The sequence below is a fragment of the Microbacterium psychrotolerans genome, assembly GCF_031085295.1.
Taxonomy (GTDB): domain Bacteria; phylum Actinomycetota; class Actinomycetes; order Actinomycetales; family Microbacteriaceae; genus Microbacterium; species Microbacterium psychrotolerans.
In genome coordinates, this window is sequence record NZ_JAVFWO010000001.1 from 853,268 (window position 1) to 910,276 (window position 57,009).

51 protein-coding genes and 1 pseudogene (2 of these 52 only partly in view) are annotated in these 57,009 nt (G+C 68.1%); 34 read left to right on the forward strand and 18 right to left on the reverse strand.

The window, feature by feature from the left end:
- The 8 genes from Q9R08_RS03700 to Q9R08_RS03735 form a co-directional block, all read left to right on the forward strand.
- Positions 1 to 338 carry the 3' portion of a carbohydrate ABC transporter permease gene (locus tag Q9R08_RS03700; protein ID WP_308866471.1) on the forward strand. Its footprint begins 631 nt before the window's first position, so only the last 338 of its 969 coding nucleotides appear in the window; its start codon lies off the left edge, out of view; the stop codon is at positions 336 to 338.
- Positions 339 to 340: 2 nt separating this feature from the next.
- Complete coding sequence (locus tag Q9R08_RS03705) at positions 341 to 1,147, forward strand: carbohydrate ABC transporter permease (RefSeq protein WP_308866472.1); 807 nt, start codon at positions 341 to 343, stop codon at positions 1,145 to 1,147.
- Positions 1,148 to 1,196: 49 nt separating this feature from the next.
- Positions 1,197 to 1,985 carry a 6-phosphogluconolactonase gene (locus Q9R08_RS03710; RefSeq protein WP_308866474.1) on the forward strand — a complete coding sequence of 263 codons (789 nt, stop codon included), beginning with the start codon at positions 1,197 to 1,199 and terminating at the stop codon, positions 1,983 to 1,985.
- 41 nt (positions 1,986 to 2,026) lie between these two features.
- Complete coding sequence (locus tag Q9R08_RS03715) at positions 2,027 to 3,010, forward strand: N-acetylglucosamine kinase (protein ID WP_308866475.1); 984 nt, start codon at positions 2,027 to 2,029, stop codon at positions 3,008 to 3,010.
- Positions 3,007 to 4,365 (forward strand): family 4 glycosyl hydrolase, encoded by a 1,359-nt coding sequence (locus Q9R08_RS03720; RefSeq protein ID WP_308866476.1) that lies wholly within the window; start codon positions 3,007 to 3,009, stop codon positions 4,363 to 4,365. The genes Q9R08_RS03715 and Q9R08_RS03720 overlap by 4 nt, the downstream gene beginning before the upstream one ends.
- A 75-nt stretch (positions 4,366 to 4,440) precedes the next feature.
- Complete coding sequence (locus Q9R08_RS03725) at positions 4,441 to 6,801, forward strand: glycoside hydrolase family 3 C-terminal domain-containing protein (protein WP_308866477.1); 2,361 nt, start codon at positions 4,441 to 4,443, stop codon at positions 6,799 to 6,801.
- Complete coding sequence (locus Q9R08_RS03730) at positions 6,798 to 8,213, forward strand: GH1 family beta-glucosidase (protein WP_308866478.1); 1,416 nt, start codon at positions 6,798 to 6,800, stop codon at positions 8,211 to 8,213. Before Q9R08_RS03725 ends, Q9R08_RS03730 begins: the two co-directional genes overlap by 4 nt.
- Positions 8,210 to 9,034 carry an alpha/beta hydrolase fold domain-containing protein gene (locus Q9R08_RS03735; protein ID WP_308866479.1) on the forward strand — a complete coding sequence of 275 codons (825 nt, stop codon included), beginning with the start codon at positions 8,210 to 8,212 and terminating at the stop codon, positions 9,032 to 9,034. Before Q9R08_RS03730 ends, Q9R08_RS03735 begins: the two co-directional genes overlap by 4 nt.
- On the opposite strand, the gene Q9R08_RS03740 is transcribed toward Q9R08_RS03735, so the two are convergent.
- Entirely contained in the window at positions 9,021 to 10,409 is a 1,389-nt protein-coding gene (locus Q9R08_RS03740; RefSeq protein ID WP_308866480.1) for a PucR family transcriptional regulator, read from the reverse strand. The two genes, Q9R08_RS03735 and Q9R08_RS03740, sit on opposite strands and share 14 nt — an antisense overlap.
- A 123-nt stretch (positions 10,410 to 10,532) precedes the next feature.
- Between Q9R08_RS03740 and Q9R08_RS03745 the strand changes: the two are divergent.
- The 10 genes and pseudogenes from Q9R08_RS03745 to Q9R08_RS03790 all read left to right on the forward strand — a co-directional run.
- Positions 10,533 to 11,774: pseudogene (locus Q9R08_RS03745) on the forward strand (flavin monoamine oxidase family protein); the annotation flags it as partial.
- Positions 11,771 to 12,127 (forward strand): cupin domain-containing protein, encoded by a 357-nt coding sequence (locus Q9R08_RS03750; protein WP_308866481.1) that lies wholly within the window; start codon positions 11,771 to 11,773, stop codon positions 12,125 to 12,127. The pseudogene Q9R08_RS03745 and the gene Q9R08_RS03750, both read left to right, overlap by 4 nt.
- On the forward strand, positions 12,124 to 13,620 hold the full coding sequence (locus Q9R08_RS03755) for an NAD-dependent succinate-semialdehyde dehydrogenase (protein ID WP_308866482.1): 1,497 nt from the start codon (positions 12,124 to 12,126) through the stop codon (positions 13,618 to 13,620). The genes Q9R08_RS03750 and Q9R08_RS03755 overlap by 4 nt, the downstream gene beginning before the upstream one ends.
- Before the next feature lie 37 nt (positions 13,621 to 13,657).
- Positions 13,658 to 15,088, forward strand: coding sequence for an APC family permease (locus tag Q9R08_RS03760; RefSeq protein ID WP_308866483.1), 1,431 nt, complete (start codon positions 13,658 to 13,660; stop codon positions 15,086 to 15,088).
- A 23-nt stretch (positions 15,089 to 15,111) separates the two neighbouring features.
- Complete coding sequence (locus tag Q9R08_RS03765) at positions 15,112 to 16,431, forward strand: flavin monoamine oxidase family protein (protein ID WP_308866484.1); 1,320 nt, start codon at positions 15,112 to 15,114, stop codon at positions 16,429 to 16,431.
- 67 nt (positions 16,432 to 16,498) lie between these two features.
- Complete coding sequence (locus Q9R08_RS03770) at positions 16,499 to 16,825, forward strand: cupin domain-containing protein (protein WP_308866486.1); 327 nt, start codon at positions 16,499 to 16,501, stop codon at positions 16,823 to 16,825.
- Position 16,826: 1 nt separating this feature from the next.
- Positions 16,827 to 18,203, forward strand: coding sequence for an aldehyde dehydrogenase family protein (locus tag Q9R08_RS03775; RefSeq protein WP_308866487.1), 1,377 nt, complete (start codon positions 16,827 to 16,829; stop codon positions 18,201 to 18,203).
- Between the two features lie 118 nt (positions 18,204 to 18,321).
- Positions 18,322 to 19,653, forward strand: coding sequence for an APC family permease (locus Q9R08_RS03780; protein WP_308866488.1), 1,332 nt, complete (start codon positions 18,322 to 18,324; stop codon positions 19,651 to 19,653).
- Between the two features lie 363 nt (positions 19,654 to 20,016).
- Positions 20,017 to 20,145, forward strand: a complete 129-nt coding sequence (locus tag Q9R08_RS03785) for a hypothetical protein (protein ID WP_308866489.1) — start codon at positions 20,017 to 20,019, stop codon at positions 20,143 to 20,145.
- 155 nt (positions 20,146 to 20,300) lie between these two features.
- Positions 20,301 to 20,597, forward strand: a complete 297-nt coding sequence (locus Q9R08_RS03790; protein ID WP_308866490.1) for a putative quinol monooxygenase — start codon at positions 20,301 to 20,303, stop codon at positions 20,595 to 20,597.
- An 887-nt stretch (positions 20,598 to 21,484) separates the two neighbouring features.
- On the opposite strand, the gene Q9R08_RS03795 is transcribed toward Q9R08_RS03790, so the two are convergent.
- Complete coding sequence (locus Q9R08_RS03795; protein ID WP_308866491.1) at positions 21,485 to 22,150, reverse strand: GntR family transcriptional regulator; 666 nt, start codon at positions 22,148 to 22,150, stop codon at positions 21,485 to 21,487.
- Positions 22,151 to 22,164: 14 nt separating this feature from the next.
- The gene (locus tag Q9R08_RS03800; RefSeq protein ID WP_308866492.1) at positions 22,165 to 22,707 is read right to left on the reverse strand and encodes a VOC family protein; all 543 of its coding nucleotides are present in this window, start codon (positions 22,705 to 22,707) and stop codon (positions 22,165 to 22,167) included.
- A gap of 161 nt (positions 22,708 to 22,868) precedes the next feature.
- On the opposite strand from Q9R08_RS03800, the gene Q9R08_RS03805 reads away from it, so the two are divergent.
- Entirely contained in the window at positions 22,869 to 25,046 is a 2,178-nt protein-coding gene (locus tag Q9R08_RS03805; RefSeq protein ID WP_308866493.1) for an alpha-ketoacid dehydrogenase subunit alpha/beta, read from the forward strand.
- Positions 25,047 to 25,048: 2 nt separating this feature from the next.
- Positions 25,049 to 26,395: a dihydrolipoamide acetyltransferase family protein gene (locus Q9R08_RS03810; RefSeq protein ID WP_308866494.1), complete on the forward strand. Its 1,347-nt coding sequence runs from the start codon at positions 25,049 to 25,051 to the stop codon at positions 26,393 to 26,395.
- 103 nt (positions 26,396 to 26,498) lie between these two features.
- Here the strand turns inward: Q9R08_RS03810 and Q9R08_RS03815 are convergent, their stop codons facing one another.
- The gene (locus Q9R08_RS03815; RefSeq protein WP_308866495.1) at positions 26,499 to 27,200 is read right to left on the reverse strand and encodes a helix-turn-helix domain-containing protein; all 702 of its coding nucleotides are present in this window, start codon (positions 27,198 to 27,200) and stop codon (positions 26,499 to 26,501) included.
- A gap of 111 nt (positions 27,201 to 27,311) precedes the next feature.
- On the opposite strand from Q9R08_RS03815, the gene Q9R08_RS03820 reads away from it, so the two are divergent.
- Positions 27,312 to 28,694 (forward strand): M24 family metallopeptidase, encoded by a 1,383-nt coding sequence (locus Q9R08_RS03820; RefSeq protein ID WP_308866496.1) that lies wholly within the window; start codon positions 27,312 to 27,314, stop codon positions 28,692 to 28,694.
- On the forward strand, positions 28,691 to 29,560 hold the full coding sequence (locus Q9R08_RS03825; RefSeq protein WP_308866497.1) for an NAD(P)-dependent oxidoreductase: 870 nt from the start codon (positions 28,691 to 28,693) through the stop codon (positions 29,558 to 29,560). Before Q9R08_RS03820 ends, Q9R08_RS03825 begins: the two co-directional genes overlap by 4 nt.
- 97 nt (positions 29,561 to 29,657) lie before the next feature.
- On the opposite strand, the gene Q9R08_RS03830 is transcribed toward Q9R08_RS03825, so the two are convergent.
- From Q9R08_RS03830 to Q9R08_RS03840, 3 genes are all read right to left on the reverse strand, one after another.
- Entirely contained in the window at positions 29,658 to 29,990 is a 333-nt protein-coding gene (locus Q9R08_RS03830) for a hypothetical protein (RefSeq protein ID WP_308866498.1), read from the reverse strand.
- Between the two features lie 55 nt (positions 29,991 to 30,045).
- Positions 30,046 to 30,756: an SDR family oxidoreductase gene (locus Q9R08_RS03835; RefSeq protein WP_308866499.1), complete on the reverse strand. Its 711-nt coding sequence runs from the start codon at positions 30,754 to 30,756 to the stop codon at positions 30,046 to 30,048.
- Positions 30,757 to 30,959: 203 nt separating this feature from the next.
- On the reverse strand, positions 30,960 to 32,258 hold the full coding sequence (locus tag Q9R08_RS03840) for a PucR family transcriptional regulator (protein WP_308866500.1): 1,299 nt from the start codon (positions 32,256 to 32,258) through the stop codon (positions 30,960 to 30,962).
- Between the two features lie 262 nt (positions 32,259 to 32,520).
- Between Q9R08_RS03840 and Q9R08_RS03845 the strand changes: the two genes are divergently transcribed.
- The 4 genes from Q9R08_RS03845 (at position 32,521) to Q9R08_RS03860 (ending at position 37,800) form a co-directional block, all read left to right on the forward strand.
- Positions 32,521 to 33,771: an acyl-CoA dehydrogenase family protein gene (locus Q9R08_RS03845; protein ID WP_308866502.1), complete on the forward strand. Its 1,251-nt coding sequence runs from the start codon at positions 32,521 to 32,523 to the stop codon at positions 33,769 to 33,771.
- A gap of 314 nt (positions 33,772 to 34,085) precedes the next feature.
- On the forward strand, positions 34,086 to 35,192 hold the full coding sequence (locus tag Q9R08_RS03850; protein WP_308866503.1) for a sugar ABC transporter substrate-binding protein: 1,107 nt from the start codon (positions 34,086 to 34,088) through the stop codon (positions 35,190 to 35,192).
- Positions 35,189 to 36,769: a sugar ABC transporter ATP-binding protein gene (locus Q9R08_RS03855; protein WP_308866504.1), complete on the forward strand. Its 1,581-nt coding sequence runs from the start codon at positions 35,189 to 35,191 to the stop codon at positions 36,767 to 36,769. The genes Q9R08_RS03850 and Q9R08_RS03855 overlap by 4 nt, the downstream gene beginning before the upstream one ends.
- On the forward strand, positions 36,766 to 37,800 hold the full coding sequence (locus Q9R08_RS03860; RefSeq protein ID WP_308866505.1) for an ABC transporter permease: 1,035 nt from the start codon (positions 36,766 to 36,768) through the stop codon (positions 37,798 to 37,800). Before Q9R08_RS03855 ends, Q9R08_RS03860 begins: the two co-directional genes overlap by 4 nt.
- Before the next feature lie 70 nt (positions 37,801 to 37,870).
- Here Q9R08_RS03860 and Q9R08_RS03865 read toward each other — a convergent pair whose 3' ends face one another.
- Positions 37,871 to 38,353: a VOC family protein gene (locus tag Q9R08_RS03865; protein WP_308866506.1), complete on the reverse strand. Its 483-nt coding sequence runs from the start codon at positions 38,351 to 38,353 to the stop codon at positions 37,871 to 37,873.
- A 267-nt stretch (positions 38,354 to 38,620) separates the two neighbouring features.
- Between Q9R08_RS03865 and Q9R08_RS03870 the strand changes: the two genes are divergently transcribed.
- Both Q9R08_RS03870 and Q9R08_RS03875 read left to right on the forward strand, forming a co-directional pair.
- Positions 38,621 to 39,214 carry a flavin reductase family protein gene (locus Q9R08_RS03870; RefSeq protein ID WP_308866507.1) on the forward strand — a complete coding sequence of 198 codons (594 nt, stop codon included), beginning with the start codon at positions 38,621 to 38,623 and terminating at the stop codon, positions 39,212 to 39,214.
- 97 nt (positions 39,215 to 39,311) lie between these two features.
- Positions 39,312 to 39,989 carry an NAD(P)-dependent oxidoreductase gene (locus Q9R08_RS03875; protein ID WP_308866508.1) on the forward strand — a complete coding sequence of 226 codons (678 nt, stop codon included), beginning with the start codon at positions 39,312 to 39,314 and terminating at the stop codon, positions 39,987 to 39,989.
- Positions 39,990 to 40,101: 112 nt separating this feature from the next.
- Here the strand turns inward: Q9R08_RS03875 and Q9R08_RS03880 are convergent, their stop codons facing one another.
- Positions 40,102 to 41,412 (reverse strand): ABC transporter permease, encoded by a 1,311-nt coding sequence (locus Q9R08_RS03880; RefSeq protein WP_308866509.1) that lies wholly within the window; start codon positions 41,410 to 41,412, stop codon positions 40,102 to 40,104.
- The gene (locus Q9R08_RS03885) at positions 41,409 to 42,101 is read right to left on the reverse strand and encodes an ABC transporter ATP-binding protein (RefSeq protein WP_308866510.1); all 693 of its coding nucleotides are present in this window, start codon (positions 42,099 to 42,101) and stop codon (positions 41,409 to 41,411) included. The genes Q9R08_RS03880 and Q9R08_RS03885 overlap by 4 nt, the downstream gene beginning before the upstream one ends.
- 150 nt (positions 42,102 to 42,251) lie before the next feature.
- Between Q9R08_RS03885 and Q9R08_RS03890 the strand changes: the two genes are divergently transcribed.
- Together Q9R08_RS03890 and Q9R08_RS03895 are read left to right on the forward strand one after the other, a co-directional pair.
- Positions 42,252 to 43,445: a sensor histidine kinase gene (locus tag Q9R08_RS03890; protein WP_308866511.1), complete on the forward strand. Its 1,194-nt coding sequence runs from the start codon at positions 42,252 to 42,254 to the stop codon at positions 43,443 to 43,445.
- Positions 43,442 to 44,107: a response regulator transcription factor gene (locus Q9R08_RS03895; protein WP_308866512.1), complete on the forward strand. Its 666-nt coding sequence runs from the start codon at positions 43,442 to 43,444 to the stop codon at positions 44,105 to 44,107. Before Q9R08_RS03890 ends, Q9R08_RS03895 begins: the two co-directional genes overlap by 4 nt.
- Positions 44,108 to 44,213: 106 nt before the next feature.
- Here the strand turns inward: Q9R08_RS03895 and Q9R08_RS03900 are convergent, their stop codons facing one another.
- The 5 genes from Q9R08_RS03900 to Q9R08_RS03920 form a co-directional block, all read right to left on the reverse strand.
- Positions 44,214 to 44,825, reverse strand: coding sequence for a TetR/AcrR family transcriptional regulator (locus Q9R08_RS03900; RefSeq protein WP_308866513.1), 612 nt, complete (start codon positions 44,823 to 44,825; stop codon positions 44,214 to 44,216).
- Between the two features lie 56 nt (positions 44,826 to 44,881).
- The gene (locus Q9R08_RS03905) at positions 44,882 to 46,858 is read right to left on the reverse strand and encodes an acetoacetate--CoA ligase (RefSeq protein ID WP_308866514.1); all 1,977 of its coding nucleotides are present in this window, start codon (positions 46,856 to 46,858) and stop codon (positions 44,882 to 44,884) included.
- Positions 46,855 to 47,463, reverse strand: coding sequence for a cupin domain-containing protein (locus Q9R08_RS03910; RefSeq protein WP_308866516.1), 609 nt, complete (start codon positions 47,461 to 47,463; stop codon positions 46,855 to 46,857). The genes Q9R08_RS03905 and Q9R08_RS03910 overlap by 4 nt, the downstream gene beginning before the upstream one ends.
- 4 nt (positions 47,464 to 47,467) lie before the next feature.
- Complete coding sequence (locus Q9R08_RS03915; RefSeq protein ID WP_308866517.1) at positions 47,468 to 48,475, reverse strand: fumarylacetoacetate hydrolase family protein; 1,008 nt, start codon at positions 48,473 to 48,475, stop codon at positions 47,468 to 47,470.
- Between the two features lie 94 nt (positions 48,476 to 48,569).
- Positions 48,570 to 49,823, reverse strand: a complete 1,254-nt coding sequence (locus Q9R08_RS03920) for a substrate-binding domain-containing protein (RefSeq protein WP_308866518.1) — start codon at positions 49,821 to 49,823, stop codon at positions 48,570 to 48,572.
- 121 nt (positions 49,824 to 49,944) lie between these two features.
- On the opposite strand from Q9R08_RS03920, the gene Q9R08_RS03925 reads away from it, so the two are divergent.
- From Q9R08_RS03925 to Q9R08_RS03940, 4 genes are read left to right on the forward strand one after another with little or no spacing between them, the layout of a single operon-like run.
- Positions 49,945 to 51,450 carry a sugar ABC transporter ATP-binding protein gene (locus Q9R08_RS03925; protein ID WP_308866519.1) on the forward strand — a complete coding sequence of 502 codons (1,506 nt, stop codon included), beginning with the start codon at positions 49,945 to 49,947 and terminating at the stop codon, positions 51,448 to 51,450.
- On the forward strand, positions 51,447 to 52,406 hold the full coding sequence (locus tag Q9R08_RS03930; protein ID WP_308866520.1) for an ABC transporter permease: 960 nt from the start codon (positions 51,447 to 51,449) through the stop codon (positions 52,404 to 52,406). Before Q9R08_RS03925 ends, Q9R08_RS03930 begins: the two co-directional genes overlap by 4 nt.
- Positions 52,403 to 53,434 (forward strand): ABC transporter permease, encoded by a 1,032-nt coding sequence (locus Q9R08_RS03935; RefSeq protein WP_308866521.1) that lies wholly within the window; start codon positions 52,403 to 52,405, stop codon positions 53,432 to 53,434. Before Q9R08_RS03930 ends, Q9R08_RS03935 begins: the two co-directional genes overlap by 4 nt.
- Positions 53,435 to 53,485: 51 nt before the next feature.
- A complete protein-coding gene (locus tag Q9R08_RS03940; protein WP_308866522.1) occupies positions 53,486 to 54,223 on the forward strand; it encodes a glucose 1-dehydrogenase in 738 nt (245 codons plus the stop codon).
- A 20-nt stretch (positions 54,224 to 54,243) separates the two neighbouring features.
- On the opposite strand, the gene Q9R08_RS03945 is transcribed toward Q9R08_RS03940, so the two are convergent.
- The 3 genes in view from Q9R08_RS03945 to Q9R08_RS03955 are tightly spaced (at most 28 nt apart) and all read right to left on the reverse strand, a layout consistent with a single transcriptional unit that may run on beyond the window.
- The gene (locus tag Q9R08_RS03945) at positions 54,244 to 55,098 is read right to left on the reverse strand and encodes a TIGR03619 family F420-dependent LLM class oxidoreductase (RefSeq protein ID WP_308866523.1); all 855 of its coding nucleotides are present in this window, start codon (positions 55,096 to 55,098) and stop codon (positions 54,244 to 54,246) included.
- Between the two features lie 28 nt (positions 55,099 to 55,126).
- Complete coding sequence (locus Q9R08_RS03950; protein ID WP_308866524.1) at positions 55,127 to 55,870, reverse strand: EthD domain-containing protein; 744 nt, start codon at positions 55,868 to 55,870, stop codon at positions 55,127 to 55,129.
- 26 nt (positions 55,871 to 55,896) lie between these two features.
- Positions 55,897 to 57,009, reverse strand: partial view of an oxidoreductase gene (locus Q9R08_RS03955; RefSeq protein WP_308866525.1) — the 3' portion only. Its footprint extends 105 nt past the window's final position; the window shows 1,113 of its 1,218 coding nt (coding positions 106-1,218); its start codon lies beyond the right edge, outside the window; its stop codon occupies positions 55,897 to 55,899.

Consider the following 57,009-nt stretch of genomic DNA (forward strand, 5'->3'; position numbering starts at 1 on the left):
CCGGTGCATCGTCAATCGCGCCAGAGTTGTATGAGGCGGCTCGCATGGACGGGGCAGGCCCTGTTCGAGAGTTCTTCGCCGTGACGCTTCCGGGCTTGCGCGGACAGCTCGCCATCGCTCTCACTCTCACGATCACGGGCGCGCTGCGCGCATTCGACCTCATCTGGATCACGACGCGTGGCGGACCGGGCACCTCCACACTCACCCCCGCCGTCGCCCTCTATAAGGCCGCGTTCGTCAATCCCAATGTCGGACAGGCCGCCGCCATCGGCGTTGTGATGGCCGTCCTGTGCATGATCATCGCGGTCGTGATCACCCGCGTCTCGGAGAAGGAGTGAACATGTCCTCGCGCGCGGAGAAGACCTGGAACTACGTCATCCTGACGGTGATGGCGGTCGTCGTGCTCTGGCCCGTCGCCACCTTCGTCACCGCGGCACTGAGCCCCGACCGTGCCGGGCGTCCGACCGGAGAGATCCAGTGGGACAACTTCGTCACCGCCTGGAACAACGCCGAGTTCTCGCGGTCGATGCTGGTGTCGCTCACCATCACGGTGGCCGTCGCCGTCCTCGGAGTTGTTCTCGCCCTTCTCGGCGGATACGCGTTCGGCGTGCTGGGAGTCGTCGGCGACAAGGTGTTCTTCCCCCTCGTCCTGCTGGGAATGATGATCTCGCTCGAGGCGATCATCGTGCCGCTGTACTACCAGTTCCGGGCCCTTGGACTCACCGACAACCTCTTCGGCATCATCGTGATCCACGTGGGAATGGGGGTGCCCTTCGGGATCTTCTGGATGCGCGCAGCGTTCCGCACGCTGCCCCGAGGAATCTTCGAATCGGCGGAGATGGACGGGGCGGGACCGTTCCGGATGCTGTGGTCCATCGCCGTTCCTAACCTCCTGCCCGCCGTCTACACCTTCATCCTGTTGAGCTTCATGTGGACGTGGAACGACTACTTCCTCTCCCTGGTGTTCCTGCACGGTGACAACCAGACCGCGACCGTGGCGCTCGGCGTGTTCCAAGGGCGACACGTCACCGAGGTGAACCTCATGGCTGCCGGTGGTCTGATCGTCGCGGCGCCCGTGCTCATCCTCTACGTGCTCTTCCAACGCAAGTTCATATCGGGCATGCTCGCCGGCGCCGTCAAGGAATGACGCGTCCGGACGCCATCACGAACCCTCATCAAAGTAAGGCAGATTCAACGTGCGACTGACCCCGCAGATCCTTCCCGACCGCGAAGCCATCGGAGAGGTGGTGGCCGAGATCATCCTGGACCGCATGTCCGCGAAGGGAGACAAGCCGTTCCTCCTCGGCTGCCCCAGCGGCCGCACCGCGGTGCCGGTGTACGACGCGCTGGCACGGGAAGCAGCGCGTGGACGTGACCTCTCGAACCTCGTCATCGTGATGATGGACGACTACGTCGTGCCCGATGAGACAGGCCGCTACCGGGTGGTGGACCCCGACTCGTCGTACTCGTGCCTCGGCTTCGCGCTGCGAGACATCCTCGCGCCGATCGCCGCTGCGAGCGAGAGTTCGGACACCGCCGCACCGTCACAGGTGTGGACGGCGGACCCGGCGGCGCCGGAGGACTACGACGCACGTATCTCAGCTGCGGGCGGCATCGACCTGTTCCTGCTCGCTTCCGGGGACAGCGACGGCCACGTCGCCTTCAACCAGCCGGGGACCCCGCGCGACGCGAAGACGCACATCGTGACCCTGGGCGAGGCCACCCGCCGCGACAACATGGCCACCTTCCCCGAGTTCACCCACCTCGACATGGTGCCCGGCACCGGCGTCACCGTCGGCGTCGACACCATCGCCTGGCTGTCCGCGGAGGTAGTGATGATCCTGTCCGGCGAGCACAAACGCGAGGCGTTCGCTCGTATCACCAGCGCCGAGGCGTACGAGGACGACTGGCCCGCAACGATCGTCACGGAGTGCCGCAACCCGCTGCTCCTGGTCGATCGCGCTGCCGCCGCCGTCCCCGTCTGAATTCCGCCCAGACCCGATTCCCACACCCGAAGGACACCGACATGACACTGCCGGTTCTCGACAGTGACGCGAGCATCGCGGATCACGTCATCGGCGTCGACATCGGCGGCACCAAGACTCATCTCCGGGCGGCACCCGCCGACGGTAGATCAGATCGGCCGAGCCGCGACATCGTCGTCCCGTCGTCATCGTGGCGCACGAGCCTCGGGGACTTCCGAGCGGACGGGGTCGGACTTCGGCGGCTGCTCCTGGACCAGCTCGGCGAAGCAGCACTCCGCACACCGATCGCGGTCGGGGCGCATGGCTGCGACAACACCGAGCAATGCCGCGAGCTCGAGCGCGAACTGCGGCGTCACTTCAGCGTTCCCGTGCTCGTGGTGAACGACTCCGAACTCATGGCGCCCGCCATGGACGTCACCAGCGCCATCGGCGTGGTCGTGGGCACGGGATCGATCGCGACCTCACGCACCCCGGGCGGCGAGCTGCTCACCGCGGGCGGCTGGGGATGGCTACTCGGCGACGAAGGCAGTGCACCCGCCCTCGTCCGTGAGGCGACTCGGGCAGTGCTTTCGCACTTGGACCGCGGAGATCGCGCGGACGCGCTGGGGGAGCGACTGCTGGCATGCTTCTCCGCCGTCGATGGAGCCGAACTCGCGCTCACCGCAACTCAGGTCGCCTCCGCCGAAGGGTGGGGTCAGCATGCCGCCGAAGTCTTCACCGCGGCCGATGAAGGCTCCGCCATCGCGCAACTCGTAGTAGCGAACGCGGGCGAACGCATCGGCGGACTGATCGACAAACTGCTGCGCCGCGGCGTGAACGCCGACTCCGTGGTCGCCGGTGGCTCGGTGATCGAAAAGCAGCCCCTTCTTCAGCGGGCGCTAAGGACAGCGCTGGCGCGGACGCGTCCCGGCCTGCACCTCCACATCCTCGATCGCGCCCCTGTCACGGGCGCCATCGCCCTCGCACGGCGCCTGGCCGACCAGGCAACTATCAACCCCTTGAGAACGGAGAGTTCGACCTCATGAAAGTCACCTTGATCGGAGCAGGCAGCCGGCAGTTCGCCGGGACCATCGTCCGCGACCTGCTCCTGAGTCAGCCGATCGCCGACAAGGGTCTCGAGATCGTGCTGATGGACATCGCGGCGGAGCCGCTCGCCGAGATGGAATCGTACGCCTGCGGTGTCATCGAGCGCCTCGGCCACCGGGCCATCCTCTCGTCGACGACGGACCTGGATGACGCGGTCCGCGGCGCCGACTTCATCGTCGCCGCGATCGAGGTCAACCGGTATCACTACTGGTCGCAGGACTTCACGATCCCCCGCACGTACGGCTTCAAGCAGGTGTACGGCGAGAACGGCGGCCCCGGCGGGCTCTTCCACGCACTGCGTCAGTTCGGGCCCCTGCTGGAGATCGCACGTTCGATCGAGAAGAACGCGCCCGAGGCGTACTTCCTGAACTTCTCCAACCCGGAGCACAAGGTCTGCGAGGCGATCTCGCGCCTGACGAACGTCAAGGTCGTGGGCCTCTGCCACGGCTACTTCGCGGGCGCCGGGCAGATCTCCCAGCTGCTTGACATCCCTCTTGAGAACCTCGAGCTGTCTGCCGCAGGGATCAACCACTTCCAGTGGTTCCAGACCATCCGCGATCGCCGCACCGGTGAAGACCTCTACCCGCGGTTGCGTGAGATCGAGCGCGAGGCGAATTGGGTCTCGGACTGGCACGAGATCGGGCTGTCACGCATCCTGCTCCGCCGCTTCGGGCTGTGGCCGTCGCCGAGCGCCAACCACATCGGCGAGTACCTCTCGTGGGCTGACGACTACGTCCCGGCGCAGCTGCAGTACTTCCATGACCCCGCCGACGGCTCGCCTTGGGCCGGGGGCGCGCAGTCGCCGGAGTGGCACTACCACATCGGGCTGGTCGACACGGAGCGCGGGTTCCACTCCCCTCGTACGGACGAGACGTTGATGTCGCTCGAGGCATCGCTCGACGAGCGTCCCCTCGAGTCGTCCGAGGAGCTGGCCATCCCCATCATCGAGTGGATCGGCTGCGGGGTCGAGCGCGACCTTCCCGCCGTGAACGTCCCGAACCGCGGCGCGATCCCGGGGCTTCCCGATGAGATGGTCGTCGAGGTGCCGGCGAAGGTCGTGGACGGCGAGCTGGTGCCGCTGCAGATGGAGCCGCTGCCAGAGGGCATCTTCGCGATGGTGCGACTGCAGGGCTCGATCCACAAGCTGCTCGTCGAAGCGTACGTCGAGGAGTCGAAGCAGAAGCTCCTGCAGGCGATCCTCCTCGACCCCGTCGTCGACAACCACAACCGCGCGGTGGCGATGCTCGACGAGTTCCTCGAGCGGCAGAAGGACGCCCTCCCGCCGTTGCACTGACACCTGTTGCGGCCCCGCCAGGGCGGGGCCGCAGCATCCGACTCCCTCACGTTCGCTCGTCCAGAAAGCAGATCAATGACCCTCCCGCCGTTCGACGTCGACACAGTTCTTGCCGAGCTCACGCTCGAAGAGAAGGCCTCGCTGCTGTCGGGGCTCGACGACTGGTTCACCCAGCCCATCGATCGCCCGGGGCTCTCCCGGGCGGTGCCGCCGATCGAGGTCGGCGACGGCCCGCACGGCCTGCGCAAGGAGACCGGCGTCGACATGGTGTGGGTACCCGCGACCGGCTTCCCGACCGCCTCGGCGATGGGTGCGTCGTGGGATCGCGACCTCATGCGGCGGGTGGGCGCCGCCATCGGCGAGGAGGCGCGCGCGGAGGGCGTGCAGGTCGTGCTCGGGCCGGGTGTCAACATGAAGCGCTCCCCGCTGTGCGGCCGCAACTTCGAGTATTTCTCGGAGGACCCGATGCAGTCGGGCGAGCTGGGCGCCGCGTACGTGCAGGGCGTGCAGTCCACCGGTGTCGGCACGTCGCTCAAGCACTTCGCCGCCAACAACCAGGAGATCGAACGCACGAGGATATCCGTCGTCGCCGACGAGCGGACGCTGCGCGAGACTTACCTCTCGGCGTTCGAGCGGGTAGTCCGAAAGGCCGACCCGTGGACGGTCATGTGCTCGTACAACCGGCTGCGTGGCGTGCACGCGTCCGAGAACCGGTGGCTCCTGACCGAGGTCCTCCGTGACGAGTGGGGATTCCGGGGTGCCGTGGTCTCGGACTGGAACGCCGTGCACGATCGCGTCGCTGCCCTACGGGCGGGGCTCGATCTCGAGATGCCCGGGACCGAAGGGCGAACGGATGCCGAGATCGTGGCCGCCGTGCGCGCCGGTGAGCTCGACGAGCAGGTCGTCGACGACGCCGCCCGCCGAGTGCTGCGACTGGTCGCTCGCGCCTACCCGGGCGACGGGCTCGTGGACGGACCGGTGATGTCGCTCGGACACCGTGCGGGCGACCGACTGACCACGGCGCAGCTCGAACTGCTGCGCGCCGACGAGCACCACGAGCTGGCCCGCGAGGCGGCGGCGGCCTGCATCACGCTGATGCGCAACGAGATGGCACCGCGGGGCGACGTCGCACTGCCCCTGTCCGAGACGGGCGCCGGCACCATCGCGATCGTCGGTGCGTTCGCCGAGCACGCCCGCATCCAGGGCGGCGGTTCCTCCGGTGTCGATCCGACCCGGGTCGAGGCCCCGCTCGAGGCGATCCGCGCGATCGCGGGGGAGCGCGTGGTCTACGCGCCCGGATATGTCTACCTGCCGAAGAACGCCTACCAGGACGACAACATCGCCACCCTCGCGGCGCACGAGGTCTCCTTTGTCGAGGAGCGCCCGACCGTCGCCCGGCGGTCCGCGACTCTCGCTCGTGAGCTGCAGCTGGCCGAAGCGGTGCAGCATGCGGTGAACGGCCCGCTCTCACCGACGGCGGAGCGCCTGATCGACGAGGCCGTGTCTGCTGCCGAGGAGGCAGAGACCATCGTCGTGTTCGCCGGCCTGCCGCTCGCGTTCGAGCAGGAGGCCAACGATCGCGCCACCCTCGCCCTCCCGGGTGACCAGGTCGCCCTCATCTCACGCCTGGCCGACCTGCGCGAGCGCACGGGCGCGACCCTCGTCGTGGTGCTCTCCAACGGCAGCGCCGTGACGATGGACCCGTGGCACGACCGTGTCGATGCCGTCGTCGAGTCGTGGCTCACCGGCCAGGCGCTCGGCGGCGCCATCGCGGATGTGCTATTCGGCCGTGTGAACCCTTCCGGCAAGACCTCCGAGACCTTTCCGATCGCCGTCGAGGACACTCCCGGTCAGCCCAACTGGCTGGGGGAGCGCGGCACGGTGCTCTACGGCGAGGGCGTGTTCATCGGCTACCGCTGGTACGACGCGCTGAGCCGCGCCGTGCGGCACCCGTTCGGGCACGGCCTGTCGTACACGTCGTTCGCGTACTCCGACCTGTCGGTGGAGATCACGGATGCCGCGGCCGGACGCGTCCGTGTATGGGTGACGATCGCCAACGATGGGCCGGTGGCGGGTGCCGAGATCGTGCAGCTGTACGTCGGCGACCCGGACGCCGAGGTGTACCGACCCGTCCGAGAGCTGCGGGGGTTCGAGAAGGTGTATCTCGAGGCGGGCCAGTCCGCACGGGTCGAGTTCGAGCTGGAGAGCCGCGACTTCGCCTACTGGGACGCCGCGGCCGAGCGCGGCGACGGGCGCCTGGGCCTGTGGCGTCGCGAGGGCGGCGAGTTCCGCATCGAGGTCGGCGCATCCTCGCGCGACATCCGCGTGTCCGAGACCATCGAGCTGCCCGACGATCCGACGATCCCGGCGCTGATCCGGGATGCCGACCTGCAAAGGTCCCACACCTCGCGGTTCGTGCAGGGACACGCCGGATGACCGGCATCCCACCTCTGCCCGCCGAGCTGCGCACTCGCGCGCGCGGTCTCGGCCGGCGATTCCCCGAGGGCTTCGTGTGGGGCGCGGCGACCGCGGCGCCGCAGATCGAGGGATCGGTCTCGGCGGAAGGCCGTACCCCGAGCATCTGGGACACCTTTGCGCGGATTCCCGGGACCGTCGCCGGCGGCGACACGCTCGACGATGCCGACGACCACTTCCGCCGGTGGCGCGATGACATCTCGCTCATGCGCGACCTGGGGATCGGGGCGTATCGCTTCTCGGTCGCGTGGCCGCGCATCGTGCCCGGATCCGACGGAGTGCCGAACCGCGGCGGGCTCGACTTCTACGACCGGCTCGTGGACGAGTTGCTGGCGAGCGGCATCGACCCCTTCGTGACGTTGTACCACTGGGATCTGCCGCAGTGGCAGCAGGACGCGGGAGGGTGGGCCGCCCGGTCCACCGCCTACCGGTTCGTAGAGTACGCGACGCACGTCACCGACCGGCTCGGCGACCGGGTGCGGCACTGGACTACCCTCAACGAGCCCTGGGTGTACGTGTTCCTCGGCCACCTGCTCGGTGTCCACGCACCCGGCGAGAGGTCCGAGGCCCCCGCTGTCCGCGCCATGCACCACTCGCTCCTCGCCCACGGCCTCGGCGTGCAGGCGCTGCGTACGGCCCTTCCGGTCGACAGCCACGTGGGCATCGCGCTGAGCATGAGCCCGACGGAGCCCGCGACGCCCGAGGCCGACGACGTTGCGGCGGCCGAGCGCAACGACCTCTACCGCAACTGGCTGTTCCTGCACCCCATCACCCGCGGCGAGTACCACCCGCTGACGGGGGAACTGTTCGCGGAGCCGATCCCCATCCACTCCGGAGACCTCGAGGCCATCGCGGAGCCGATCGATTTCGTCGGCATCAACTACTACGCCCGCGCCGTCGTCCGCGCCGACGAGTCCGTCGCGGTCACGCGGGCGCAGGAGACCCGCCCGGACGGCACGTACACGGCGATGGGCTGGGAGGTGTACCCGCAGGGGATCGCCGACATCGTGGCCCAGACGCACGCGCGCTACGCTCCGGAGGCGATCTACATCACCGAGAACGGGTCCGCCTGGGATGACGAGCCCGCCGCCGACGGGTCGATCGTCGACCGCGAGCGCGTCGCCTATCTGCTGGGCCACCTGGATGCTGCGACGCAGAGCACCGACGCCGGGCTGCCACTGCGCGGCTACTTCGCATGGTCTCTCATGGACAACTTCGAGTGGGCCGAGGGCTACACGAAACGGTTCGGCATTGTCGGCGTCGACTACGCCACCCAGCTGCGCACCGTGAAACAATCCGGCGCGGTCTACCGTGAGGTGCTCGCCGCGCACCGCGAGGCCGCGGGCGACGAGGGGAAGCCGGCGCGACCATGAGCTTCACGGTCCGCGACAGCCGGCTCCCGGGAACGGGAACCGCGGTGCGCGACTACGTCCCGGAACACACGGCGGGCCGGCCGCTTCTCTGGGTGCACGGTGGCGCCTTCGCGGGCGGCAGCATCGACATGCCCGAATCCGATGCTGTGGCCCGTCAGCTTGCGCGCTCCTGCCGACACGTGAGGACCCTCGAGTACCGTCTGGCCCCGGACTTCGCTGACGACGGCCCGCTCCCGCCGGATCCGGCCGGCGGCCGCTACCCAGCCGCGCAACACGACGTCCTGGAGGCGTTCGCCGACCTCTCCGCCGGCGGCGCGGCCTTCCTCGGCGGGGCGAGCGCGGGGGCATGCCTTGCCGCGAGCGCCGCGGTCACGCTGCGTGACGAGCGCCGCTCGCTGCCCGTGGGCCTCGTGCTCGTCTACGGCGTCTTCCACCCCGTGCTGCCGATTCACACGGATGCTGAGGGCCTGCGTCTGCGGGAGATGACCGACGCGCAGGCGACCCGGTGGGTGACCCGAATGGCCCTCAACTACGCCGGCACCGAGGAGCTGCTAGCCGACCCGCACGTCTTCCCTGGACAAGGGAGCCCGGCTGGGTTGCCGCAGACCCTCATCATGGATGCCGACCGCGACATCCTCCGATCCTCTGGCAAGCGCTGGGCCGAGCAGCTCCGCGACGCCGTGGTGCCCACGACTGAGAGGGTGGTGACGGGCTCCGCGCACGGCTTCCTCAATGAGCCCGCAAGCCCGCACTTTCGCGACGGGGCCCTCGAGATGGCACGGTGGATGAGACAAGTCGATGAGGGTGTCAGAGCTCTCTGAGCTGGCGCCACGCGGTTCTGGCCAGCCACAGCTCCGAGACGTCCTGAGTTCTGCGCACGCTTCGCCCGGTGAGCGCTTCGACCCTATTGAGTCGGTACACGAGGCCCTGGCGATGCATGCCGAGCGTCTGCGCGGTAAGACTCCAGTGCAGGTCGTTGTCAAGGAACGCGAAAAGCGTCTCCCGCAGCAGGACGTATCGCTGTTCCTCGCGGGCCAGCGGCCCGAGCACGGTGTCGATGATCTGTGCGGCCTCTGACCGCGAGCGGGCAACCAGTGACACCTGTTCGCCCTGGAACTCGCGCCAGTGCTCTCCACGGCCGCGCACTGCGGCGTGCTCCGCCGTGGCTTCGGCCACGGCTGCGGAGACGTCGCCCAGATCACGATGCGCGGCGGAAACGCCGGACTCCGGGCAGATCTCCTGCACCAGCGCGCGGAGCTCCTCCAGGCGGTGAGTAGGACTGACGATGACGATCTTGCCGTCGTTCTCGATGGCGGTCGTCGGTAGTTCGGCGACGGCGAGTGCGGTCTGCAGCCGCAGCGGCGTGTCGGAGGTGGTGACAACGGCGCGGTACGCGGCCGTCTCCTCACCCCATAGCCGCAGGAGTTCGCCACGGACATTCAGACGCCCGGCGAGTGCTTGCTCGAGCACGCCGGCTCCATCGCCCATGCGCGCCTGCGCATCCTGCGCGACCGCATTGGCATGCACGGTGAGGATCTGCGTGAGGTGGACCAACGTCAGGCTGTCGAGCGGAGTCGCGGCATCGATCATGAGGCGCGTCGGACGGTGGGTGCGTAGGGGATACGCACGCGCCGCGGTCGGGGCGAGCGCTCCGCGTCCAAGAAGGACGCACCCCGTGGCGTCGTCGACGACGGTGAGACGGACGCCGAGAACGTCGCTGAGGTCAGCAATCGTGCGGTGATGACCTTGATCGCGTTGGCCTGCGACTTGGTAGAGCTTGGCGAGGCCCAGCACGCTCATCGTCTGTCGTTCGGCATTGGCGGCAGCGACGGTCCGGCCGATCGCGGCGAACGGCGTGTTTGGCCCCGTCATGAGGACGGGGAAACCCCGGGAGTCGGCCTCGGCAAGCAGGGCCTTTGTGAGGCGTGGAGCCAGGCCATCGTCGCCGACGGCGATGCCGGCAAGCCCGGCGTCGTCGAGCCTGGCGATGAGGTCTCGCTGCTGCTGCGCTCCGTGGGGAATGCACAAGCCGATGGTCATGAGCAGTTCATGAGGTCCGAGCCACTTATCGGGGTGCGCCATCTCGCACGAGTGGGCCCACAGCACGGTTCGGTCGAGTCCGTCACCTCCGCTCACCAGGCTTGTGTCGAGCGTGGGATCACTGACCAGATCGGCGATTGTGAAGGGTTGCCGCACATCTCACCTTTCGTATGGAGAATGAGCAGACTGTAGCAGTTTGCGCAGTTTGGGCGACAGTGCCGTCTCCGTAGCTTTGTTGTCGCAGGCCGAAGCCGGCCGGAAGAACGTCGAAGGAGAGATGACATGACCCGCACCGCAGTTCTCGGCGCAGGCCTCGCAGGCCTCGCCGCTGCGACTGAGCTCGTCCGCGCAGGCCACGACGTCACGGTGTTCGAGGCGCGAGATCGTGTGGGCGGCCGCGTGTGGTCCGAGACGTTCAGCGCGGCAGGTGAGCTCCACGTCATCGAACGGGGCGCCGAGTTCGTGCTCGGCGGGTACGCGACGCTCCGCGAATACTGCCGCGAGCATGGTCTAGAACTCGTGGATACCGGGATGAGCTACTACGTACGCACCCCGGCCGACCGCCCGGATGTCAGCACGCATGCCATGGCGACCCTCGGACAGCGCGCCGCCCGGGCGGTCGCGGCCGGCAGCGGCCCGCGGTCGGTCGCTGACGTTCTCGATGTGATCGACGTCGAGGGTGACACTCGCGAGGCGCTCGAGTCCAGGATCGAGATGTCCACCGCGGTGCTTGTCGATCAGGTGACAGCCGAGGGCACTCTCGATCACGTCGCCTCCTTCGACCCGCAGCCGAGCTGGCGTATCGGGGGCGGCAATCAGCATCTTCCCGACGCGATGGCGTCCGTCCTCGGGGACGCCATCCGTCTGAATTCCAAGGTCGAGGCTGCACTGCAGCACGGCGACAAGGTCGTGGTCACGGCCGGCGGCGAAGACGAGTACTTCGACTACGCCGTCGTCGCTCTTCCCTTCGGCATATTGATCGATCCGACATCCCTGCGCATCGACATTCCTGGGTGGAAGCGCGAGGCGATGTCACGCGTCGTGCAGGGCAACGCGGCGAAACTCCACCTCGCCCTCGATGAGGTCCCGCAGACGAGCGCGCTGATGAGCGTGTCCGGGCGATTCTGGACCTGGACCGCGAACGGGCCCGGGGGCACAGTCGCCCCGGTGCTGAACTGTTTCGGCGGCGAAATCGGCCATCTCCTCCGTCTCGGCATAGATCGCGGTGCACGTGAATGGGAGGGCGAAGTTCGCGACCTTCGCGCCGATCTGGCCATCGGACCGGCACGCGCCGTTCTCACCAATTGGCCGTTCGATCCGCTCGCGCGCGGGGCCTACACCGCGCACGCACCGGGGTTCAGCGTCGCGGATGCGGAGGCCCTCGCTTCTGCGCACGGCCGGCTCTACTTCGCGGGGGAGTACATTGACGCCGAGTTCACCGGCCTCATGGAGGGGGCCTTGCGCAGTGGCCACAGCGCTGCGGCAGCACTCATCGCGGCCGAAAGCAAAGTGGCCGCGTGACCGGCTTCTCCGCCACCCGATTCGAGGCCTCCGCGATCGACTGGCCCGACGATGTCGCCATCGCCGCCGAACGCGTCATCGCCGGCTCCCCGACCGCCTCCACGTTCGCCATCGAGGCCACATCTGCACACCAGGTAGGACTGTGGCGCGTCACCCCGGGCGAGTTCCTCACCGACCACACGGGGTACACCGAGTACATCCATGTTCTCGCCGGCGCCGGCCGGCTCATCGACGACGGTGGTGCCGTTCTGGACCTCGGGCCCGGCGTCACGGTACTCATGCAGCCGGGATGGAAGGGCCGCTGGGTCGTCCACGCAACGATCACCAAGGTCTACACGGTGATCAACGCATGAGCATCGCCACGACGATCACCGAAACCCGTGAGTCCGAGCTGCTGGCGTCCGTGCCCGATGGGCTGTTCATCGGCGGGCAGTGGCGTGCGGCATCCGGCGGCAAGACGCTGAAGGTCTACGACCCGTCCAACGGGCAGGTCGTCAAGGAGATCGCGAACGCGTCGCCGGAGGACGGCAGGGCCGCTCTCGACGCGGCGGTCGACGCGTTCCCGGCGTGGGCGGCGACGCCGGCGCGTGAGCGGGCGGAGATCCTTCGTCGGGCGTTCGATCTGCTGCAGGAGCGCAAGGAGGACTTCGCGCTGCTGATGACGATCGAGATGGGCAAGCCACTGGCCGAGGCGCGCGGCGAGGTCGCGTACGGCGGCGAGTTCCTGCGGTGGTTCAGCGAGGAGACCGCCCGCGTGCAGGGCCGCTACGGCGCGAACCCCGAGGGCACCGGCCGGATGATCGTTTCGCAGCACCCGGTGGGTCCGTGCTTCCTGATCACGCCGTGGAACTTCCCGCTCGCGATGGCGACCCGCAAGATCGCTCCGGCGCTGGCCGCCGGCTGCACCGTGGTGATCAAGCCCGCCGAGCTGACGCCGCTGACCACGCTCGCGTTCGCGCAGCTGCTGGAGGACGCGGGCGTGCCGGCCGGTGTCGTCAACGTGTTCACGACCTCGACGTCGGGCGCGGTGTCGGAGCCGATCATCCGCGACCCGCGGCTGCGGAAGCTGTCGTTCACCGGGTCGACGCAGGTCGGGCAGCGGCTGCTGGAGCAGGCCGCGCAGGGGGTGCTGCGCACCTCGATGGAGCTCGGCGGCAACGCGCCGTTCGTGGTGTTCGACGACGCCGACCTCGACAAGGCGGTCGACGGCGCGATCGCGGCCAAGTTCCGCAACATCGGCCAGGCCTGCACCGCCGCGAACCGGTTCATCGTGCACCGCTCGGTCGCCGACGAGTTCGCCCGGCGGGTCACCGAGCGGGTGAACGGCTTCACCATCGGCCGCGGCACCGAGGAGGGCGTGAACATCGGTCCGCTCATCGACGACCGTGCCGTCGCGAAGGCGGCGCAGCTCGTGCAGGACGCCGTCGCGCGCGGCGCGCAGGTGCGCACCGGCGGCAACGCCGTCGACGGACCGGGCACGTTCTACGAGCCCACCGTCGTCACCGACGTGCAGCCGGGCTCTGAGATCCTTCGTGAGGAGATCTTCGGACCGGTGCTCGCGATCATCCCGTTCGACACCGAGGACGACGCCGTGCGCCTCGCCAACGACACCGAGTACGGGCTCGTCTCGTACGTGTTCACCGAGAGCCTCGCCCGCGGCCAGCGCATGATCGAGCGCCTCGAGACCGGCATGATGGGGCTCAACATGGGCGTCGTCTCCAACGCGGCGGCGCCGTTCGGCGGCTGGAAGATGTCGGGCCTGGGCCGCGAGGGCGGCGCCGAGGGCATCCACGAATACCTCCAGACGAAGTACACGCTCACCCCCGAACCCCTTCTGAGCTGCTAGCCCACGGCGCCCCACACCCCGACAACGAGGTCACAACATGTCCATGTTCGAAACCACGACCACGACCAAGGTGGTCAGGCAAGTCGCGTTTCTGCCGCTCGTCGGCATCATCTTTTTCAGCGTCTCCGGCGGCGCATACTCCCTCGAGGCGCTCGTCAGCGCATCCGGACCCGGCCTCGCGCTGCTCCTGCTCATGCTCGTTCCCGTGATCTACGGCATTCCCATCGCAGCGATCACTACCGAGCTTTCCACGGCCATCCCCGCTGAAGGCGGCACGTACGAATGGATGAAGCGATCCCTAGGCGGCTTCTGGGCATTCCAGGCAGGGATCTTGCGGTGGATCAACAGCTGGGTCGATATGGCGATCTACCCCGTCCTGTTCGCGAGCTACTTCTCGACACTGCTTCCGGTCGTCGGTGAGGGGGAGGTCGTGTTCTTCTCCTTCGGGCCGTTTCAGCTGGATCTGCACTGGCTCGCAGGCGTGGTCCTCGTCATCATCCCGATGGCGCTCTTGAACATCCGAGGTGCGAAGAGCGTCGGCGACAGTGCGCTGCTGTTCAGCGTCTTCGCTTTGCTTCCCCTGCTGATCATCGCGGGTCTGGGCATCTGGCGGTTGATCCTGGACGGCACGAATCCATTCGTGCCGTTCATGGCCGACGGCGAATCGCCGGGTGCCGCCATCGCTGTCGGCTTGTCGGTCGTGATGTGGTGCTACTGCGGCTTCGACCGCGTCGGTCTTATCGCGGGCGAGATCAAGGACCCCGGAAAGACCATTCCCAAAGCGATGGTCGTCTCGATGATTGTCATCATCGCGACGTACGCGCTGCCCCTGATCGGTGCCCTCGCGGTTCCTGGCTGGGAGGAGTGGTACGCGGGATCGTTCTCCACTGTGGCAGCGGTGCTCGGCGGCCCCTGGCTGGCCGTCTTCGTCACGATCGGCGCCCTGTTCTGCAGCATCGGGCTCTACTCTTCGCTGCTGATGAGCAGCGCCCGCACCCCGTTCGTGCTCTCACGTGACCGCTGGCTCACGCCCGTGCTGGCGCGCCAGTCGCGCAAGACCGGCTCGCCCGTCGTCTCGATCATCGTGTGCTCGGTGATCTACGCACTGTTCGCGCTGGGGAGCTTCGTGGATCTCGTCGTGCTCGACGTGTTCCTCATCAACATCCTGCTTCTGATGAACCTGGTGGCGCTCATCGCACTTCGCATCAAGCAGCCGAATCTTGCCCGGCCCACCCGGCTGCCCTGGGGTTGGTGGGGGATCGCCCTGGTTGGAGTGCCGCTCATCGCCAGCATCCTCTTCCTCATGTACCTCCAGTGGCTCGACTACGGTCTCGTCGCCTTTGTCATCCTCGCTGCCACGCTCGGGGTGAGCGTGATCGCGTACTTCCCCGCGCGGTGGTATCAGCGTCGGCACCAGACACCGGCTCCCGAAGCACCCGACTCACTGGCTGCGGCTCCGCGCAGCTGACCCCTTCCCGAAGGAGAACGAACATGGAGAACCACGACGTCATCGTGATCGGAGCCGGGCTTGCCGGACTGAGCGCGGCCCGAGACCTCGCCGCAGCAGGGACCGATGTGCTCGTCATCGAGGCCCGCGCGCGCCCGGGCGGCCGGGTCGAGCAGACGCGTACGCCCGACGGGCGGCTCGTCCAGCTCGGCGGTGAGATCATTGGCAGCTTCCACACCGCGTACAAGCAGCTGGTGACGGAGCTCGGCTTGACGCTCTGCCCGACCTTCGTCGCGAGCAGCGGGGAAACCACGTGGAGTCTCACCGACGGCACGTACCTCGGCGACGACCTGCCGTGGATGAACAGCGCCGACCGGAGGATCTACGACACCGTCGAGAAGCAGTTCTCGGCGCTCACGGCAACCGTGGACCCCGAAGACCCCTGGGCGCACCCCGACGCCGAGCGCCTGGACTCGCTGTCGGTCGGCGCGTGGATCCGTGACCAGGGAGGATCACCGGCGGTTGTCCGCGCGCTCGATCTGTCTGCCAAAGCCCTCGCCGATGACTCGATCGAGCGCTCATCCCTGCTGGCGTACCTCCGCAAGGAGTCCGCGGCGGGAGCGGACGGCTTCTACAACTACGAAGCCTGGGAGAACGAGCGCGTGCTCGAAGGTTCCGCGACGGTGGCCCTGCGGATGGCCGATCAGCTGGGCGACCGCATCCGCTACAGCAGCCCCGTCGCCGAGATACGCATCCAAGGCACGACGAACACCGTGCGCCTCACCACTGGTGAGGTCATCGGTGCAGCGGCGATCGTGTCGGCGCTGCCCGTCGGTCCGCTTCGCGATGTCCGCATCGTTGGTGTCAGCGACGAGCGCCTGGCCTCCCTGCATCGGCAGAGGAACGCGCTCACTGTCAAAGTCGCCGCGATGTACGAGGAGTCGTTCTGGGAGAACGAGGGCCGCAACGGCACCAGCTACATGGAACGGACGATCCTCGGCGGGACGTGGACGCAGAGCGACGGTGTTCTGTCGGGGCTCATTCCGCCCTCGAGCCTCGGCGAGTACTTCGCCACACCGGCGCATCGCCGGGAGGCCGAGCTCACCGAGGAACTCGTCACGGTCCTCGGGCCCCCGGCTGCGCAACACTCTCGCTTCTATCTGCGCAACTGGGCAACCGATCCCTGGACACAGGGCTACGCGACGGGATGGCGCACAGGAGACGTGATGGCCGTCGGACCGCTCCACGGCACCCATGAGCCGCCCTTCTACGTGTGCGGGTCCGACCAGTGGGTGTGCGGATACATGGAAGGCGCCGTTCGGACCGGCCGAAACACTGCGGCGACGATTCTTCAGTCGTCCTGACATTTGAGGAAGCACATCCATGAGCAAGATCCATGCTGTTCCGACAGCGTCAGCCGCACGTCCGAGAATGACCCCCAGTTCGTATGTGGCGGGAGAGGCCCTGCGCAGCGGAAACCCGCGCGAGAAGGAGCTGTCGCACCTGGTCAGCGCCGACGAGCGGTACACGGTCGGAGTGTGGTCGGCAGAACCGTACGCCGAATACGTCCCATCGCATCAAGGCTATGAGTACACACTCGTACTCCAGGGGCGCGTCACGCTCACCGACGCGGATGGCGACGTGCACACGTTCGGCGCCGGCGACGCTTTCACGATCGAGCCGGGCTGGTCCGGCGAGTACCGCGTCAACGAACACCTCGTGAAGCACTTCGTCTACTACGCGAGCGAGGACGCGTGAGATGAGCGCCACCTCGTATCGCGTAGTGAACCCCGCAACCGGCGATGTCGCCGACGAGTTCCCGGCCGTCCCGGACGTCGATATCGCGACCCTCATCCAGCGCGCACACGCCGCCTTTGTCAGGGGCCGTGATCTCCCGGTCGTCGCTCGGCTCCGGCCACTCCGCCGCGCCGCAGCGCTTCTGCGGGAGCGGGCACTCGACCTCGCGGCCATCGCCGCAACGGAGATGGGCAAGCCGCTCTCGGAGGGTTGCGGCGAGGTCGAGTTCTGCGCCGACATCTTCGACTATTACGCAGACCACGCCGAAAGCCTCACGGCACCGCAGCACATCCCGTCCAGCAGCGGTCAGGCGCGCATCGAACGTCGCCCGCTGGGCGTGCTGCTGGGCATCATGCCATGGAACTACCCCTACTATCAGGCCGCCAGGTTCGTCGCCCCCAACCTTGCGCTCGGCAACACCATCCTGCTGAAACCCGCCGAATCCTGCCCCCGATCCGCGCTCGCGTTCGACGACCTGCTGAGAGACGCAGGCGTCGACCATGGCGCCTACCGCACCGTCCTCGCGACGCACGAACAAGTCCACACGATCATCCAGGACGCACGCGTGCAAGGCGTGTCACTGACGGGATCCGAGCGGGCTGGTGCCGCAGTGGCTGCCGCGGCGGGCGCCAACCTCAAGAAGATCGTCCTGGAGTTGGGCGGATCGGACGCGCACGTCATCCTCGACACCGACTCCGTCGCGGATGCCGCCCACACAGCGTGGAGCATGCGCATGGAGAACCTCGGCCAGGCGTGCAACTCCAACAAGCGCATCATCGTCGCCGCTGCGCACTACACCGAGTTCGTGAAGGAGTTGACAGCGATGGCGTCCGGTCTCGAACCCGGGGATCCGTTGGACCTCATCGACGGACAATTCCCTCCGATGTCGTCCCGCGCTGCTGCGGAACACCTGTTCGCTCAGCTCGAGGATGCGATCTCCAAAGGCGCCACCCTTCGCGCGGGCGGCGTGCTCCAGACCGGGCCCGGCGCCTACTTCTCACCGGCAGTGCTGACCGACGTGACCCCGGAGATGCGCGCCTACCGGGAGGAACTGTTCGGCCCCGTGGCGGTCATCTACAGCGCAGACGATGACGAAGATGCCCTGCGGATCGCCAATGACACCCGGTATGGGTTGGGGGCAGCCGTGTTCAGCACCGACACTGAGCGCGCTGCGGCGCTCGGTGCACGACTGGATACCGGAATGATCGCCATCAACGCGGCCGTCGCAGAGGGAGCCGAACTCCCGTTCGGCGGGGTGAAGAGTTCCGGTTACGGGCGTGAGCTCGGCCCCCTCGGCATCGACGAGTTCGTCAACAAGCGCCTCATCTACACGGCTTAGCCCGCCGAGCGGAGGAACCACCGTGAGCGCCACACCTGCCATCCCCGTCACCGACAGTCCGACCGAAGGCATCCGAGCCGTCCATCCGCTCAAACGCCAGATCCCGCTGTGGTCTCTCGTGGGCCTGATCTTCTTCAGCGTCTCGGGCGGAGCCTACGGCCTTGAAGAACTCGTACCGGCCGCCGGCCCAGGGCTGGCGGTCCTCCTGATCCTGGTCACCCCGATCATTTACGGTATCCCCATCGCGGCGATCACGACCGAGCTCGCGACCGCGCTCCCCGCGGAAGGGGGGACGTACGAATGGGCACGTCGCGGCCTCAACTCATTCTGTGCCTTCCAAGCGGGAGCGCTGCGTTGGGTGAACAGCTGGGTCGACATGGCGCTGTACCCGGTGATGTTCTCGAGCTACCTTGCGCTGCTGCTGCCACCGTCGTTCGCCGAGCAGGTGTTCTTCAGCGTCGGTCCGATCGGCGTGACGATGGGGTGGCTGGCCGGCGTGGTGTTCGTCATCATTCCCTTCGGGATCGTGAACCTTTTCAGTGCACGGTTCGTCGGCGCCAGCGCGGCGTGGATCGCGGTCATCGTTCTGATTCCGCTCGCAGTGTTGTCGGTCGTCGGGATCAGCACGCTGCTCACCGAGGGGATCGATCCGCTGAGCCCCTTCGCTCCCACAGGGACCTCCGCGTTCGCGTCGTTCGGGGTGGGCCTTTCCATCATCATGTGGAGCTATTGCGGCTTCGACAGCGTCGGTGTGATCGCCGGCGAGGTGAAGAACCCGGGAAGAGTCATCCCGAAGGCCACGGCCATCGCGATGATCGTGATCGTGCTGTCGTACCTGCTCCCGACCGTCGCGGCGCTCGCCGCCGGCGGCTGGGAGGACTGGACCACCGGATCCTTCGGCGACGTCGCTGCGGAACTCGGCGGACCCGCGCTGGGTCTCGCGGTCACCATTGGGGGGATGGTCGCGGCGATGGGCCTCTACTCGTCACTTCTGTTGAGCAGCTCGAGGGTGGTGTTCGTATTATCGCGAGACCGCTGGATCACCGGTGCATTGGCACGTCAGACGAAGAAGTCCGGCACGCCCTGGGTCTCGGTCCTCGTTTCCTCGATCCTCTACGCGCTGTTCAGCTTGGGCTCGTTCGCTGACCTCGTCATAGTCGATGTCTTTCTGATCAACGCCTTGCTCCTTCTCAGCCTGGCAGCGCTCATTGCCCTGCGCATCCGGGAACCCCACCTTCCGCGGCCGGCGAAGATCCCCGGTGGCTGGTGGGGAATCGCTCTGGTGGGAACGCCGATGATCGCAGTGATCCTGTTCACGATGACCACGCAGTTCACCGACAACGGCGGCTTCTTCGCGTTGAGCCTCTTCCTGACAACGGTGACGCTCACCGTCCTCGCGTACTTTCCCGCGCGGGCCTATCGACGGCGGCAACTGGACCGCTCGGGGTGAACGCCCTGTGGGCTCCTGTTCACTCGGAGCGCGCCAAGATGACCGGCGCAGAAATCGTCGACGCGTCCCTCAGGCTTGAGTGCTTCGACGCACGGTGAGCTCCGGGTCATCGTTCTGGACGAGCCTCACCCGCTGCGCTTCATCCGGGTCACCGCGCGTGCGCTTCCCTTCGGCGGCGCCTTCGCGGTGAGCGGACTCCGCCTCTTCGGACACGGAGAAGGCAGTGCCCCGCCCCCGGTGGCGGCTGACGCGGTGCGTCTGGACGCACTGACCGCACGTCTCACTTGGAACGCCGCTGTCGGCGCCCACGGGTAGAACATCCGCTATGGCGCGAGCCCGGACAAGCTCTACCGCAGTTGACTGGTGTACGACAGGACGCACCTCGACGTGCCGTCCCTCAACGCCGACCAGGAGACGTGGTTCGCAGTCGACTCCTTCAACCAGAACGGGGTGACGCTCGGACAACCGGCGTTATTACGCGGCGGGGTCTAGGCGGACAGTCACGTGTTTGAAGAATCGCCGACTCCTCGGTCGGCGAAAGATGCGAAGATGCCCGCGGATCGTGTCGCGAATGGCTGGAATTCAGCCATGCTCCACACAGTGAAGCATTACTTGACACTTGATAGAAGTAAGACTACACATGAATCATGACTGTGCTGTCTGTGTTCGTAGTCCGACTCGATCCCGACCTCCTCGGCGAGGCTCCTGCGCTCATCCGCAAGACACTTGAGGGCACTCGGGCTCAGCCGGGATGCCTCGGCGTCGAGGTCTCGGTTGACGTCGACGACCCGACGCGATTCGTGCTCGTGGAGCGGTGGGCAACAATCGCCGACGATGAGGCTTACCGGTCATGGCGCTCAACGCCGGCGGGGGTTCCGCCGCTGGCGTCGTTGGTCGTGTCGGCCCCCACTCTCACTCGTGCGGAGGTGCTCGATCACCTCTAGCCCAAAGGCCAGGCCGCGTCGCTGGCACGCGCCGAACATCAGCCGGATGTCTCGACCCCTGAGACACTCGGATCAGCTTGTGGCTCGTTGAGCCGGCACTCTTGTCACAGAGGGGCGCTAGGAAAGTTGCGAAACAAAGTGCGCATGCAAGGAAAGGCCACGGCTGGCGTCGCCGACGATGGCGGCGAAGCGTGCTCTGCTCGGGCGTCCGCCGAGGTTCATGGGCCCTTCGACTCTCGTAGGGCGAACATCCACGACGAGGCGGCGGTGAGCAATCGTCCGGAGGCGAAGTTCCCCTGTGGCCGGTGCGGCTCGGCCATGCGCGACTTCAACGTTGGGTTGAGCTGTGTGCGATGCGGCGACGCGGTTGTGTTCTTGGTCATATGAGCACTTGCATGATGATGGTGTGAGGTGAGACTGCTGGTGCTCGCCCAGGCGCGCGCTCATCGGACCATAGAACGGTCGCTCGCGCATCTCACGCATCTGCGACGACCAGCAGCGTGATCTCGGCCACGCACGGCGGTTCAGGCAGTCGACCGTCGAAACGGCTGTGGGCAGCCGGTCGGTCGCCGGGCCGTCCTAGCAGTGCGTAGGAGTTCGATATTCCGCGCATCCGCCCGACGGCCACCGTCATGATCGGCGAACGGCAACTCGCTGATGTTCTTCGGGCCCGCGTAGGCGTTGAATGAAGACCCCGAAACACCGTCGACGGTGGGGTGGCGACGTCCATCAAGGCGACGTTGCACTGCGCGTCGGCGCCTGCGAGCGGGGGAAGTCGACGGCGTGGAAGTAGCGTGGCCAGGAGATCCTCGACCCGGTCGATGTGCAGGGCAGGATGCCCGGCAATCGCGCAGAGAAGAGCGGGCGCGTCGCGCCGCCGGCTCTCCTTAGCGACTGTCGAATAGCTCCGGATGGCGGGCCAGCTCGAGCCGACTTCGACGAATATGCCGCGCCAGCACATGTTCAGCCTCCTCCGCGTCCCGCTTGTCCAGCGCGTTGACGAGGAGTTGATGGTCGTGGTGCACGCTCCGGTCGCCGTCGAGGTAGAACAGGCGCGTGGCGGCCCGCCGATAGTGCTGCGTGCGGTTCCACAGGTTGAGCACGATGTCTCCGAGCAGGCTGGTCGATACGGCGTTCAGGCATGACAGGTGGAACTCGCGGTCGAGGCGCAGGAAGCGCTCTACGTCTTCGCAGGCCTCCATCGAATCGGCGAGGAACTGGAGGCCGTCGATCGTGTCTTCGGTCAGCAGCGGCACGTTCAGTCGAAGCAGGAGCGGTTCCAATCGTTCCCGCACCTGGTACATCTCCTGACATTCCTCGACGCTGAGCTTCGACACCCAGGCGCCCGTGTTGGCGACCAGGGTGACAAGGCCCTCTGCCTCAAGCATGCGCAGGGCCTCGCGGACGGGCAGTCGGCTCGAACCGTGCCGTTCGGCGAGCTCGTCCTGCCTGATGCGCTCGCCGGGGGCGTACGTTCCAGACAGGATCGCATCGCGGAGAGTCGCCGCGACCCGCGCGCCGGTAGCACCGTGGGTCGTCACGCTGGGCGGCATCCGGGTTCCTTCCGTCATCGGTCGGGATGTGCCGGATGCCAGAGCACCCGCTCGGCTCCATTCTCGTACGCCTTGCCGCCCGGGAAGCTGACGAGTTCGAACTGGAGGCCCCAGGGGCTCCGGAAGTAGATCCAACGCTGGCCCTCGGCCGACTGCTTGCTCGCGGTCGGTTCCCCCATGACGGCGACACCGTTCTCACGAAGGTAGCTCACGGCGACATCCATGTCGTCCACGTAGAAAGCGATGTGGTGACCGCCGATGTCGCTGTTGCGAGGTTGCGGCGCCTGCCCGTCCGCGGCCTCGTACAAGAACATCTCGAAGTTCGCGCCGTTGCCGAGCCGGTAGAACCGGATCTCCCGGACGACGGTACGCGGATGCACGCCCAGGTGCGTCTGCATCCAATCGTCGTCCGCGCGCTTCGCGCCGAGCTCGTAGATCATCTCGGACCCGAGGATGTCGACCAGGAAGTGGTGAGCCTCCTCGAGGTCGGGCACCGTGAAGCCGATGTGATCCGTCCCGCGAAGGCCGGGGATGCCTCGCGCCTTCTTCTCAGACACCCGTTGGCTCCTTCGCTCTCGAATCGATTGTATCCAGTGAGCCGATTCTAGTCGCAAGTGGCTCAAGAATAGGAAGAGAACGGCTTGTATTGGATCAAATCGTGGTCTACGGTGGTGGTGATCACAGCGGTTCGCTGCGACGCTGACCGGAATGGGCGACGATGCCGAAGAAGAAGCGACTGCAGACAGGCGTCGACTGGTTCGACCTGTCGACGACACGCGCCGACTGGGATGCCGCGGAGCCGGCCTTCCTCGGAACGATGCTCACCCAGCTGCATCTGATCCGTGCATTCGAGGAGTCGGTTCTGGAGCTGGCCGGTGAGGGAATCGTCCACGGCCCCGCGCACTCGAGCATCGGCCAGGAAGGCGGCGCGGTCGGGTCGATCATGGGCCTGCGCTCCGCGGACGGCGTGAACGGGTCGCATCGCGGGCACCATCAGTTCCTCGCCAAGGCGCTCACCCACGTGGCCGGTGGCGCGATCGATCCGGCGCACCCCGTCACCCCCGCTATCCAGACCGTGCTGCAGCGCACTCTCGCCGAGATCCTCGGCCTGGCGCAGGGGTACTGCCGCGGGCGGGGCGGATCCATGCACCTGCAGTGGTTCGAGGCCGGTGCGCTGGGAACCAACGCGATCGTCGGCGGCGGCGCTCCGATGGCGACGGGCAACGCCTGGGCGCAGAAGCACTCCGGCACGACCGACCTCACGATCAACTACTTCGGCGACGGTGCCGCGCAGATCGGGTCGGTGCTGGAGTCGATGAACCTGGCTGCGGCGTGGAAGCTGCCTGTTTGCTTCTTCGTCGAGAACAACCTGTACGCCGTCTCCACCCACGCCGATGAGATCACCGCCGACCCGCGATTCTCCGTCCGGGGTCAGGGGTTCAGCATCCCCTCCTGGCGCGTCGACGGCATGGACCCCCTCGCCGTGCATCTTGCGATGGAAGAGGCAGCCGAGCGGATGCGCTCCGGCGGGGGCCCCACGATCATCGAAGCCGAGGTCTACCGCTTCTTCCACCAGAACGGACCCTACCCCGGCAGCGCCTTCGGCTACCGCGAGAAGGAAGAGGAAGCGGCCTGGCGGGCGCGCGACCCGCTCGACCTCGTCGCCCAGCACATGATCCGGCGCGGCCTGCTCACCCAGGACGACGTGACCGCCCTCCGCGGACGCGTGCAGAGCGCGATGACCGAGGCCGTGGAGCAGCTGCTCGAGAGCGACCCCGACCGCCCGGGCAAGCGCCGCGTCCGGCCCGCACTCTGGCCGGAGACGAGCTTCGTCAATGTCGGCGTCCGCGGCGACGGCAGCGAGGTCGTGGGTCTGCCCGCACTGGACGGCGCCGCCCCCACCCGCACGATCAAGTTCGTGGATGCCGTCGCACAGGTGATGGACCGGCGCATGACGGAAGATCCTCGCATCGTGGTGATGGGGGAGGACGTGCACCGCCTCAACGGAGGGACGAACGGCGCCACGAAGGGTCTGGTCAAGGCGCACGGCGAGGGCCGTGTGCTCGGCACGCCGATCAGCGAGAACGCCTTCGTGGGTCTGGCCGGGGGCCTGGCTCTGGACGGACGGTTCCGTCCGGTCGTCGAATTCATGTACCCCGACTTCATGTGGGTTGCGGCCGATCAGGTCTTCAACCAGATCGGGAAAGCTCGCCACATGTTCGGCGGCGACAACCCGGTTCCGCTCGTGCTTCGCACGAAGGTGGCCATGGGGTCCGGGTACGGCTCACAGCACCTCATGGACCCCGCCGGCATCTTCGCCACGAGTCCCGGCTGGCGCATCGTCGCCGCATCCAACGCGACCGACTACATCGGACTCATGAACGCCGCGCTCGCCCTGCAGGACCCGGTACTCGTGATCGAGCACGTCGATCTGTACGGGACGACCGACGAGATCCCCGAGGGCGACCTCGACTACGTGATCCCGCCGGGGTCGGCCGCCGTTCTCCGCGAGGGCTCGGACGTGACGGTCATCAGCTACCTGTCGATGATCGCCCACGCGAAGGAGGCGATCGAGCAGACAGGCATCGACGCCGAGCTCATCGATCTGCGCTGGCTCGACCGCGCATCCATCGACTGGGGCACGCTCGGCGAGAGCATCAAGAAGACAAACGCCGTGCTCATCGTCGAACAGGGAGCACAGGGCACGTCGTACGGCGCGTGGCTGGCCGACGAGATCCAGCGCCGCTACTTCGACTGGCTCGACCAGCCCGTCGCTCGAGTGACCGGCGAGGAAGCGTCGCCGAGCATCTCCCGTGTTCTCGAGCGCGCCGCCATCGCCCGTACCGAAGAAGTGGTCGCGGGACTGGAATCGGTCCGCGCCGGATTCGGAGTCTGACCATGGCTGACATCATCCGCATGCCCGAGGTGCTGGCCGGCGCCGAGGAAGCCGCGATCCAGACCTGGCTCGTCGAGCCCGGCGCGGTCGTGGCGATCCATCAGGCGCTGGCCGAGATCGAGACCGACAAGGCGATCGTGGAGCTCACAGCCGAGACCGATGGCATCATCGGCCGTCTCCTCGTCCCGGAAGGCGACAGCGTCGCCGTCGGCGACCCGATCATCGTGATGCTCGCGTCCGGGGAGACCGACGAGCACATCGAGAGAGCCCTCTCCGAGATCGGCGTCGCGTCTCAGTCCGCGCCGACTGCCGTGCCCGCCCAGGCTGCCGCCCCCGCGCCGACTGCGGAGCCCGCCCCGGCTGCGGAGCTCGCCCCAGCTACCGCCTCCGCCCCGGCTACCGAGTCTGCCGCGGCTCCCGCGGCAGACGGTGACGGCGACGGGCGCCGCCTCTTCGCGAGTCCTCTCGTTCGCCGGCTCGCCGCGCAGAGCGGTGTGGCCATCGGCGACATCCAGGGCACGGGCCCACAGGGGCGGATCGTGCGCCGCGACCTCGAGAAGCACCTCGCACAGGCCAAGTCCGCCGCGCAGCCGGCCGACGCGCATCCGGCTCTCGTCGCCACCCTCGCGTCCTCGGCACCGACACCGCAGTCGGCGGTCGCCGATGCGTCGTACCAGGACGTCCCGCTCGATCGGATGCGCAAGGCGATCGCCCGACGCCTGACCGAGAGCAAGTCGTCGGTTCCCCACTTCTACCTCGTCGCGGACTGCCGCGTCGATGCACTGCTGGAACTGCGTCGGTCGGTCAACGAGACCGCGCCTCGCAAGATCTCGGTGAACGACTTCGTCCTGAAGGCCGTGGCCGGGGCGCTGGTCGAGGTTCCGGCTGCCAACGCGATCTGGAACGGCGACAGCATCCGCACTTTCTCGTCGGTCGACCTCTCGGTCGCCGTTGCGACGGAGGGCGGACTCACCACACCGGTCCTGCGATACGTCGAGCGGATGCCGCTGGCGCGCGTGAGCGCCACGGTCGCCGAGCTGGCGGAACGCGCCCGCGCCGGCCGACTGAAGCAGCACGAACTCGAAGGCGGGAGCTTCTCCGTGTCCAACCTCGGGATGTACGGAACATCGGAGTTCAGCGCGATTCTCAACCCGCCCCAGTCCGGGATCCTCGCCGTGGGAGCGGCGCGGCCGATGCCCGTCGTGGACGAGACGGGTCAGCTCGCCGTGGGGCAGGTCATGACAGTCACTCTCTCCGCGGATCACCGGGTGCTCGACGGCGCCGTCGCCGCCCAGTGGCTCGCCGCGTTCCAGCGACGCATCGAGAACCCGCTGACCATCCTCATCTGATGCGCGGAGTTTCGATCACGAGGTTCTCCGCGGCATCCACCCCCTGACGAAGGTGCCACCCCGGAGCGACGTCTCGTTCGCCTGGCGCGACGCGGGCGACGGCTCAGCTCGTCAGCTCGTCCATCGCGCGGAGCACGTCGACCGCCGAGGCCGGCGTCGCACCGGATGCCGAGGGTGCGGCCAGAGGGGAGTCCGGCAGGGCGAGGTTCTGCTGGCGACGGCCGAGGACGAACCACACGCCCTTGGCGGGGGCGTCGGTGTGGTTGAGGTAGAGGTGGGGGCGGATCGAGTCGAAGTGCAGCGAGTCGCCGGGCCGCAGGATGTGGGTGTCGAATTCGAGCTGCAGGGTGAGCTCGCCCTCGATCAGATAGGCGTACTCCACTCCCGCATGTCGCATGAGTTTGCCCTCGACCGAACTGGTGGCGCCGGGCGCGTAGGTCACCAGGATGGCGTCCACCGGCCCGCCGACGCCGACGGCGAGGCGCTCCCAGCGGACCCCGTTCTCCATCTCGATCACCGGGTTGTCCGCCGCCTGCTGAACGATGGGTGCGCTGGGGCTGCCGGGGTCGATCGGGGCGCCATCGCTCGACTCGGGAGCCGCAGCCGGCATGCCCATGAGCTCATCGATCGACGCACCGAGGTGGCTGGCGAGGGCGTAGAGCGTCGACACAGACGGCTGCGTCTTGCCGATCTCGATCTGCGACACCAGCGACGCCGAGACTCCCAGAGACTGCGCGACGCTGCGCAGGCTCATTCCGCGTGCTGTGCGTGCGGCGCGGATGCGTGCACCCAGGCTTTCTGACATGCGACCCCTTCTGGGTTTTGGGTCAGTGTATACCGCCAAGCCGACAGTCATGTACAGTAAGACTGTACGCGCGTAAAGTACCAGACCGCGCGCCGTCACGAGGAGGCCTCGATGAGGAGCACCGGAACGACCGGAACGAACGCCGTCGATTGGGAGACCCGTATCGACATGGATCGTCTGCGCGACGCGCGGCTGGCGCGGCTGAAAGCCGAGCTCGACAGGTCCGAGCTCGGCGCGGTGCTCGCGTTCGACTTCTCGAACATCCGATACATGAGCGGCACGCACATCGGCACGTGGGCGATGGACAAGCTCATCCGCTTCTCGCTCCTCACGCGCAACACCGACCCCATCGTGTGGGACTTCGGATCGGCGGCGAAACACCACGCGGTGTACAACCCCTGGCTCGACACGACCACGGCCGAGATGGATGCCGATCCCCACGCGCCACATGAAGGCGCCAAGCGTCGGCGGCTCGAGAGCGGCGCCCGCGCGGGCATCTCGACGCTGCGGGGCGCTTTCCCCCCCGACGCGCACATCGCTGCGAAGGTCGCGAAGAAGATCAAGCGCGAGCTCGAGAAGTTCGGGCTCGCCGCGCAGCCGCTCGGCGTGGATGTGATCGAGCTGCCGATCCTCTTCGCGTTGCAGCAGGAGGGCGTTCAGGTCGTCGACGGGCAGCAGGTCTTCATGGAGGCCCGTCGAGTCAAGACGCCCGACGAGATCCGGTTGCTCACCCAGGCGGCCTCGATGGTCGACGCCGCCTACGAAGAGCTGTACCGGTTCCTCCGTCCCGGTGTGAGAGAGAACGAGGCAGTGGGGCTCGTCGCCAAGACGCTCTACGATCTCGGCTCGGAGTACGTCGAGGGGGTCAACGCGATCTCGGGCGAGCGATGCTCCCCGCACCCGCATGTCTTCAGCGACCGGCTGATCCGCCCGGGCGACCCTGCGTTCTTCGACATCCTGCACAGCTTCAACGGCTATCGCACCTGCTATTACCGGACGTTCGCCGTCGGGTCGGCGAGTTCCGCGCAGAAGGACGCGTATGTCCGCGCACGCGAGTACATGGATCAGGCGATCGCACTCGTTCGCCCCGGGGCGACGACCGCCGACATCGCGTCCGTGTGGCCGACCGCCCAGGAGTTCGGCTTCGGCGACGAGGAGGAGGCGTTCGCCCTGCAGTACGGACACGGAGTCGGCCTGTCGATCTGGGAGAAGCCGATCTTCTCCCGGCTGACCTCGCTCGATCACCCCGAGGTGCTGCAAGAGGGCAACGTATTCGCGCTCGAGACCTACTGGCCGTCGGCCGACGGGTGGGGCGCCGCACGCATCGAGGAGGAGGTCGTCGTCACCGCGGACGGATGCGAAGTCATCACCAAGTTCCCCGCGGAGGACCTGCTGGTCGCGGGCAAGCGGTACTACACGATCGACGGCCCGCTCGATCTGCGTCGAGACTCGCAGTCGCACCTCAACACCCGCGCCGGGCGCGGTGAGGCATGAGCACTGTCGGGTTTCTGGGACTGGGCTCGATGGGGTCCGGCATAGCGGGGCGGCTCCTCGATGCCGGGCACGAGGTGCTCGTCTGGAACCGATCGAGCGGCGCTGTCGCGGCGTTCGTCGATCGCGGCGCCACCGCTGCCCGGGACGCGGGGGAGGCACTGTCGGCCGACGTGTCGTTCTCGATGCTCGCCAACGACGAGGCCGTGGACTCGGTCTTCGATCCCGTCACCGTCGCCGGCCTTGCGGGACGCACCCACGTCATGATGGCGTCGATCAGTCCCGCGCTCGCCGACAGGCTGACCTCGCAGTTCGAAGCGGCCGGGGCGGTGTACGTGGCTGCGCCGGTGCTGGGCCGGCCTGAGATCGCGAAGGCGGGCCAGCTGAACATCCTGGCTGCGGGGCCCGCGGCATCCGTCGAGCGTCTCGAGCCGTACCTGGCGGCCATCGGGACGCGCACCTGGCGACTGGGCGAGCGTCCGTCTGTGGCCAACGCGGTGAAGGCTGCCGTCAACTACAACATCATCCACGCGATGCAGGCGATCGGTGAGACGGTCGCCATGACCGAGAGGCAGGGGGTAGACCCCGCGCTGTTCACCGAGCTGCTCTCCAGCACCCTCTTCGGGGGAGCCGTCTACGCCGTGTACGGAGATCTCATCGCGCGGCGCCAATACACGCCCCCCGGCTTCCAGATGGTCCTGGGGCGCAAAGACCTCGGCCTTGCCCAGGAGGTGGCCGAGGCGGGTGGTGTGCGTCCGGCGACCCTCGAAGCGCTCGTGGCGGTGTTCGATCGCGCCCTGGCCGATCCCGAACTGAAGGACTTCGACTGGAGCGCGATCGCCGAAGTCAGCCGGCGTGACCTGATCTGACACGCCGGCTGACGACTCCCCGCCGCTAGGAGTGACGGCCCGCGGCGACGGCTGGCGGCGCGACGGGGAGCCCGTTGCGCCGGGTGGCGGTGCGCGCTCAGTATTCGACGCGTACCGAGAGGAACGTGCCCAGCGGTGAGCGGGGCGTGTCTGCCGGGGCGAGTGCGCGCAGACGCCAATCGCTGAACATCACCGCCACGTCGTAGTCCTGGAGATGCCCGATCCTGAGCTCTCGGAGGAGCCCGGCGACGACCGCGGGCGGGACGCCCTCCGCGAGGATGCGCAGGCCCGTCGGACCGCGCTCGTCGATCCGGACGACGTAGCCGGCGACGAGAGCCGACACTTCGTCGCGGGCGCTCATCCACACGACGAAGTGCCTGCCCTCGCCCGCGGGGCCGCCGAGATGGTGTCGATCTGTCAGTGCACTCATCGAACTGTGTCCCTTCAAGACGCCGTTCGCAGGGCGGGCGGCAGAGGTGTGCGGGTCAGGACGCCAGCGTGGCCCGGTTGACGTGGAGCTGTTCGCCGGAGATACCGCGGTTGTCGAGCAGGAAGAGCGCTGCGCCGACGACATCGGCGACGGTGGCGAGTTCGCCACCAGGGGTGCGGGAGCGATAAGCGGCCAGCGCCTGCTCCTTGCCCGACCAGAACGGCGAGTCGCCGATGATGCCCGGGTGCAGGACGTTCACCCGGATCGGCGCCAACTCGACCGAGAGCGCCGTTCCGAGGCCCTCCACCCCGCCGTTCACCGTCGAAACCGTGAGCGAGCCCGGGTACGGGCGATAGCGTGCCACTCCGCCGAAGAGCACGATTCCGGTCTCGGTGCTGTTCGAGAGCCGCTCACCGAGCGCATGGATCGTCTCGGCATACCCCACGAGTTTGAGGGTCGCGATGCGGGTGGCGCCCGCGATGTCGAAGTCGCGGACCGTGTTGGAATCGCGCTCGACGCCGGCGATCACGAGACCGTGCACGTCTCCCACGCCGGCGAGGCTGGCCGCGATGGTCTCGGGCTGGGCGAGGTCGAGCGCGATTCCCGCCGCCGACTCGCCGAGCCCCGCCGCGACCTCGGTCGCGCGCTCCGCGTCGCGCCCTGTCAGGACGACGCGGTCACCGCGCGCTGTCAGCGCGCGGCTGATCTCGAGCCCGATCCCGCTGGTTCCGCCGACGACGAGGTACGTCCGGGTGGTCGTGGTCATGCTGGTTCCTCTTCCTCGAGGTCTCGGGCATCCGATGAGGAGCCGTGGGGTGTGGCTGCGGGCTCGGCACGTCTCGATGAGGCGTCGGGTCCGCGGTTCTGCGTCGATTCAAGCGGCCACGGCAGTCGCCCGGCTTGCGCCGCAGGGCCCAATCCTGCCGACAGTGTTGGGCCGGGAGGACAAGAGCCCCGGCCCCCTCGCCTTCAGGCGGGGTGGGACGCGTCAGCCAGATCGAATGTCTCGGCGAGGTGCAGCGCCGACCAGAGCATGCCCTGCTGCTCCTTCACGCTGCGTCCGAGGAGCTCCTCGGCGCGCCGGATGCGGTACACGACGGTGTTCTTGACGACATTGAGCCGGGTCGCGGCGCTCGCCGGGCTGCAGTTGCATTCGAGGTAGACGCGGACGGTCTCGCGAAGGACCGCCTCGCGCGGGCCACCGAGCGCTCCCAGCTCGTCCTGGACGAAGCGCGCTGCGGCCACCGGGTCGGCCATGAGCAGCGCCGTCAGTCGCACGTCGTCGAAGAAGACTGTGCGATCGCGCGAGTGGGGAGCGTTCGCAAGAAGTGCGACCCGTGCCGCCGTGCCGGCGTTCTCGTGCGTGCTGCGGAATCCCTCGAGGCCGGATGCCGGGCGCCCGACGGCGACGAGGGTGTCTGGGCTGATGCCGATCGAGCGCACATCGGCATCACGGGGATTCACGAAGGAGCCCCAGGCCCACACCTCATGCTCGTCCGCGGGGATCACGAGCTGACCGGTCGCGCCGATGCGGGTCAGCAGCGCCGCGGCTACCCTGGCCAAAGCTTCATGGGAGGCATCGTCGTCGCGTGCCTCGCGTCTGAGAACCAGTCCGACGTGAGTCCGGTTCGAGAGGTCGTACCTGAGTGTCTTCGAGGGGTCGCCTGCCGGCGGCTCACCGGCGAGAAGAGAACGCACGAGCTCGCCCCGCGAGCCGTCGATGCTCGCGAGCCACGACTGTTCCTCGACGATGAACGCCGCAGTGCACGCCAGCGAGAATCCGCTGACGTGGTCGACCAGGAGCCGGGAGAGCTGTGACAGCTGCTGCGTCTGCTCCTCCGGAGGCACCAGCTGGCGGCACGCTTCGACCAGGACGTCGCTGAGGTAGGCGTGCGACGTGCGCTGATACTTCAGGATCGTCGCCACGGGCACTCGTCTGCGCACGGCCCGGGCGATCTGCACGGCTGTCTCGGGCGGAACGGATGTCGGCACGGGAAGCCCCTGATCGAGCGCGACCAGTGCTTGCATCACGACGGCCTGCGTCGTCGGTCGCACCTCGGCGAGTGCTTCGTCGCGTCGGGCGGGGCTGATCTCGGGGTCCAGGGCCAGCGGCGCAAGAGAGTCCGACAACTCTACGACCCATGCAGCCGGTCCGACTCCGATCGCGGCGACCGTGCGATTCCACGTCTCGGGCAGGCAATCCGGCTCGAACTCCTCGACGGGTGCGGAGGGGCTGAGTCTGCGTACCCAGGATCCGCTGTCAGGCATGCATGACCCCCTCCCGCCTCCTCGCGAGCGCCCGAGCACTTGGTTAGGGCGCGTGGCAAGCACTATACGCGCCGGGTGTGGCAGGGCAAGCACGCGCAGGCCGGAATGCGGATCGGCGCGACCGACTTGCCTCGCCGGGTCAAAGCGCCGGGGTCGATTTTGCCGGACGGGGCAAGCGGCGGGTGCGCGTGCGAAGTTGACTCGTCCCACTCCTCCTCCGAGGGCGGAACGCTCCGGGACGGATCTCACGAAGGGAACGACAATGTCGTCGAACGACACCACCGCCGTCATGGGCGGTCTCCGCGTACCGGAGCCCGGCCTCGCTCCGCAGGAAGTCATCGAGCGGGCGGCCGCGCTGCGTCCCGTCCTGCGAGAGAATCGCGTGGCCGCGGCCGAGGCCGGCACGTACTCGGCCGAGCTCCACGAGATCTTCGGGAACGCCGGGTTCTACCGGCTGGTGCAGCCGCGCCAGTACGGCGGCTACGAGTTCGGCCTCGAGACGTACTACCGCACGATGATCGAGATCTCCCGGGGCGACCCCGGCATCGGCTGGTGCCTCACGCTCGGTACCGGCCACACGATCCCGCTGGTCGCCCACTTCCCCGAGGAGGTCGCTCGGGATGCGTTCGGCGAGGACGGGGTGTTCATCGCGCCGCACTCCGCATCGCCACACGGCACACTGGTTCCGACTGATGGCGGGTACGTCATCAACGGCAAGTGGCCGTACTCGTCGGGTGTGCCGTACTCCACCCACGCCATGGTGACCGCGATCCTCCTCGAGGAGGGGAAGGAACCGGCGCCTGTGGTCGTCCTCCTCCCGCGCGACGATTACACCATCGACCCCGAGTGGGGCGCCCACGTCACGATGGCGCTCGGAGCAAGCGGATCCAACGCGGTCGTCGCCGAGAACGTCTTCGTGCCGGCGTCGCACGTCTCCTCCATGTTCGAGTGGGGCTATTCGACCCTTCCCGACGGGACACACGGAACGCGCTCCACTCGAAACCCGCTGTATCTCGGTCAGATTCAGGCGCTGTACCCCGCCTCGCTGGCCGCAGTACAGGTCGGCACCGCATGGGCGGCGTTCGACGCCTACGAAGAGACGATCCTGACGAAGAAGCGGCTGCACCCGCCGATCGTCGAGCGGTACCTGCACGCCGAGAGTCAGGGCATCTGGGGCCACGCCCGCGCGACGATCGACGCCGCCCAGGCGACGCTCCTCGGCGCGGCGCGCGAGTACGAGCGTCTGGGTGAGCGGCACGTGTCGGGTGACATCCCTCCCTTCGAGGAGTGGCTCGCGGTCGGAAGCATGATGTACGCGTCGTGCCGTCTCGCGCACGAAGCGACCGAGCTGCTGTTCCGTTCGGTCGGTTCGTCGGTCGCTCGGCGTGGCGTTGCCCTCCAGGACTACTTCCTCGTCTCACAGATGTCGAAGGCGCAGATTGCCGAGCATGTCCCGGTCATCGAGGTCCAGGCGGCGAGGGCGCACTTCGGACTCGATCTGCTCGGAGCCTGACCACCCGCCTCACTCGAACCCGGTCCCCGACAGCGCACCACCCCGGTGTGTGCGCTGCCGGGGACCTTCTTTGTGGACACGCGGACGGATCCGTTGCCCCCGGGGGTCAACGTGACCCGCGCACTTTGGTCTCTCCGAGCAAGCCTCCCAGCCCGATGTGCAGTGACAGTGAACACACTCGCGTTTCAAGGATGAAACCGAGGCTCTCGGAGCGGGAACCCGATTGCGGCCGATGGCGGCCGCAGGAAGAAGCGGACACGATCATGTATTCGAATCACCGAGCTGACCGAGCGGGCGCCGGGCCGCTGGCGTTCGTGACAGCCGCCGTCGTCATGATGACTCTTGCCGGATGCGCGACAGGAGCGACGCCCGAGGGCGCCGCGACGCAGGAACGGTCGGCAGAGGCGCAAGCCGCACTCGACAAGGCCTATGCCGGACTCGGCGGCGACCTGGAGCTCCCACCGGCCGATGTCGCCGACGATGTCAGCCTGTACGTCATCTCGTGCGGCGAGTCCAACTCCGGGTGCGCCGAAGGCACAGCTGGCCTGGTCGAGGGGGGCAAAGCGGCGGGCTGGGATGTCGAGGTCGCGGATGGCAAACTCAGTCCGGAGGGGTTCGCCACCGCCATCCGGCAGGCCATCGCGGCCGGCGCCGATGTGATCATCCCCATGGGCTTCGGCTGCATGGCGGCGCAAGCCGCCTTCAAAGAGGCGCGCGATGCGGGGATCACGATCGTGGGCGGCGGTGGGCCTGACGACTGCGACCCCGCACTGTGGGACGCCGTGCCGCAGTGGCTCGAAGGCACTTCGTTCGACGAGAAGTGGGCCCTTTACGGTCAGCTGGGTGCGGACTGGGCGTACGGCATCACCGAAGACGCCCCGCGAGCGATCACACTCACCCACACGACCAACGGATTCGGCCCCCTGATCACCGACGGGTTCGTCACCGAGTTCGAGAAGCTCGGCGGCAAGGTGGTCGCGAACGTCGACGTCACCGACCCCGAAGCAGCCAGCGGCAGCTTCATCCAGAAGGTGACGACCGCGCTCCTGGCCAACCCCGACGTGAACGTGCTGCAGATCCCGGGTGGCGGATTCCTCACCGGCGGGCTCTACCAGGCGATCGCGCAGTCGGGCGTCGAGGACCTGACGATCGTCGTGGGCGGGCCTTCCGACACGACCACTCTCGACCTGATCCGGAGCGGATCGAACGCCGGAATCACCCTGGGCGCGGTGGGTGAAGCCACGCGGTGGGCGCAGTGGGCCTCCGTCGACACTGCGATCCGGGTTCTCGCCGATCAGTCGCCGGCATACAGCGCGCAGCCGATGGTGGTGGTCGATGCCGACAACAACCTGCCCGCGTCCGGCCCGTTCGACGGCGGCGACTGGGAGTCCGCCTACCTCGCCTCCTGGGGCAAGGGATGACCCACCTCACCGCTGGAACGGGGGCGGCTCAGCATCCGGAATCGAAACCGCCGGTGCTGCGGCTCAACGCGCTCGTGAAGAGCTTCGGACCGGTGCGCGTTCTCGACGGCGTCTCGTTGGAGGTCCGTCCCGGAACGATCCATGCATTGCTCGGCGGCAACGGTTCGGGCAAGAGCACGACGATCAAAGTCCTCGCCGGGGTCTACGCGGCAGACGGCGGGGAGCTGGAGGTCGGCGGCGTGCCGGTCGACCTCGCCGGGTACGGTCCCGAGGATGCCGAACGAGCCGGACTGCGCTTCGTCCACCAGGATCTGGGACTCTTCGACGACCTGTCGATCGAGGAGAACTTCGCGCTGGCATCCGGCTACCCCGTCCACGCGGCGGGCGGCATCGACTGGAAGCGTCTCCGGGAGCGGGTCGCCTCGCTGATCGCCGCGTACGGGATCGCCGGTACACCGGACACCCCGATCCATCGGCTGCGACCCGCCGACAAGACGCTCGTCGCGATCGCCCGGGCATTGCAGGACGAGGAGTCGGGGCGGCTCATCGTGGTCCTCGACGAGCCGACCGCGTCGCTCGGGCGCCGCGAGTCGACGGAGCTTCTCGAGAGGGTGCGGCTGCGCGCCGCGCAGGGACAGACCTTCGTCATCGTGAGTCATCGCATGCAGGAGGTTCTCGCCGTCTCGGACGACTTCACCGTGTTCCGCGACGGCAAGGTGGCCGCGCACCTGATCGACTCCTCCCCGTCTGAGGAGGAGCTGATCGCCTACATGGCCGGGAGCCAGGTGCGCGCTCTCGAGCCGACAGGATCGATCTCGCATGCGCGCTCGGCCCCCTTGCTCGCATTCGAGGGGATCGCAGCAGGACCGCTGACGGACGTGAGCCTCACCGTGCACCGCGGCGAGATCGTGGGTGTCGCCGGGCTCGCGGGCTCGGGCAGGTCGACACTGCTCTCGCTGGCATTCGGGTGCTTCCGCCCGGAGCGGGGGCGGATGCTGCTCGACGGTCGGGACTTCTCGCCGAGAACGGTCAAGCAGGCGATGAAGGCGGGAATCGCGCTCGTCCCCGAGGACCGATCACGTGACGCGGCATTCGCCGACTTCACGGTGAGCCAGAACCTCTCCGTCGCCGTCCTCCCACGTCTGCGGCGCCGAGGTCGTCTGGACGGGGCGTTGGCCAGGAGGTTCGCCGTCGATCTGATCGGCCGCTTCCGTATCAAGGTCGCCGGTCCGGACGCCCTGTTCGCATCGATGTCGGGAGGGAATCAGCAGAAGACGATTCTCGCCCGTTGGATGCAGCGCGATCCTCGTCTCCTGCTGCTGGACGAGCCGACCCAGGGGGTCGATGCGATGTCCCGCGCGGAGATCTACGACGTCATCCGCGAATCAGCCCGCAACGACAACGCGGCGGTCATCGTCTCCAGCGACCTGGGCGAGCTCCATGCACTCTGCGATCGGATTGTCGTCGTCTCAGACGGACGCATCGTCCGTGAAGTCGCCGCAGCCGAGACGTCCGTCGACGAGCTCGCCGCAGCGGTGCTCTCCAGCCCGAAAACCGAAGAAAGAAGTGCCGCATGACCGCGCAAGCCACGACGACCGCCGAGTCGCCGAAGACGACCGCTCCACCCACCAGCACCGTCACCTCGTCGCGCGCCGTGGTGGGGGTGTTGGAGAAGTATGCCCTGATCTTCATCACCATCGCGGTGATCGTCTTCTTCTCGGTCGTCCCCCCGGCCAGCACCGCCTTCCCCACGATCAACAACTTCAACGTCGTGCTCGGGAGCAATGCCGTCGTCGCCCTCGTCGCATTGGCGGCCCTGTTCACCCTCGTGGCGGGCGTCTTCGACTTCTCGGTCGGCGCCACGGCGATCGCGAGCTTCGTGTTCTCGGCCGGCCTGCAGGTCGAGCTGCACGTGCCGCTGTGGGTGGCGATCGTGCTTCCTCTTCTCCTGTCTGCGGCGATCGGATTCCTCAACGGGCTGTTCGTCGTCAAATTCAAGATGAACCCGTTCGTGACGACCCTCGGAATGGCCACTCTGCTGTCGGGCGTCTCCATCTGGTACTGCGCCGGCAAGACCTTCGTGCTTCCCGCGGACTCCGCGCTGATCGCGTTCGGTTCGCTGAGGTGGCTCGGCCTCCCCGTGGTGTTCTATCTCGTCGTGGTCGCGGCAGCGGTGATCTGGTACTTCTTCCAGCACACTCCGTCGGGGCGATCGCTCTACGCGATCGGGTCCAACGCCTCCAGCGCCCGCCTCGTCGGCATCCGGGTCGATCGGAGCGTGTGGATGACGTTCGTCGTGTCGGCCGTCATCGCAGGCATCGCCGGCATCGTCCAGCTGGGACGGCTGGGGAGCGCGACCGCCGTGGACGGCGGCGCGCTGCTCTTCCCCGCGCTCACCGCCGTCTTCCTCGGCGCCACCGCCATCACACCGGGATTCTTCAACGTGATCGGTACGGTCATCAGCGCGGTGTTCGTATCCATCGTGGTCAGCGGTCTGACGCTGATGGGTGCGAGCAGCTGGGCGACCAACGTCTTCAACGGTGTCGTGCTGCTCGTCGCGGTCGGGCTGTCCACCTATCTCGGCCGTCGCAATCGCGTCGGCGGCTGACGCTTCCGGCAGGAAGGAAGAAGGGCTGGGGTGAGAACCCCAGCCCTTCTTGCTGCATCCCGTCCGTTCGCTACAGCTTGGCCTCGGGGTACAGCTCGGTCGCCGACGTCAGGATGCGCTCCCAAGTGGTGTCGTTGAGCTCGAGGATGTTGCCGTCGGGATCCTTCAGGTAGGCGTACTTGCCGGGGTCGCTCGGGGCCCAGCCGTTCGGGTCGCCGAAGCTCTCGCCGCCGAGCGCGACGCCGCGCGCCAGTGTTGCGGCGACGTCGTCGACGGCGATGGCGAAGTGCATGAAGGACGCCTGGGGTTGCGGGACGCCGATGACCGGGTTTCGGTCCGGGATGAACTGGAACAGTTCCAGGCCGAAACCGTCGGGTAGCTCGACGAAGCCGATCCGATAGTCGGTGTCCTTGACTCCCATGATGATTTCCGTCATCTCGACGCCGGTGTGGTAGGGATGCAGAACCTCCTTGCCTCCGAAGGTCTCGACATAGAACTTCGTGGAGCGCTCGATGTCGGACACGCGCACGGCGAGATGCTGAACGCGGGCCATCAGACGGCCCCGCCCTCTACTCGGACGCCTCGTTCTGCTGGCGGACGGGTGAGATCTTCTTCGATCATCGTCGACAACCCTTCTTTGTGTGTCGTTCGGTTGCACTCATCGTCCGTCGGCGCTGGCGGGGCTGTCTTGGCTCACCGAACCAATCTGCGGCAGCGATTTTTGCTGCTCGGGGCGAGTCCAGCCCGCTTCGGAGAAGTTGACTCTTCCCACGACCTCCGCAGGCCCCCTGGCCGGCGAGAGGACGAGGACGAAGGGACAATGACAATGCTGTCGAACATCACATCCGATCGCCGTTTCCACGAGGCGCCCGCTGCCGCGCTCGCTGCCGATGCGGAGCTGGTTGAGGGGATCTCGGCGGACGAGTTCCGGTTGGCCTTCCGTAACCATGCCGCCGGTGTCGCCGTCATCACAGCCGACGCGGGCGACGGCCCCGTGGCCATGACCGCGACCTCGGTGTTCTCCGTCAGTGCGACACCGCCGCTTCTCGTCTTCTCGGTGTCCTCGCTCTCGTCGGCGACGCCGACGATCCTTCGATCGTCGTCGGTCGTCGTCCACCTGCTCGACACCACGAACGTCGAACTTGCGCGACTCTGCGCGACCAGCGGTGTCGACCGCTTCGCCGATCGCGACTCGTGGAGTGTGCTGCCCACGGGGGAGCCCTACTTCGTCGAGCCCCCCGTTCGGCTCAGGGGCGAGATCGTCAACACCCTCGAGGCGGGCACCTCTCGTCTGATCGTCGTGAATGTGACGCACGCGAAAGCGCCCGCCGACGACGGGGACGCGCTCAATGCTCCGTTGGTCTATCACAGCCGCACCTGGCTGGCCCTGGACCGTTCGTCCCCGCTCGTGTGACCGAAGTCGCGGACATCGCGCACGCGCGTCGTCGCAGGGGACGGCCCCACTGGCCCGGAGGAGCTCGGCGATCGAGACGGGCAGAATGATGAATGAGATGAGCGGAACGGAAGGAGTCGAGGTGGCACGCATCACGGTGCTGGGAGGAAGCGGCTACGCGGGCGCGGCGGTCGTCGCCGAAGGTCGGCGACGCGGGCATGTGGTCACGGCTGTGAGCCGGTCGGCGCCTGCCGAGCAGATCGACGGCGTTGAGTATCGCACAGGATCCGTCCTCGACGGCGGGGTCCTCGAAGATGCGGTGGCCGGACGAGACGTCGTCGTCGTCGCACTCTCACCGCGTTCCGACCTTGCCGGCGGAAAGCAGGAAGCCGTCATCGAGGGCCTCATCGGGAGGCTGGCGGGAACCCCGACACGTCTGGGGTACATCGGAGGGGCCTCGTCGCTCCTCGTCGCCGACGATGGACCTCGTCTATGGGATGTGGCGCGTGACCAGCTCCCCGCGGATGCCAAGCCCGAGATCGAGACCGGCTTGAAGGTCTTCGACCTCCTGCAGGACAGCCCCGCCTCGGTCGACTGGTTCTATGTGAGCCCGCCCGCGGATTTCGGATCCTGGCTGGGTACGCCGTCGAAAGGCTCGTACCTGCTCGGTGGCGACATCCTCCTCCGAGACGAAGAGGGAACCTCCACGATCTCGGCGGCCGACCTCGCTCTGGCGATCCTCGACGAGATCGAGACGCCTGCGCATCGTCGGCGTCGCTTCACCGCCATCCACTGAGGCGCTTCCCGCGTCCGAATCCATGAGACCCCATCGGGAGCGGCCCCGTTCACTCCGATCGGGGCCGCCGGTGCGGCCAAGCGCGGGGGTCGTATTCCGCCGCACCGTGGTCTCACTCGTAACGGAGTGAGTCGACGGGATCGGCTTTCGCCCCTCGCGCTGCGGGCAGCGTTCCGGCGACGAAAGCGATTCCCATGACGATCAGGATGATCGTCACGATGGATGCCGCATCGAATGCGATCAGCGAGAGTCCAGGCAGATCGGCGAACGGCCCGTCTGCCAGCGCGGTGCTGATCGCGCTTCCGACCAGCATCCCGATCCCTACGCCGACCGCACTGCCGAGGAACCCGATGAACATCGCCTCGAGGCTGAAGAGGCTGAAGACTCGCCCGCTGCCCATGCCCATCGCCTTCATCAGGCCGATCTCCCGCGTCCGCTCCTGCACCGACATCAACAAGGTGTTCACGATCCCGAAGCTCGCCGCCAGCAGCGCGATCACAGCGAAGCCATTCAGTACCAGGACGATCGCGTCGATGACCGCGGTGAAGGCTCCGAGCTGATCGGCCACGGTGGTTCCCGTGAATCCAGCGTCCTCGAGGTCCGCCTGGAGAACATCGATCTGCTCGGCGGTGGCGTGCGGGTCGAACCAGATGCTGGCGCTGGCGAACCGCTCTTGCTCATCGGCGGGGACGCCGCTGTTCTGCAGCCCGAACAGCTCGTCCGTCAGAGCCTGGTTGGGGAGCGCGCTCGCACCGCCGCCCGTGAAGGTTTCCTCAGCGACGCCGACCACGGTCGCCTCCACCTCGTGCTGGACACGGGTCGGGTCGCTCACCGCGATGGTGACCGTCTGGCCGATCGCCGCGTCGGCGTCATCGAAGCCGAGCGCGTCCACAAAGGTAAGCGGAACGGCGACCTGATACTCGTCGGAAGCGCTGTCCGGGATGGTTCCCGCGGCGAGCTCCACCGTCTGGCCGGCGATGAGCGACCCCGCCCCGATGACCCAGCGAGTCCCGCCATCATGCTGGATGAAGTCCGGGGTGACGGTCTTGGTCGCCTCCACGCGCAGCACGCCGTCGATGCTGGCCAGGGTCTTGAGGTCGTCGGGTGTGATCGCGATCACCGATCCCGCGGCGCCAGGCGGGCCGGGCTGCGCGCTGGCGACCGCGTCGGGATCGTACTCGACGGGATCGCCCGTGGGGATGCCCCCGGCGGTGGAGTCCGAGGTCTTGGTGACCGCCATGACGTCCTCCGCGCCGATCGACGAGACGGTGTCGTCGATGTAGCGGTTGATGCCGGTCCCCAGCCCGCTGGTGATCGTCAGGGTGAAGGCGCCGACGAAGATCGCGAGGATCGTCAACAGCGTGCGCGTCTTCGAACGGAAGGCGTTCGAGACGGCTGAGGTGATCAGGTCGCCGGTCTTCATGCCGCCACCTCCTCGGGGAGGATGACGCCGTCGCGGATGTGGATGCGCCGGTCGCAGCGGGCGGCGAGGTCCTCGTCGTGCGTGACGACGATGAGCGTGATGCCGTGCTCGCGATTGAGCGAGAACAGGATGTCCTCCACGACACCGCCCGTGACCGTATCCAGGTTGCCCGTCGGCTCGTCGGCGAAGATGACCCTGGGATTGTTGACCAGCGCGCGTGCGATGACAGTGCGCTGCTTCTGGCCGCCCGACAGATTGGTCGACTTGTTGCGCGCCTTGTCGGCGAGGTCGAGCTGCTCGAGGGCTGCGAGGCCGCGGCGCTTGCGCTCGCCGCGCCTGACACCCGCGATCTTCAACGGAAGCACGACGTTGTCGAGCACCGACGTGTTGGGCGTCAGGAAGAACTGCTGGAAGACGAACCCGAAGGTCTTGTTGCGGGTCCCGTTCAGCGCCCCGCCGCGAAGCCGACTCGTGTCGACACCCTCCAGCGCGATGTTCCCGTCGGTCGGGGCGTCGAGCAGTGCGAGCAGGTGCATGAGCGTGGACTTGCCCGATCCGCTCTTGCCAATGATGGCGATGCTCTCGCCGGCGTTGATCTCCAGGCTCACGCCGCGCAACGCCTCGAAGCGGTTGGGGCCACGGCCGTACGTCTTGTGTACGTCCGTGATCGAGATGAGGGGGGTGGTCATGGGTCTCCTCCCAGGGGTCTCCATCAGCCTCGCCGGGGGACGTGCACCACGCGTCCCCCGGCCGGAGACACTCGCATACCCCGGCGGGGGTACTTCGCGATCACCCCACCGGGTCACGCGTGCGCGCGACGAACCCGGCACACTGGAGTCGTGCCGAGCCGTGCAGGAGAAGAGCCGCTGCGGTCGCCTCATCGTCCGCCCGCTTGGGTCGGCGACATCATCGCCGCGATCCTCATCGTGGGCGCCGTCGTCGTGCCGTATCCGGACCCTGCACTGCTCCCCCAAGACCCGCTCCAAGTCGCGGCGTCGCTGCTTCCGGCCGCGCTGCTTCCGTTGCGACGCCGCTGGCCGTTGGGCGTGCTCGGCGCCTGCGTGGCGATATACATAGCCTGCGGATTCCTCGGCTTCATCTCGCCCGGTGTGCTGCTGGCGGTCGTCGTCGCGATGTTCGGTGCCGCGAATCGACTGCCGCGCCGGTCGTCGCTCGTCGCACTTGGGGTGATTGTGGTCGTCATCGCAACGGTCGCGACGATCACCCTGGGCGACATCCTCGAACCGCGTGTGTTCCAGGTTGTGGTGTCGATCGCGCTCGCGGCTGCCGGAGGCGATGCGACGCGATCGCGGCGCGAGTATCTCGATGCCGTGACCGAGCGCGCCATCCGCGCAGAGCAGACCCGTGAGGCGGAGGCGATGCGGGCAGTCAGCGAGGAACGCCTCCGGATCGCACGTGACCTTCACGACGCCGTCGCCCACCAGATCTCCGTGGTCAGCCTGAACGCCGGTGTAGCGACATCCGCCCTCGAGAGCAGGCCGGAGAAGGCACGAGAGGCGTTGGCCACCATCCGCTCTGCTTCGCGCGCGGTGCTGGGCGAGATCGGGGATCTGCTTGCGGTCCTCCGGGCCGAGGAGCCGCGAGCCGGTGGCGGCGCCGCGGATGCGCCGCAGCCCAGCCTACGGCAGCTCGACGCGCTCGTCGCCTCCTTCGGCGCTTCCGAGCTCGCCGTGGTGACCCGCGTGGAGGGCGATCCCGCGAGGCTGCCGATCCCGAGCGACGCCGTGGCCTTCCGCGTCGTTCAGGAAGGTCTGACCAACGCCCTCAAGCACGGTTCCGAGCACCGCGCGCACGTGCTGATCGACGTGGCGGACGAGAGTGCGCGGATCATCGTGACGAACCCCGTCGACCGATCGACGGAGCTGCGAGACCCGGATGCTCCTGTCGGCTTCGGGCTCATCGGCCTCCGCGAGCGGGTCGCCGCCGTGCGCGGGACCATGGAGACCGGTGACTCCGCGACAGGGTTCCGCCTCGTGGTGACCCTGCCGATCCCTGAGGAGGAGGAACGGTGATCAGAGTGCTCATCGCCGACGACCAGACCCTCATCCGTGCCGCGGTGCGAGACCTGCTCGAGAGCGCGGGGGTCGCAGAGGTGGTCGGCGAGGCCGTGGACGGTGTGGAGGCGGAGCAGCTCGCGCGCCGGCTGCGTCCGGACATCGTCTTGATGGACATCCGGATGCCCGAACGCGACGGCATCGAAGCGACGGCGCGGATCTGCGCCGATCCGCAGCTCGCCGAGACACGCGTGCTCATCCTCACGACGTTCGAAGAGGACGAGTATCTCGTCGCGGCGCTGCGTGCCGGTGCTAGCGGCTTCATCGGCAAGGGGGCGGAGCCGGAGGACATCGTCCGGGCCATCGCAGCCGTTCACGCTGGCGAGGCGCTCCTCTCGCCCGCCGCGACTCGCGCCCTCATCACGCGATATGTTCTTCCCGCATCGGGCAGTGCGGGGCCAGGGGTGGCCGGGCTGGAACAGCTCACCGAACGCGAGACCGAGGTGCTGCGTCAGGTGGCTCGGGGCCGCTCCAACGATGAGATCGCGACAGAACTGTTCATCTCACCGCACACCGCGAAGACGCATGTGAAGCGAATCATGATGAAGCTCGGTGCGCACGACCGCGCGCAGCTGGTGATCGCCGCATACGAGAGCGGGCTGCTCGTTCCCGGGATGTAAAGGCGATCGTGGGGCCCACTCTCGGTCCGCCCGCGGCCGGCCGGGCGATTCGTCATGGCGACGAACGGGCCGGGCGAAGACGTCACGGTGCTGTGCCGGACGAAGATCAGGCGATCCCGGCAGCCGATCCGCTGGTGTGCCGCGGTCCGGCGATGCCGTGGAGTGCGAGCTCGAAGCCAGCGGCGATGGTGTCGGCATCGAACGCGCCCTCACGGAAGAGTAGCTGGAAGTAGATCGGGGCGTAGATTGCCTCAGCGAGCTCATCAGGGGTGTAGCCGCCGCGGATGGCGCCTTCGGCGATCGCCCGCTCGATCACGCGGTTGACCACCTCGCGGCGAGGCCGCCAGAAGAGCGTCTTGAACGTGTCAAGAGTGGCCGTGTCGTACTGGCTCTCGGCGATCAACTGCGCCATGAGTCGGCCCTCGTAACCGGCGTAGACCTTCGCGAGCGAGATGACATGCTCACGGAGGGCATCGACGGCGGGAAGATCGTCCCTCATGGTCGTCTGCAGAATGTGGTTCTCCAGGAAGGTGTCGATGATCACGGCGGCCTTGCTCGGCCACCAGCGATAGATAGTCGTCTTGCTGACTCCCGCCTCGCGCGCGATGCGCTCGATCGAGAGCTGCTGCACCGACATCGAATCCGGCTGGCGCTCGTCGAGCAGCTTCATCGTCGCCTGGAGGATCGCCTGTCGGCTCTGTTCACTGCGAATTGCCACGGGTAGACCCTAGGTCCTCGGCGTCCGATACGGAACGTTCATTGTGGCGCGCCCGCTCATCTGGCGCTCCGGGCGCTCGTGGCGGCCGCGAAAGCCGCATAGCGTTCCAGTAGCGCCGCGTCGTCGACGGCGCCGGGGTCGACGACCTCGTCGACCTTCTTCCCCTGGAGCAGGCGTTTGACCGGGACCTCCAGCTTCTTGCCGGTCTTCGTGTGAGGGATGGCTGGCATCACGATGATGTCGTCGGGTAGGTACCGAGGCGACAGATGCGTCCGGATCGCTGTGCGAATGGCCGCGCGAGCGTCGTCCGCATCCGTTCCGGGAGTGAGGGCGACGAACAGCGGCATGTAGTAGTCGGCGCCGATCTCGACTCCTACGATCATCGCCTCCGTCACCTCGGGTACCCCCTCCACCGCTGCGTAGATGTCGGCAGAGCCGAGACGGATGCCGTTGCGGTTGAGTGTCGAGTCGGAACGCCCGTGGATCACGATGCCGTCGCTCGAGAACTCGATGAAGTCGCCGTGCCGCCAGACGCCCGGGAACATCGTGAAGTAGCTGTCGCGATACCGCTCGAAGCCGGGGTCTCCCCAGAACTGCAGCGGCATGGACGGCAGCGGTGCCGACACCACCAACTCACCTCGGCCGAGCGTGGGTTCGCCGTTCTCGTTCCAGGACTCCACGCGTACGCCCAGCGCCGGGGCCTGGATGTACCCGATGCGCACGGGCAGAGTCGGTACCCCGCCCACGAAGATCGAAGCGATGTCGGTGCCACCGCTCTGCGACGTGAGCCACACATCTCCGACGCTCCGGTAGACCCATCGGAAGCCGTCGGGAGACAGCGGGGAGCCCGTGACGGTCACCACCCTCAAGGCCGAGAAGTCGTGGTCGCGAGCGGGCTCGAGTCCCGCCTTCGCGCACGCATGGACGAAACCTGCGCCCACGCCGAGCACGTTCACCCGTTCGGCACCTGCCACCTGCCAGAGGCGGTCCAGCGCGGGATGGGTGGGGTTGCCATCGAGCAGCACGATGGCGGCGCCCAGTCCCAGGGCGGCGACCAGCCCGTTCCACACCACCCAGCTGGTCGATGCGATCGTGAGAACACGATCGCCCGGACGGATGTCGTCATGGATGCTGCAGAGCTTCAGCTGCTCGAGAAGCACACCGCCGTGGCCATGCACGATGCCTTTAGGGACGCCCGTCGTGCCGGACGAGAACAGCACCCACAGCGGGTGGTCGAACTCGACGTCGGCGAAGTCGGCCTCGGCGGGGGCGGCGACGGCCTCGGCCCAGTCGCACGATGCCACCGCGGTGTCGACCGGGCGCGCACGCGTGTGACCGGTCACCCAGACGATGCGGCGGAGGGTCGGCAGACCGCGCAGCACCTCGGCCAGTTCGGCTCCGCGGTGCCGGTCCGTGCCGCCCAGCTCATAGCCGGGCGCCGCGATCAGCATCGTCGGCTCGAGCTGGGCGAAACGGGAGACGATCGCCCCCGGGCCGAACTCGGGCGCGCACACCGACCACACCGCTCCGATGGACGCTGTCGCCAACAGCCCGATCACCGCTTCGGGGATGTTCGGAAGGATGCCGACCACGCGGTCACCGGGACCCACTCCGCTTTCGCGGAGGTTCGCAGCGAAGGCCGCGACATCGGCGCGCAGTCGCGCGAACGTGATCTCGGTGCGCTCGCCGCTCTCCGAGATCGCGACGATCGCCGTGCCCTCGTGCCCGGCGAGCAGCTCCCGGGCGTAGTTGAGTCGACGGCCGGGGAACCAGCGGGTGCGGGGCATCGGATCCGCGCTGCAGACGACGCCGGAGGCACCCTTCATCGCCACGCCGGCGAAGTCCGCCCACGCCGACCAGAAGTGCTCGGGCTCGTCGACCGACCATTGCCAGAGGTCCTCGTAGTCTTCGCCGAGCTCGACGCCGCGGGAACGCAGGAAATCGGCGAAGCGGGCGACGTTCGTCTGCGATTCGAGGGACGGGTCGAGTCGCCACGCGACCTCGCCGATGCCGGCTTCGGCGTCGACGATCATGGGCGCGCCGATTCCACCGGGATGCCGCGGCGCTGGGCGGCGATCTCGTCTGCCGAGAGGGGCTCGGTGCCGATCAGGACGAACGCGACGCGCGCGATGCGGTCGGTGCGGTTCGACCACGCGTGGCTCGTCGCGCGTTGCACGGCGACGTCGCCGGCCCGGAGCGTCGCTTCGCCGTCGTCCACCAGCAGGGTGATCTCGCCCTCGAGCACGATGGCGTAGTCGAGGGAGTCGGTGCGGTGGAACCAGAAGTGCTTTCCCCCGGAGTGCCTCGCCCCTTCGGCGGCCTCGGCCTTTCCGTCGATCTCGTCGAAGATGCGGTCCTGGGCGTCGCTCGGATAGGAGGCGTCCGGGGGAAACTCCGCGATGCGGAACACCGTCTCGCCGGCGCGGGGGAACGTGGGCGTGGCCGACCCCGGGCCGACGGGGTCGTCGTCGGACACATGGTCGGCGGGGTAGGCTGTCAGCCAGGGAACCGCGGCGCCGAAGCCGGGGATGACCTCGGACGCGAAGGCGTTCGGGGCGATGCCGTCGATGAGGATGACGGCACGGCCGTCGTCGTCGTGACCGGTGACGACGCGGCGCACTCGGGGAGATTCGGTCATGCGCTCAGGCCTCCTCGAACGGGAACGGCTGGGGGGTCGGCCACCAGGACGGGGTCTCCTTCTGAGCCGCGATCGGGGAGCGGAGCACGCCGACGCGTTCGAGTTCGAGTTCGAGCAGGTCTCCCGGCTGCAGGAAGCGGCGCAGCTCGGCGCCCGCGCCGAAGGCCATGGTGCCCGATCCGATCAGGTCGCCCGGCTGCAGGCCGTCGAACTGCGAGACGTACGAGACCGTCTCCTCCGGTGTCCAGATGAAGTCCTCGACGCGGGTGTCCGACCAGACCTCGCCGTTGACGCGCACCTGCCCGGTGAGTCCGATGATCGAGGGGATCTCGTCCATGGTGACGATCCACGGTCCGATCCCGTAGGCGAAGTCCTTGGAGTGCTGCGCCCCCATGCCTATGGGGCTCTCCAGGACCTGCACATCGCGGAGGCTGAAGTCGTTGAAGATCGTGATGCCGAACACGTGGTCTAAGGCGCGCTCGGGCGTCACATTGCGGCCGGGCTTGCCGATGATGTAGCCGATCTCGAGCTCGTAGTCCAGCTGCTCCGTGATGCTCGGGTAGGGGACGGTCTCACCCGAGCCGTAGAGGGTCGCCGTGGAGCCCTTGAAGAATCCCGGACGCTCGTACACCGCCCTGGTCGGCGTGGTCTTCATGACGTTGCCGAAGAAGTTCTTGATGTGCCCGTTGAACGTGAGGCTGTCTCGGAGCACCGGCGGCTTGATCGCGGCGACGAAGGTCGCGTCGTCCAGCGGTGTGGAGGCGTCGTCGGCGGCGGTCAGCGCGCGATGTGCGGCTTCGAGGAAGAAGTCGCCGGTGGAGATGCCGCGCGTGAGGTCGCCGAACGTCGCCGCAGCGAGGTGACGGGCGCCGTCCTCGGTAGCCCCGCCCCGCTGAAGGGCGAGCGCGTACGCCCGTCGCAGATCCACGACGCGGTTGTTCTCGGGCTCTGCCGCGATGACGCGCACCTCGCGGCCATCGGGGGAGTCGACGGCGATTCGTCCGAGCTTCATGGTACAACTTCCTTTTCTCAATGCGATACGCAACGTATGGTATCGGATTTGCGAGCGGCGAAGGGGTGGGCGGCGATGCCGCCCACCCCTGGGCTCACTCGGCTGTCTGCGGGCCCAGTTCCGGATTGTTGAAGAACTCCGCGATCTGGTCGTCGGTGAGGTAGACCCCATCCACAGTCAGATCCGTGCCGTCGGACTCGGACCACGACGGGTCCACGACGTCGCCGATGTTCTCCTGGTCGACGACGTAGGGCCCCCAGGCGATCTGGTTGACCTTCGGTCCCGCGCCCGCGAGCACCTTGAGACCGATCTGAGCAGCCGCCTTCGCGGCCGGGATCGGCGGGGTCGCCGTGCCGAAGTACGGGTAGTCGGGGTTCGCCGCCGCGTACGCGGCCATGCCCTGCGACGCGTTGATGTCCTGAATCGGCGGGACCGGCATGCCGGCCTGCTCGAACGCGTCGCGGATCGCCCAGCCCATCGATCCGGCTTGGAACACGGCATCCACTCCCGCGGGATTGGTCGCAAGGTACTGGACGACGGCCTGCTGTGCCGCCGGAGGCTGGAAGAAGCCCTGCACCTGGCCGACGATCGAGACGTCCGGGCACAGTTCGAGCGCCTTGGCGATGCCGTCCTCGAAGAACAGCTGCGGCGGGATGCCGGGGACGCCGTCGACCTGCAGCACCGTCCCGCTGCCGCCGATGGCACCGAGGACGCCGGCGGCGGTCTCCATCGCCTGGAGATTCGAGTTGTTGGTCAGGCTGATGGCGTAGGGCGAGTCCAGCGGCACCACGGTCGAGATCACGGGGATCCCGGCGTCGTGCGCCTGGGCGACCAGATCGATGGCCGCCTCCGGTGCGGCGGGGTTGAGGAAGATGATGTCGGGCTGAAGCGAGAGGGCCTGGTTGAACATCTGAATCTGTCCGGGCACGTCAGTCGGGTCGTTCGGTGCGAGATTGGCGACGACCTCGACGTCCTGCGCCTTGAGCGATTCGAGCAGCTGCGCCTGGTAGGTGGCGATGTACGGGGCGGCCGGGGCCTGTCCGACGATCGCGGCGGTGAAGCCCTCGGTCTTGTCGGACTTCCAGTCCGCCCAGGCCGACTCCTGCACCTCGATGCCGTAGGCGTTGTATCCCGCCTTGACATCTGCGCTGAAGTCGTCGAGCAGGCCGTTTGGGTCGTTGGCGCCGAGCTGCGGGACGGAGCCGCATTCACCCGCGGCTGAGGCCGACGCGGTGTCGGTGGGGTTGTCGGTCGCGGCGGGCGTACAGCCGGACAGGCTGAGGGCACCGATGGCGGCGAGTGCTGTGGCGACGGTTCCCATCCGCGCCATGCGTGTGGGCTTGAGCATGTGTGGAACTCCTCTTTGAGTGGGCGCATCCGTTGCGCGAGTTCAGGATAGACACATTCGATACGGTTCGTCTAGTATCTGATGTACCGCCCTCTGTGGGTGAACTCGACGAGGAGTCAAGATGTCGGTTGCCGGGAGTGGGCTGAGGCTCACCGGGATCAGCAAGCACTTCGGTGCCACGCGCGCCCTGGTGGACGCGGAACTGGAGCTGCGCCCCAGCGAGGTGCACACGCTCCTCGGCGAGAACGGATCCGGCAAGTCGACGCTCGTCAAGATCATCGGTGGCGTCCACCGCCCCGATTCCGGCTCGCTGACGATGGGCGCGACGCCGCTCACGCTGCGCAGCCCCCGGCAGGCCCACCGGCGGGGGATAGCGGTCGTGTTCCAGGAGGTGCTCACCGCCACCAGCCAGTCGGTGCTCGACAACATCTGGCTCGGCACCGACGGCGTGTTCGTCCGGCGTCTTGCTCGCACCGCGCAGCGGCGCATCGCGGCCGACACCCTCGGCCGTCTCATCGACGGCATCGACCTCGACGCCCCCGCGGGAACGCTCTCGCTCTCGGAACGGCAGGCGATCTGCATCGCCCGGGCGCTGGTGCGCGATCCCGGCACCCTCGTCCTCGACGAGTCGACGGCAGCGCTCGACGTGCGCACCCGCGACCGGCTCTTCGCAGAGATCCGCCGGCTCACCGCCGACGGGGTCGGCGTGCTGTTCATCTCGCATCGCATGGACGAGGTCCAGGAGATCTCGGACCGGGTCTCCGTGCTCAGGTCGGGCCGCACCGTCTCGACCGTGGACCGTGGGGACCTCTCGGTGGACCGCCTCATCGCCGACATGACCGGGACCAGCGGGGTGATCCACGGGCTCGACCGCGACCGCCCGCTGGGTGATCCGACGCTGCGCGCCGATGGCGTGACACTCGCCGCCGGCGCGGCGCCGATCGACCTCACCCTGCGTGCCGGCGAGCTCGTCGGACTCGCAGGACTCGAAGGTCACGGCCAGGACGCGTTCCTGAAGCGCCTCGCCGGGGTGACCGCCGGCCCGGGCGCGGTGACCCGGGTGCTCAGCCCCGACATCGGCGTCCGGCCGGGCAACGGCGCGAAGCTCGGGGTGGCCTACCTCCCGCGCGAGCGCCGGGGCGAGTCGCTGTTCGAGTCGATGTCGATCCGCGACAACTTCGCCCTTCCGACACTGCGGCAGGACCGCCGGGGCGTGCTCCTGAGCAGCGGGCGCATGCGGAAGCGGTTCGCGGAGTTCGTGTCGGCGCTGAAGATCAGACTCGGCACGCAGGACGACCCGATCTCGAGTCTCTCGGGCGGCAGCCAGCAGAAGGTGGTCCTCGCCAGATGGCTCGCGACCGACCCGAAGGTGCTGCTGCTGAACGACCCGACGCGAGGAGTGGACATCATGACCAAGCGTGAGATCTACACGATCCTCGATCGACTGTGCGCAGACGGCATGAGCATCGTCCTGCTCTCGAGCGAAGTGGAGGAGCTGGTGGAGCTCGTCGATCGCGTGCTCGTGTTCCGGGACCAGTCGGTGTTCGCAGAGATCCCTCGCGAGAGCCTCACGAGCGAGGCGGTCGTCGCCGCCTACTTCGGTCGGCGGGCGGGAGCGGTCGCATGAGCCGCGTGCAGGGCATCCTCCAGCGGCGCAGCTGGGCGTTCGCCTTCGTGCTCGCGCTCATCCTGCTCGTCGTCAATCTGATCGTGAGCCCGAGCTTCCTCGCCCCCGAGCGGCTGCCCGCGACGCTGGCGACCCTCGCGCCGTTCGTCCTTGTTGGATTCGCGTCGACTCCGGCGATCCTCTCGGGCGGCATCGACATCTCGGTCGGGCCGCTGGCGACGCTGATCAACTGCCTCTTCATCGCGGTGCTGATCCCCGCAGGGTGGGGAGAGTGGTACGTCGCCGTGCCGATCCTGCTCCTCACCTCAGCAGCCGTCGGAACGGTCACGGGCATCCTCGTCGCGGTGGTGCGGCTGCACCCCGTCGTCGCCTCGATCGGCGTGTTCTTCGTGCTCGTCGGCATCGCGGTCACCATCTCGAAGCAGCCCGTGCCGGCGCCCCCGAACTGGAGCGAGGCGCTCGCCGGGTCCTTCGGCTGGTTCCCCGCGGCAGCCATCACGATGGGCGGCGTGGCGCTCGTCTGGTTCGTGCTGCGGCGGACGGCATTCGTCAGCAATCTGCTCGCCACGGGGGAGAGTGACATCTCGGCCTACGGCTCCGGGGTGAACGTCACCCTCGTGCGTGTGCTGTCCTACACGCTCGGAGGTGTGTTCGCCGGCGTCGGCGGCATCGCACTGTCGGCCCTCTTGCAGTCCTCGCAGTCCTCGCTCGCGACGACCTACGCGCTGCTGGGCATCGCGGCCGCCGTGCTCGGCGGCGCGAACCTCGGCGGCGGTCGCGGCGGGCTCCTGGGCGCCTTCCTCGGCGCAGTGGTCATCTATCTGGTGCAGCAGCTGCTGACGGCGGCCGGTGTGCAGCCCAGCCTCGTCCAGGTCACCTACGGGCTCGTGCTCGTGCTCGGCGTGCTCCTGGGCGCGACCCTCCTCAATCCGCGACTGACAAGGAGCCGCGCATGACCGGACCCTCGACGGGCGTCACGCGATCATTGACCGTGCCGCTTCCTCCCGCCCGCGGCTGGGCGAGGGTGCGCCGGTGGGCCGTGGAGACCCCCTTCATCCAGGTGCTCGTGCTGATCGTGCTCGTCGCCGTCCTGGTCGCGCTCATTCCCGCCTTCGCGACGAGGCCGCAGGCCGCCGTCTCGATCCTGGTTCTCGCGTCGCTCCTCGCGCTCGCCGCCATGGGGCAGACGCTCGTGGTCATCCTGGGTGGGATGGATCTGGCCGTCGCGGGCTACATCCTGTTCGGGGCGATGATCGCCTCCAACGCCACCAGCCGGCTCGGCTGGCCGACGTGGTTCGCGCTGCTGGTCACCGTCGTCGTGTGCGGCGGCATCGGGGCACTGGTCGGGGCTGCGTGCCACTGGCTGCGGATCCAGCCGCTGGTGCTCACACTCGGCGTCGGCGCGGTCCTCGCCGGCGGTTCGATGTTCCTCGTGAACGGCGACTACAACGGCCAGCCGCCGGAGGACCTGCGCGCGCTGGCGCAGCTCACCGGAACGACGTTCGGCCTGCCGATCCCGCCGATCATCCTGATCGTCGTCCTGCTGGGCGTCGTGCTGTGGCTGTTCCTCTCGCGCACCGCGACCGGCCGCCGGTTGTACGCCACCGGGGTCAACCCGCGGGCGGCGGCGCTGACCCGAGTGAACACGGCCGCCATCTGGGCGGGCGTGTTCGCCCTGTCGGGCGTGCTGGCCGGCATCGCGGGCATGTTGATCGCGGCGTTCGGATCGGGATGGGCGCAGGGCACCGGCGACCCGTACCTCTTCTCGGGCCTGGCGGCGGTGCTCGTCGGAGGGACGACCTTCGGGTCGGTGCGGGGCAGCTTCACGCGCACCGCGCTCGGCGCACTCATCCTGACCGTCGTCGCGACGATCATCACCAGCCGCGGTCTCGCCGAGGCGCAGAGCCGCATCGTGTACGGCATCATCATCCTCGCGGTCGTCGCGCTGTACGGGCGGGAGCGGCATGTGCGGGACCGCTTCTGAGCCGGAGCGCTGGGGCGCCCGCGCGCGGCTGAGCCCGCGGAGCGGGCGATCGTGAGCGGACGGCTGGACGGCAAGGTGGCGCTCGTCACCGGCGGCTGTGGAGGCATGGGCGTGTCGCACGCGCGGGCGCTCGCGCGCGAGGGAGGTCGCGTCGTGATCGCCGATCTCGACGACGCCCACGGCCGGGACGTCGCCGAAACGCTCGGCGACGCGGTCTCCTTCATCGCCCTCGACGTCACGAGCACGCCGCAATGGGCTTCCGCGGTCGCACAGGTCGAGAGGACGTTCGGGCGCCTCGACGTGCTCGTGAACAACGCGGGGATCGTGGACTTCGCTCCCATCGACGAATACGAGGATGCCGCGTGGGATCGCATCATCGCGATCAATCTGACCGGCGCGTTCAAGGGCATCCGAGCGGTGACTGCGCTGATGGCGGCCGCCGGGGCGGGCTCCATCGTCAACATCTCCTCGACGGCGGGGCTGCGCGGCTTCGCGCGGGTCGCCGGCTACAACGCGTCGAAGTTCGGACTGCGCGGTCTGACGAAGTCGGCCGCGATGGAGCTTGCTTCGCGGGGCATCCGTGTCAACTCGGTCCACCCGGGCAACATCGACACGCCCATGATCGACGGCTTCTTCGAAGACTTCGCACACGTGCCGATGCACCGCGCCGGCCGGCCGGAGGAGATCTCCGAGCTGATCGTCTATCTCGCCTCCGACGAGAGCTCGTTCGCGACCGGTGCCGAGTTCGTGGTCGACGGCGGCGAGACGGCCGGGCTGCCCGCGCAGTAGCGGGCGGCGCCGGGCCCGCGTCAGCCCTCGAGCAACTCCTGGCAGCGGCGGTCGACGGTGCGCTCCCACGTGTCGAGATCGTCGGCCGGAGCGGCCACGACGACGCGGTCCACGTGCCAGGAGCGCAGCCGATCGGCGGCCCTCCGGTCCGCCGGAGCGTCCACGGTGATCTCGAACTGCTCCCGGGGCCGCCCGATCGCGTCCGCCTCCTCGTACAGCATTTGCAGGAGGCCGCCGATGTGCGCGAGGTCTTGACCGAGCAGGAACACGCCGTCGCCCCAGTGCGCCGCGCGGCGCATGGCGGCCCGCGACCCGCCCCCCAAGACGATCGGCACGCCGGCCGGATCCACCGGCTTCGGATTCACGTGCAGGTCCCGGAAGGAGTGGTAGCGCCCCGCGAACTCGGAAGCGCCGGGTGCCCACGCCGCGCGCAGCACCTGCAGCGCCTCGTCGGCCCGTCGCCCGCGCTCGGTGAACGGCACTCCGAGCGCCGCGTACTCCTCGGCCAGCCAGCCGATCCCGAAGCCGGCGATCACACGTCCGCGCGACAAGCGGTCGAGGGTCGCCAGGCGCTTGGCGAGGATCAGCGGATGGTGCAGCGGCAGGATCATCAGCCCCGTCGCAAGTCTCACGCGGTCGGTGAGGGCCGCGAGGTGCTGCAGCCACTGGGGCGGGTCGGGCAGGTCCGCATCGGCCGGGCCGCCCATCTTCCCGTCCGGGCTGAACGGGTAGACGGACCGGTACTGCGACGGCAGCGCGACGTGCTCGAACATCCACACCGACTCCGCCGCAGTGCGCTCAACCGCGGCGGCGAACTCGGTCAGCCACGCCGGGTCGGCGATGTGCGACGAGAGCGGGAGCACGCCGACCTTCATCCCGCCCCCTCCGCTGCGGTCCGTGCGGTCATGCGACGATGATCCGTTCGTGCGCGATGAGCGTCGTCGATCGCGGGGCGTCGATCAGGTCGCTGGCCAAGAGGCGTTGCGCTGCCTCGGGCTGCGCGGCGAGTGCATCCTCCATCGCGCGCAGGTGGCGCCACCACAGCTCCTGAACCCCGTCGTACTCGTCGTCGGAGACGGATGCCGCGCCCGCCGCGCCGAGATCGCCCGAGCCGTCGGCAGCACGGGCGATGTGGCCGATGGCGGTGCACCGCACATGCCGGGTCACCGCCAGGCGCCGACCGAGGTCCCGGTCGGCGGCGGAGGGCCAGCGGTCCGCGAAGTCGCTCCCGCTCACCTCGGGGCGCCGCCGTACGAAGACGAGGAGCTTGACCCCGCGTACACGCGGATCGAAGCCGTGCTCGTCAACGAGGGTCTCCTCGGAGGAGATCAGATGCCGGGGGCGCGTCAGATCGAGGAAGTTGCGCTCGTCTGCCATGAGCTCCGCGAAGCGGGGCTCATGGGGCATGGCCAGCACCGACGAGGACGTGGGGTGCCAGGTCTCGGCGCATCCGTCCCAGCTCGACGACGAGAACAGCTCGTCCAGCAGCGCGGGCGAGTCGTCCAGCCGTACGCTCTGCACGTAACGCGTGATGCGGCGGATGTGCGTGACGATCTCGGCGTGGTGGGTGATCCAGTGGTGCGAGAAGTCGGCTCGTGAGATGTCCGCTCGGCGCGAGAACGGGTCGAAGAGCTTGATGCCGGCCATGTGCGCTCCCGCGGCCGAGCCGGCGGTCAGTCCTTCTTCCGCGACTGCGCCACGATCTGCCCGATGTGGATGAAGTGCTCGTCCACGCCGGCGAGGTCGCGCGCCTTGCGGAAGCTGCGCACCGCGCCGAGTTCGCCGGCGCGCACCCGCGAGACGAGATCGGGGTTGGCGATCTGGGACCGACCGGCACCGATGAGGTCGAACTCGCGCGCCTCGAGACCGAGCCGCACGCGGTCGAAGTCGTGCTCCGCCTGGGAGCGGGGCTCCTCGTTCTCGAGGATGTCGTGGGCGAAGTCGGTGGACAGTCCCACGCTGCCGATGGCTAGCACCGGCGCGTCGGTGAACGACTTGACCCACGCGGGCAGGGTCAGCTTCGCGTCGAGCTCAGGCCACGCGACGGCGTCGAAGCGTCGTGTGGAGACGTTGAAGAGGTCGACTCCTGCGCTGCGCAGGCGCGCGAGGAACGGGCCGAGCTCATCCGGGTGCTCGGCGATGCGCGCGGTGTAGTCGACCTCCTTCCACTGGGAGAACCGGAACGAGATGACGAAGTCGGGACCGGTCGCTTCGCGGATCGCGGCCACGATCTCGGCCGGGTAGGCGGCGCGCTCCGCGAGGGTGGCGCCCCCGTACTCGTCGGTGCGCTCGTTGGTCTCGTGCCACAGGAACTGGTCGAGGAAGTACCCGTGGCAGGCGTGGATCTCGACGCCGTGCGCGCCGAGGTCCTGCGCGATCCGGGCGCTGTGGACGTAGGCGGCGAGCGTCTCCCGCAGCTCCTGCGCCGACATCGCCCGCCCGTTGCGCCGGCCTTCCTGCACGAGCCCCGACGCGCTGAGGGTGGGCTGATCGGGATACGGGTTGCTCATGCCCTCGACGACGAGGCGGATCGCCCCGGGGTGCCACAGCTGCATGAGGAACAGCACTCCCGGGGTGGCGAGCACCGTATCGGCCACCTCGCGCCACTCGGGCACCGTGTCGTCGCCGATGACGCTGAAGACCTGCTGCCAGTACGCGGCAGGGTGGTCGGGCGACGAGCCCTCGGAGATGATCAGGCCGCAGCCGCCTTCGGCGACCGCCCGCAGCGTGGGGGCCATCCGCGGGGTGGGGCGGAAGTCGAGCGACGCGCGCTGCATCGCCGGCAG

Coding starts and splice junctions, on each gene's coding strand:
- Q9R08_RS03760 (WP_308866483.1), top strand. CDS start 13,658: ATGTCCATGTTCGAAACCACGACCACGACCAAGGTGGTCAGGCAAGTC.
- Q9R08_RS03875 (WP_308866508.1), top strand. CDS start 39,312: ATGAGCGGAACGGAAGGAGTCGAGGTGGCACGCATCACGGTGCTGGGA.
- Q9R08_RS03845 (WP_308866502.1), top strand. CDS start 32,521: ATGTCGTCGAACGACACCACCGCCGTCATGGGCGGTCTCCGCGTACCG.
- Q9R08_RS03830 (WP_308866498.1), bottom strand. CDS start 29,990: ATGAGTGCACTGACAGATCGACACCATCTCGGCGGCCCCGCGGGCGAG.
- Q9R08_RS03880 (WP_308866509.1), bottom strand. CDS start 41,412: ATGAAGACCGGCGACCTGATCACCTCAGCCGTCTCGAACGCCTTCCGT.
- Q9R08_RS03870 (WP_308866507.1), top strand. CDS start 38,621: ATGACAATGCTGTCGAACATCACATCCGATCGCCGTTTCCACGAGGCG.
- Q9R08_RS03705 (WP_308866472.1), top strand. CDS start 341: ATGTCCTCGCGCGCGGAGAAGACCTGGAACTACGTCATCCTGACGGTG.
- Q9R08_RS03715 (WP_308866475.1), top strand. CDS start 2,027: ATGACACTGCCGGTTCTCGACAGTGACGCGAGCATCGCGGATCACGTC.
- Q9R08_RS03770 (WP_308866486.1), top strand. CDS start 16,499: ATGACCCCCAGTTCGTATGTGGCGGGAGAGGCCCTGCGCAGCGGAAAC.
- Q9R08_RS03945 (WP_308866523.1), bottom strand. CDS start 55,098: ATGAAGGTCGGCGTGCTCCCGCTCTCGTCGCACATCGCCGACCCGGCG.
- Q9R08_RS03835 (WP_308866499.1), bottom strand. CDS start 30,756: ATGACCACGACCACCCGGACGTACCTCGTCGTCGGCGGAACCAGCGGG.
- Q9R08_RS03910 (WP_308866516.1), bottom strand. CDS start 47,463: ATGACCGAATCTCCCCGAGTGCGCCGCGTCGTCACCGGTCACGACGAC.
- Q9R08_RS03905 (WP_308866514.1), bottom strand. CDS start 46,858: ATGATCGTCGACGCCGAAGCCGGCATCGGCGAGGTCGCGTGGCGACTC.
- Q9R08_RS03950 (WP_308866524.1), bottom strand. CDS start 55,870: ATGGCCGGCATCAAGCTCTTCGACCCGTTCTCGCGCCGAGCGGACATC.
- Q9R08_RS03790 (WP_308866490.1), top strand. CDS start 20,301: ATGACTGTGCTGTCTGTGTTCGTAGTCCGACTCGATCCCGACCTCCTC.
- Q9R08_RS03765 (WP_308866484.1), top strand. CDS start 15,112: ATGGAGAACCACGACGTCATCGTGATCGGAGCCGGGCTTGCCGGACTG.
- Q9R08_RS03730 (WP_308866478.1), top strand. CDS start 6,798: ATGACCGGCATCCCACCTCTGCCCGCCGAGCTGCGCACTCGCGCGCGC.
- Q9R08_RS03865 (WP_308866506.1), bottom strand. CDS start 38,353: ATGGCCCGCGTTCAGCATCTCGCCGTGCGCGTGTCCGACATCGAGCGC.
- Q9R08_RS03820 (WP_308866496.1), top strand. CDS start 27,312: ATGAGGAGCACCGGAACGACCGGAACGAACGCCGTCGATTGGGAGACC.
- Q9R08_RS03920 (WP_308866518.1), bottom strand. CDS start 49,823: ATGCTCAAGCCCACACGCATGGCGCGGATGGGAACCGTCGCCACAGCA.
- Q9R08_RS03775 (WP_308866487.1), top strand. CDS start 16,827: ATGAGCGCCACCTCGTATCGCGTAGTGAACCCCGCAACCGGCGATGTC.
- Q9R08_RS03795 (WP_308866491.1), bottom strand. CDS start 22,150: ATGCCGCCCAGCGTGACGACCCACGGTGCTACCGGCGCGCGGGTCGCG.
- Q9R08_RS03755 (WP_308866482.1), top strand. CDS start 12,124: ATGAGCATCGCCACGACGATCACCGAAACCCGTGAGTCCGAGCTGCTG.
- Q9R08_RS03925 (WP_308866519.1), top strand. CDS start 49,945: ATGTCGGTTGCCGGGAGTGGGCTGAGGCTCACCGGGATCAGCAAGCAC.
- Q9R08_RS03885 (WP_308866510.1), bottom strand. CDS start 42,101: ATGACCACCCCCCTCATCTCGATCACGGACGTACACAAGACGTACGGC.
- Q9R08_RS03720 (WP_308866476.1), top strand. CDS start 3,007: ATGAAAGTCACCTTGATCGGAGCAGGCAGCCGGCAGTTCGCCGGGACC.
- Q9R08_RS03735 (WP_308866479.1), top strand. CDS start 8,210: ATGAGCTTCACGGTCCGCGACAGCCGGCTCCCGGGAACGGGAACCGCG.
- Q9R08_RS03815 (WP_308866495.1), bottom strand. CDS start 27,200: ATGTCAGAAAGCCTGGGTGCACGCATCCGCGCCGCACGCACAGCACGC.
- Q9R08_RS03935 (WP_308866521.1), top strand. CDS start 52,403: ATGACCGGACCCTCGACGGGCGTCACGCGATCATTGACCGTGCCGCTT.
- Q9R08_RS03860 (WP_308866505.1), top strand. CDS start 36,766: ATGACCGCGCAAGCCACGACGACCGCCGAGTCGCCGAAGACGACCGCT.
- Q9R08_RS03855 (WP_308866504.1), top strand. CDS start 35,189: ATGACCCACCTCACCGCTGGAACGGGGGCGGCTCAGCATCCGGAATCG.
- Q9R08_RS03930 (WP_308866520.1), top strand. CDS start 51,447: ATGAGCCGCGTGCAGGGCATCCTCCAGCGGCGCAGCTGGGCGTTCGCC.
- Q9R08_RS03805 (WP_308866493.1), top strand. CDS start 22,869: ATGCCGAAGAAGAAGCGACTGCAGACAGGCGTCGACTGGTTCGACCTG.
- Q9R08_RS03810 (WP_308866494.1), top strand. CDS start 25,049: ATGGCTGACATCATCCGCATGCCCGAGGTGCTGGCCGGCGCCGAGGAA.
- Q9R08_RS03725 (WP_308866477.1), top strand. CDS start 4,441: ATGACCCTCCCGCCGTTCGACGTCGACACAGTTCTTGCCGAGCTCACG.
- Q9R08_RS03825 (WP_308866497.1), top strand. CDS start 28,691: ATGAGCACTGTCGGGTTTCTGGGACTGGGCTCGATGGGGTCCGGCATA.
- Q9R08_RS03915 (WP_308866517.1), bottom strand. CDS start 48,475: ATGAAGCTCGGACGAATCGCCGTCGACTCCCCCGATGGCCGCGAGGTG.
- Q9R08_RS03840 (WP_308866500.1), bottom strand. CDS start 32,258: ATGCCTGACAGCGGATCCTGGGTACGCAGACTCAGCCCCTCCGCACCC.